The sequence below is a fragment of the Pseudomonas sp. ES4 genome (genome assembly GCF_050586665.1).
Classification (GTDB): domain Bacteria; phylum Pseudomonadota; class Gammaproteobacteria; order Pseudomonadales; family Pseudomonadaceae; genus Aquipseudomonas; species Aquipseudomonas frederiksbergensis.
Genome location: NZ_JBOBDO010000029.1, coordinates 1 through 55,683, shown reverse-complemented (window position 1 = coordinate 55,683; position 55,683 = coordinate 1). Strand labels below are relative to the sequence as shown.

52 protein-coding genes and 3 pseudogenes (1 of these 55 only partly in view) are annotated in these 55,683 nt (G+C 59.1%); 35 read left to right on the top strand and 20 right to left on the bottom strand.

Translation table 11 applies throughout. From position 1 onward, the window contains the following. Nucleotides 1–519, bottom strand: partial view of a hypothetical protein gene (locus ACQ4OB_RS24585; RefSeq protein ID WP_074873825.1) — the 5' portion only. It extends 87 nt beyond the left edge of the window; the window shows 519 of its 606 coding nt (coding positions 1–519); it begins with the start codon at nt 517–519; its stop codon lies beyond the left edge, outside the window. A 54-nt stretch (nt 520–573) separates the two neighbouring features. Continuing rightward, a complete protein-coding gene (locus tag ACQ4OB_RS24580) occupies nt 574–1,050 on the bottom strand; it encodes a PAS domain-containing protein (RefSeq protein WP_074873826.1) in 477 nt (158 codons plus the stop codon). 153 nt (nt 1,051–1,203) lie between these two features. Here ACQ4OB_RS24580 and ACQ4OB_RS24575 point away from each other — a divergent pair, with 153 nt between their 5' ends. Continuing rightward, a complete protein-coding gene (locus ACQ4OB_RS24575; RefSeq protein WP_074873827.1) occupies nt 1,204–1,659 on the top strand; it encodes a flavodoxin in 456 nt (151 codons plus the stop codon). Here the strand turns inward: ACQ4OB_RS24575 and ACQ4OB_RS24570 are convergent. Next, nucleotides 1,640–2,536 carry a LysR family transcriptional regulator gene (locus ACQ4OB_RS24570; RefSeq protein WP_430956626.1) on the bottom strand — a complete coding sequence of 299 codons (897 nt, stop codon included), beginning with the start codon at nt 2,534–2,536 and terminating at the stop codon, nt 1,640–1,642. The two genes, ACQ4OB_RS24575 and ACQ4OB_RS24570, sit on opposite strands and share 20 nt — an antisense overlap. A 96-nt stretch (nt 2,537–2,632) precedes the next feature. Between ACQ4OB_RS24570 and ACQ4OB_RS24565 the strand changes: the two genes are divergently transcribed. The 5 genes from ACQ4OB_RS24565 to ACQ4OB_RS24545 all read left to right on the top strand — a co-directional run bounded on the left by ACQ4OB_RS24565 (nt 2,633) and on the right by ACQ4OB_RS24545 (nt 6,550). Next, nucleotides 2,633–3,019, top strand: a complete 387-nt coding sequence (locus ACQ4OB_RS24565) for a CidA/LrgA family protein (RefSeq protein WP_430956625.1) — start codon at nt 2,633–2,635, stop codon at nt 3,017–3,019. Then, complete coding sequence (locus ACQ4OB_RS24560; RefSeq protein WP_074873830.1) at nt 3,009–3,695, top strand: LrgB family protein; 687 nt, start codon at nt 3,009–3,011, stop codon at nt 3,693–3,695. Before ACQ4OB_RS24565 ends, ACQ4OB_RS24560 begins: the two co-directional genes overlap by 11 nt. A 147-nt stretch (nt 3,696–3,842) precedes the next feature. Then, a complete protein-coding gene (locus ACQ4OB_RS24555) occupies nt 3,843–4,625 on the top strand; it encodes a class II aldolase/adducin family protein (RefSeq protein ID WP_074873831.1) in 783 nt (260 codons plus the stop codon). Beyond that, nucleotides 4,625–5,527: an alpha/beta fold hydrolase gene (locus ACQ4OB_RS24550; RefSeq protein WP_430956624.1), complete on the top strand. Its 903-nt coding sequence runs from the start codon at nt 4,625–4,627 to the stop codon at nt 5,525–5,527. Before ACQ4OB_RS24555 ends, ACQ4OB_RS24550 begins: the two co-directional genes overlap by 1 nt. Before the next feature lie 111 nt (nt 5,528–5,638). Beyond that, complete coding sequence (locus tag ACQ4OB_RS24545) at nt 5,639–6,550, top strand: SDR family oxidoreductase (protein WP_074873833.1); 912 nt, start codon at nt 5,639–5,641, stop codon at nt 6,548–6,550. A gap of 79 nt (nt 6,551–6,629) precedes the next feature. On the opposite strand, the gene ACQ4OB_RS24540 is transcribed toward ACQ4OB_RS24545, so the two are convergent. The 3 genes from ACQ4OB_RS24540 to ACQ4OB_RS24530 form a co-directional block, all read right to left on the bottom strand. After that, on the bottom strand, nt 6,630–7,397 hold the full coding sequence (locus tag ACQ4OB_RS24540; protein WP_430956623.1) for an N-acetylmuramoyl-L-alanine amidase: 768 nt from the start codon (nt 7,395–7,397) through the stop codon (nt 6,630–6,632). A gap of 225 nt (nt 7,398–7,622) precedes the next feature. Further along, nucleotides 7,623–7,889, bottom strand: coding sequence for a bacteriocin immunity protein (locus ACQ4OB_RS24535; RefSeq protein WP_074873835.1), 267 nt, complete (start codon nt 7,887–7,889; stop codon nt 7,623–7,625). A 2-nt stretch (nt 7,890–7,891) separates the two neighbouring features. After that, nucleotides 7,892–10,189: an S-type pyocin domain-containing protein gene (locus ACQ4OB_RS24530; RefSeq protein WP_430956622.1), complete on the bottom strand. Its 2,298-nt coding sequence runs from the start codon at nt 10,187–10,189 to the stop codon at nt 7,892–7,894. Nucleotides 10,190–10,931: 742 nt separating this feature from the next. On the opposite strand from ACQ4OB_RS24530, the gene ACQ4OB_RS24525 reads away from it, so the two are divergent. The 4 genes from ACQ4OB_RS24525 to ACQ4OB_RS24510 all read left to right on the top strand — a co-directional run bounded on the left by ACQ4OB_RS24525 (nt 10,932) and on the right by ACQ4OB_RS24510 (nt 19,397). After that, nucleotides 10,932–12,725 (top strand): DUF1302 domain-containing protein, encoded by a 1,794-nt coding sequence (locus ACQ4OB_RS24525; RefSeq protein WP_074873838.1) that lies wholly within the window; start codon nt 10,932–10,934, stop codon nt 12,723–12,725. A gap of 23 nt (nt 12,726–12,748) precedes the next feature. Continuing rightward, the gene (locus tag ACQ4OB_RS24520) at nt 12,749–14,116 is read left to right on the top strand and encodes a DUF1329 domain-containing protein (RefSeq protein WP_430956621.1); all 1,368 of its coding nucleotides are present in this window, start codon (nt 12,749–12,751) and stop codon (nt 14,114–14,116) included. Nucleotides 14,117–14,255: 139 nt separating this feature from the next. Then, nucleotides 14,256–16,805, top strand: a complete 2,550-nt coding sequence (locus tag ACQ4OB_RS24515; protein ID WP_074873840.1) for a LuxR C-terminal-related transcriptional regulator — start codon at nt 14,256–14,258, stop codon at nt 16,803–16,805. Nucleotides 16,806–16,988: 183 nt separating this feature from the next. Next, nucleotides 16,989–19,397 carry a dermonecrotic toxin domain-containing protein gene (locus ACQ4OB_RS24510; RefSeq protein ID WP_430956620.1) on the top strand — a complete coding sequence of 803 codons (2,409 nt, stop codon included), beginning with the start codon at nt 16,989–16,991 and terminating at the stop codon, nt 19,395–19,397. A 91-nt stretch (nt 19,398–19,488) separates the two neighbouring features. Here ACQ4OB_RS24510 and ACQ4OB_RS24505 read toward each other — a convergent pair whose 3' ends face one another. Further along, on the bottom strand, nt 19,489–20,286 hold the full coding sequence (locus ACQ4OB_RS24505; RefSeq protein WP_074873842.1) for an IclR family transcriptional regulator: 798 nt from the start codon (nt 20,284–20,286) through the stop codon (nt 19,489–19,491). 165 nt (nt 20,287–20,451) lie between these two features. On the opposite strand from ACQ4OB_RS24505, the gene hmgA reads away from it, so the two are divergent. The 3 genes from hmgA to maiA are packed head-to-tail and all read left to right on the top strand — an operon-like array spanning nt 20,452 to nt 23,712. Next, entirely contained in the window at nt 20,452–21,756 is a 1,305-nt protein-coding gene (gene hmgA, locus ACQ4OB_RS24500) for a homogentisate 1,2-dioxygenase (RefSeq protein ID WP_430956619.1), read from the top strand. 3 nt (nt 21,757–21,759) lie between these two features. Beyond that, complete coding sequence (gene fahA, locus ACQ4OB_RS24495; RefSeq protein WP_430956618.1) at nt 21,760–23,064, top strand: fumarylacetoacetase; 1,305 nt, start codon at nt 21,760–21,762, stop codon at nt 23,062–23,064. A 12-nt stretch (nt 23,065–23,076) separates the two neighbouring features. Further along, the gene (maiA, locus tag ACQ4OB_RS24490) at nt 23,077–23,712 is read left to right on the top strand and encodes a maleylacetoacetate isomerase (RefSeq protein ID WP_074873845.1); all 636 of its coding nucleotides are present in this window, start codon (nt 23,077–23,079) and stop codon (nt 23,710–23,712) included. Nucleotides 23,713–23,732: 20 nt separating this feature from the next. Here maiA and ACQ4OB_RS24485 read toward each other — a convergent pair whose 3' ends face one another. Beyond that, on the bottom strand, nt 23,733–24,536 hold the full coding sequence (locus ACQ4OB_RS24485) for a SirB1 family protein (protein WP_430956617.1): 804 nt from the start codon (nt 24,534–24,536) through the stop codon (nt 23,733–23,735). A gap of 183 nt (nt 24,537–24,719) precedes the next feature. Between ACQ4OB_RS24485 and ACQ4OB_RS24480 the strand changes: the two genes are divergently transcribed. The 5 genes from ACQ4OB_RS24480 to ACQ4OB_RS24460 all read left to right on the top strand — a co-directional run bounded on the left by ACQ4OB_RS24480 (nt 24,720) and on the right by ACQ4OB_RS24460 (nt 29,323). Next, on the top strand, nt 24,720–25,739 hold the full coding sequence (locus tag ACQ4OB_RS24480) for a Glu/Leu/Phe/Val dehydrogenase family protein (RefSeq protein WP_102615058.1): 1,020 nt from the start codon (nt 24,720–24,722) through the stop codon (nt 25,737–25,739). A gap of 116 nt (nt 25,740–25,855) precedes the next feature. Next, nucleotides 25,856–26,950 carry a pyruvate dehydrogenase (acetyl-transferring) E1 component subunit alpha gene (gene pdhA / locus ACQ4OB_RS24475; RefSeq protein WP_430956616.1) on the top strand — a complete coding sequence of 365 codons (1,095 nt, stop codon included), beginning with the start codon at nt 25,856–25,858 and terminating at the stop codon, nt 26,948–26,950. Continuing rightward, nucleotides 26,943–27,929, top strand: a complete 987-nt coding sequence (locus tag ACQ4OB_RS24470; protein WP_430956615.1) for an alpha-ketoacid dehydrogenase subunit beta — start codon at nt 26,943–26,945, stop codon at nt 27,927–27,929. The genes pdhA and ACQ4OB_RS24470 overlap by 8 nt, the downstream gene beginning before the upstream one ends. 16 nt (nt 27,930–27,945) lie before the next feature. Continuing rightward, nucleotides 27,946–29,046 (top strand): dihydrolipoamide acetyltransferase family protein, encoded by a 1,101-nt coding sequence (locus ACQ4OB_RS24465; protein WP_430956614.1) that lies wholly within the window; start codon nt 27,946–27,948, stop codon nt 29,044–29,046. Nucleotides 29,047–29,140: 94 nt separating this feature from the next. Next, the gene (locus ACQ4OB_RS24460; protein ID WP_102615054.1) at nt 29,141–29,323 is read left to right on the top strand and encodes a transposase; all 183 of its coding nucleotides are present in this window, start codon (nt 29,141–29,143) and stop codon (nt 29,321–29,323) included. On the opposite strand, the gene ACQ4OB_RS24455 is transcribed toward ACQ4OB_RS24460, so the two are convergent. Then, the gene (locus ACQ4OB_RS24455) at nt 29,287–29,469 is read right to left on the bottom strand and encodes a hypothetical protein (protein ID WP_173860438.1); all 183 of its coding nucleotides are present in this window, start codon (nt 29,467–29,469) and stop codon (nt 29,287–29,289) included. The two genes, ACQ4OB_RS24460 and ACQ4OB_RS24455, sit on opposite strands and share 37 nt — an antisense overlap. Nucleotides 29,470–29,505: 36 nt before the next feature. Between ACQ4OB_RS24455 and ACQ4OB_RS24450 the strand changes: the two are divergent. Then, nucleotides 29,506–29,703: pseudogene (locus tag ACQ4OB_RS24450) on the top strand (transposase domain-containing protein); the annotation flags it as partial. Between the two features lie 8 nt (nt 29,704–29,711). Next, a complete protein-coding gene (locus ACQ4OB_RS24445) occupies nt 29,712–30,317 on the top strand; it encodes a hypothetical protein (protein ID WP_102615053.1) in 606 nt (201 codons plus the stop codon). A 276-nt stretch (nt 30,318–30,593) separates the two neighbouring features. On the opposite strand, the pseudogene ACQ4OB_RS24440 reads toward ACQ4OB_RS24445, so the two are convergent. Then, nucleotides 30,594–30,848, bottom strand: a pseudogene (locus tag ACQ4OB_RS24440) (YebG family protein); the annotation flags it as partial. A 277-nt stretch (nt 30,849–31,125) separates the two neighbouring features. On the opposite strand from ACQ4OB_RS24440, the gene ACQ4OB_RS24435 reads away from it, so the two are divergent. After that, nucleotides 31,126–31,626: a phosphate-starvation-inducible protein PsiE gene (locus tag ACQ4OB_RS24435; RefSeq protein WP_074873852.1), complete on the top strand. Its 501-nt coding sequence runs from the start codon at nt 31,126–31,128 to the stop codon at nt 31,624–31,626. On the opposite strand, the gene ACQ4OB_RS24430 is transcribed toward ACQ4OB_RS24435, so the two are convergent. From ACQ4OB_RS24430 to ACQ4OB_RS24420, 3 genes are all read right to left on the bottom strand, one after another. After that, nucleotides 31,623–31,937: a DUF3509 domain-containing protein gene (locus ACQ4OB_RS24430; protein ID WP_074873853.1), complete on the bottom strand. Its 315-nt coding sequence runs from the start codon at nt 31,935–31,937 to the stop codon at nt 31,623–31,625. The two genes, ACQ4OB_RS24435 and ACQ4OB_RS24430, sit on opposite strands and share 4 nt — an antisense overlap. Before the next feature lie 221 nt (nt 31,938–32,158). Further along, nucleotides 32,159–33,457 (bottom strand): serine/threonine transporter, encoded by a 1,299-nt coding sequence (locus ACQ4OB_RS24425; RefSeq protein ID WP_430956613.1) that lies wholly within the window; start codon nt 33,455–33,457, stop codon nt 32,159–32,161. 60 nt (nt 33,458–33,517) lie between these two features. After that, nucleotides 33,518–34,894: an L-serine ammonia-lyase gene (locus tag ACQ4OB_RS24420; protein WP_430956612.1), complete on the bottom strand. Its 1,377-nt coding sequence runs from the start codon at nt 34,892–34,894 to the stop codon at nt 33,518–33,520. A 135-nt stretch (nt 34,895–35,029) separates the two neighbouring features. On the opposite strand from ACQ4OB_RS24420, the gene ACQ4OB_RS24415 reads away from it, so the two are divergent. The 8 genes from ACQ4OB_RS24415 to ACQ4OB_RS24380 all read left to right on the top strand — a co-directional run bounded on the left by ACQ4OB_RS24415 (nt 35,030) and on the right by ACQ4OB_RS24380 (nt 43,175). Beyond that, nucleotides 35,030–35,977: a LysR substrate-binding domain-containing protein gene (locus ACQ4OB_RS24415; RefSeq protein ID WP_074873856.1), complete on the top strand. Its 948-nt coding sequence runs from the start codon at nt 35,030–35,032 to the stop codon at nt 35,975–35,977. Nucleotides 35,978–36,190: 213 nt separating this feature from the next. Continuing rightward, nucleotides 36,191–36,598, top strand: coding sequence for an HPF/RaiA family ribosome-associated protein (locus ACQ4OB_RS24410; protein WP_074873857.1), 408 nt, complete (start codon nt 36,191–36,193; stop codon nt 36,596–36,598). A gap of 202 nt (nt 36,599–36,800) precedes the next feature. Then, complete coding sequence (locus tag ACQ4OB_RS24405; protein WP_430956611.1) at nt 36,801–37,106, top strand: DUF3649 domain-containing protein; 306 nt, start codon at nt 36,801–36,803, stop codon at nt 37,104–37,106. After that, a complete protein-coding gene (locus ACQ4OB_RS24400; protein WP_430956610.1) occupies nt 37,103–38,683 on the top strand; it encodes a PepSY-associated TM helix domain-containing protein in 1,581 nt (526 codons plus the stop codon). The genes ACQ4OB_RS24405 and ACQ4OB_RS24400 overlap by 4 nt, the downstream gene beginning before the upstream one ends. Beyond that, nucleotides 38,684–39,010: a DUF3325 domain-containing protein gene (locus ACQ4OB_RS24395; protein ID WP_430956609.1), complete on the top strand. Its 327-nt coding sequence runs from the start codon at nt 38,684–38,686 to the stop codon at nt 39,008–39,010. A gap of 4 nt (nt 39,011–39,014) precedes the next feature. Beyond that, nucleotides 39,015–39,578 carry an RNA polymerase sigma factor gene (locus tag ACQ4OB_RS24390; RefSeq protein ID WP_156886700.1) on the top strand — a complete coding sequence of 188 codons (564 nt, stop codon included), beginning with the start codon at nt 39,015–39,017 and terminating at the stop codon, nt 39,576–39,578. Further along, a complete protein-coding gene (locus ACQ4OB_RS24385) occupies nt 39,575–40,564 on the top strand; it encodes a FecR family protein (RefSeq protein ID WP_430956608.1) in 990 nt (329 codons plus the stop codon). The genes ACQ4OB_RS24390 and ACQ4OB_RS24385 overlap by 4 nt, the downstream gene beginning before the upstream one ends. A gap of 181 nt (nt 40,565–40,745) precedes the next feature. Then, nucleotides 40,746–43,175: a TonB-dependent siderophore receptor gene (locus ACQ4OB_RS24380; RefSeq protein ID WP_430956607.1), complete on the top strand. Its 2,430-nt coding sequence runs from the start codon at nt 40,746–40,748 to the stop codon at nt 43,173–43,175. 117 nt (nt 43,176–43,292) lie between these two features. On the opposite strand, the gene ACQ4OB_RS24375 is transcribed toward ACQ4OB_RS24380, so the two are convergent. After that, nucleotides 43,293–44,168: a helix-turn-helix domain-containing protein gene (locus ACQ4OB_RS24375; protein WP_430956606.1), complete on the bottom strand. Its 876-nt coding sequence runs from the start codon at nt 44,166–44,168 to the stop codon at nt 43,293–43,295. A 140-nt stretch (nt 44,169–44,308) separates the two neighbouring features. Here ACQ4OB_RS24375 and ACQ4OB_RS24370 point away from each other — a divergent pair, with 140 nt between their 5' ends. Then, a complete protein-coding gene (locus ACQ4OB_RS24370) occupies nt 44,309–45,211 on the top strand; it encodes a DMT family transporter (protein ID WP_074873864.1) in 903 nt (300 codons plus the stop codon). 26 nt (nt 45,212–45,237) lie between these two features. On the opposite strand, the gene ACQ4OB_RS24365 is transcribed toward ACQ4OB_RS24370, so the two are convergent. From ACQ4OB_RS24365 to ACQ4OB_RS24355, 3 genes are all read right to left on the bottom strand, one after another. Then, entirely contained in the window at nt 45,238–45,747 is a 510-nt protein-coding gene (locus ACQ4OB_RS24365) for a DUF2165 domain-containing protein (protein ID WP_074873865.1), read from the bottom strand. Between the two features lie 142 nt (nt 45,748–45,889). After that, entirely contained in the window at nt 45,890–46,864 is a 975-nt protein-coding gene (locus tag ACQ4OB_RS24360) for a 2-hydroxyacid dehydrogenase (RefSeq protein WP_102615040.1), read from the bottom strand. A 163-nt stretch (nt 46,865–47,027) separates the two neighbouring features. Next, complete coding sequence (locus tag ACQ4OB_RS24355; protein ID WP_074873867.1) at nt 47,028–47,996, bottom strand: LysR family transcriptional regulator; 969 nt, start codon at nt 47,994–47,996, stop codon at nt 47,028–47,030. Between the two features lie 181 nt (nt 47,997–48,177). Between ACQ4OB_RS24355 and ACQ4OB_RS24350 the strand changes: the two genes are divergently transcribed. The 4 genes from ACQ4OB_RS24350 to ACQ4OB_RS24335 all read left to right on the top strand — a co-directional run bounded on the left by ACQ4OB_RS24350 (nt 48,178) and on the right by ACQ4OB_RS24335 (nt 53,070). Continuing rightward, nucleotides 48,178–49,689: an efflux transporter outer membrane subunit gene (locus ACQ4OB_RS24350; RefSeq protein ID WP_430956605.1), complete on the top strand. Its 1,512-nt coding sequence runs from the start codon at nt 48,178–48,180 to the stop codon at nt 49,687–49,689. A gap of 154 nt (nt 49,690–49,843) precedes the next feature. Then, nucleotides 49,844–52,024 (top strand): FUSC family protein, encoded by a 2,181-nt coding sequence (locus tag ACQ4OB_RS24345; protein ID WP_430956604.1) that lies wholly within the window; start codon nt 49,844–49,846, stop codon nt 52,022–52,024. Further along, on the top strand, nt 52,014–52,214 hold the full coding sequence (locus ACQ4OB_RS24340) for a DUF1656 domain-containing protein (RefSeq protein WP_074873870.1): 201 nt from the start codon (nt 52,014–52,016) through the stop codon (nt 52,212–52,214). Before ACQ4OB_RS24345 ends, ACQ4OB_RS24340 begins: the two co-directional genes overlap by 11 nt. A 7-nt stretch (nt 52,215–52,221) precedes the next feature. After that, the gene (locus tag ACQ4OB_RS24335) at nt 52,222–53,070 is read left to right on the top strand and encodes an efflux RND transporter periplasmic adaptor subunit (protein WP_008153497.1); all 849 of its coding nucleotides are present in this window, start codon (nt 52,222–52,224) and stop codon (nt 53,068–53,070) included. Between the two features lie 148 nt (nt 53,071–53,218). On the opposite strand, the gene ACQ4OB_RS24330 is transcribed toward ACQ4OB_RS24335, so the two are convergent. From ACQ4OB_RS24330 to ACQ4OB_RS24320, 3 genes are all read right to left on the bottom strand, one after another. Next, nucleotides 53,219–53,617, bottom strand: coding sequence for a DUF4440 domain-containing protein (locus tag ACQ4OB_RS24330; RefSeq protein WP_102615036.1), 399 nt, complete (start codon nt 53,615–53,617; stop codon nt 53,219–53,221). 147 nt (nt 53,618–53,764) lie between these two features. Then, nucleotides 53,765–54,589 (bottom strand): SDR family oxidoreductase, encoded by an 825-nt coding sequence (locus ACQ4OB_RS24325; RefSeq protein ID WP_430956603.1) that lies wholly within the window; start codon nt 54,587–54,589, stop codon nt 53,765–53,767. Between the two features lie 30 nt (nt 54,590–54,619). Then, a complete protein-coding gene (locus ACQ4OB_RS24320) occupies nt 54,620–55,084 on the bottom strand; it encodes a multidrug transporter (protein ID WP_102615034.1) in 465 nt (154 codons plus the stop codon). A 182-nt stretch (nt 55,085–55,266) separates the two neighbouring features. Here ACQ4OB_RS24320 and ACQ4OB_RS24315 point away from each other — a divergent pair. Beyond that, nucleotides 55,267–55,683 (top strand): annotated as a pseudogene (locus tag ACQ4OB_RS24315) (RHS repeat protein); the annotation flags it as partial.

The window sequence follows — 55,683 nt, the reverse complement described above, 5'->3', positions numbered from 1 at the left end:
CAACTGATAGGCATAGAAGCCGTTCTCGGTTTCTTTCTCTAAGGTGCCGCGCAACGCGATGCGCTCGTAGCCAGACGGGCTGAACCACAAGGCAAAATGTTTGGGCGGTTTGGTCTTGTTGCGAACTTCCAGCAAAACCCCTTTGAAAGACACTTCGTGCACCCACATCGTACCGGGCTGGCCATTGGCATTCTCCAGCGCTACCGGTTCGTCGAGGACCAGGCGCCATGGCCGGATCATCGGTCCGTCTTCATAGATGCTGGGGACGCCGAGGCGTAAATGCATCGCGTGAAACTCGTCTTCCACCAAGTGCAAAGGAAAAGTCATTTGCTGGTTTTCGAAGTTGGCCTGGATGGTGACTTGCTCATGCGCGGCAAGGCGCGTGAGCAGGTCACGGATCTGTGAACCACCGTTGACGAGCAGGCTCGACGTCGCATCCCGCACATTGAGTTGCGGGTTGTGTTGCATGGTCTGGATAAAATCCAGTTCATCCTGAGTCAGGAGTGCGTCGCGTTGCATGATCTGCTCGACAGAAAAAGTTACAAAGTCACCGGTGATTGTAGTTAATGACAATCAATTCTTCGTTTTGTTTTCGCCGTTCGTCGCTTTTAGTGCGGCAAGCTCGGCCTGGACCTCAGCCAATTGCGCCTCCAACTGCGCGACACGCTGCTGGGCCTTGACCTGAAGGGTGACGTCTTTCTGCACACCGATGAAATAAGTCTGTCCGTCATCAGGGTTCTTTATCGTCGAGAGGGACAGTTCGTTCCAGAACGGCGTGCCGTCCTTGCGATAATTCCTGAGGATTTCCCGGCAGGAACGGCCACTGCTCAAGGCTTCGCGGATCGATGGAAGCGCTTCCTGGTCGCGATCCCCGGACTGAAGAAAACGGCAATCCTGGTAGAGGATTTCTTCGCTGGTGTAACCCGTCAGGCGTTCGAATGCCGGGTTGACGTAAATCAGGATGTTGTCTTGCTCGCCTTCCTTTTCGGCAATCACGATGCCGTCATTGGAGGCGTTGATCACCATTTGCAGCAGTTGGGCGTTAATCATCGGAGAATCCTTTCCAATTTGATTGAGCGCTGCATTCTAGAAGAAGACTCATTGCTGTCTACTGGCCACCAACGTTAATTGAGAGTCAATCGCAGCTTTTTTGCCATGGCTGTTAATATCCCCCGTCTTTTTATTCAGCTCAGGATCAGATTGATGAAAGTCGCCATCCTTTCCGGCTCGGTGTACGGCACGGCAGAAGAAGTCGCCCGCCACGCTGCCAATATTTTAAAAGCAGCAGGTTTCGAAGCCTGGCACAACCCGCGTGCAAGTCTCGCCGAGGTCCAGGCCTTTGGTCCCGAAGCCTTCCTGGCGGTGACCTCGACCACCGGCATGGGCGAGTTGCCGGACAACCTGCAACCGTTGTATTTCGCTATTCGCGACCAGTTGCCGGCTGCCTGGCGTGGCTTGCCGGGCGCTGTGATTGGCCTGGGCGATGCGAGTTATGGCGACACGTTTTGTGGTGGCGGCGAATTGATGCGCGAATTGTTCGGCGAACTGGGCCTGCGCGAAGCCCTGCCGATGCTGCGCCTGGACGCCAGCGAAAGCGTGACGCCGGAAACCGACGCCGAGCCTTGGCTGGCAGAGTTGGTCAGCGCTCTGCGAGGCTGACCGGCCGCTCGCGCAGCAAGGCGAGCCAGGCTTGCGCGGCTTTTGACAAGTACGCGCCCTGACGCCAGATGAAGGCGATATCCCAGCGTAGATAGCTCGGCGCGTTCAAGGTCAGGCGCACCACGCCTGGCCGCACCAGCCCGCGAGCCACCACGCGCGGCAACAGCACCACTCCTTGACCGGCCGCCACCAGCGCCGCAAGAAAGTCAGCCTGGCCGCTGCGACCACCTTCCTTCGGCGTAAAACCCAGTTGCTGGCAGGCTTGCAGCAAGCGGTCGTTGAGCACGAAGCTACGCTGATACAGCAGGAATGGCGTGTCTGCCAATTCCTCCAACCCAATCACAGTCTTCGACGCCAGCGGATGATCGGCCGGCAGCAGGGCGTCCAGCGGTTCATCGCAGAAAGGCTGGAAGGCGAACTGTGGGTCCTTCGTCAACAGGCTGCCACCCAGTTCCAACTCTCCACTCAAAACGGCCTGTTCGATGCTCAGGCTACCGCCTTCAAGCAATTGAATGCTGATGTTGGGGTGGCGTCGCCGGTACTCGGCGAACAGTCCGGCGAACAGCGCGTCGCTGCCCAGCAGCGGCAAACCCAGGCGCAATTCCCCGCGGGCCAGTTGGCTCAAGTCATCCAGCTCACTGAGCAGTTCGTTGCGCAGTCGTAATATGCCTTCGGCCCGTTGCAGAACCACGCGGCCGGCGGCAGTCAGGCGCAGCTGCGAACCTTGCCGTTCGAGCAGCGCAGTGCCGAGGCTCTGTTCCAACTGAGCGATCTGTTTGCTCACCGCCGATTGACTGATGTGCAGGGTCTTGGCGGCTTGAGTAAAACCACCCTGATGCATGACCTCGACGAAGCTGCGTAGCTGTTTGAATTCCATCTGCATGATTCCATTTTGGAATGGCTTCGAGTCTAACAATTCGCTTCGGGTATGACAGCCCACTCCTTAACATGAGCACCTGTGAGGACCGAAGACATGAATGCATCAACCTTTAAAAAACTGGCTCGACTGGCGACCGAATTGGCCGTGCTACTCGCCATCTACCTGCTCGGCTGCCAGATGGCCGTGTGGTCTGCCTGGCCGATTCCCGGTGGTGTCATCGGTATGGTGCTGTTGCTGCTGGCGTTCGCTTTGGGTGTGGTCAAACCAGCAGCGCTGCAAATGGGCGCCGGTCTGTTGATGGCCGAGATGCTGTTGTTCTTCATTCCGGCGCTCATGAGCCTGCTCGATTACGGCGGCCTGCTGCGCAACGACGGTTGGCGAATTTTGCTGGTGATCGGCGTCAGCACGCTGATGGTGATGCTGGTGACTGCCTTTACCGTGGAACTGGTGGTGCGGTTGAGGAGGTCTCGTGAAGCTTGAGCTGATGCCAATGTTCTGGCTGGCCTTCACGCTGCTGGCCTATCTGTTCAGTCGCTGGATCTATCGGCGCACCGGGCGCTATGTGTTGTCGCCACTGATTCTGGTTCCAGCCATGCTGTTGGCGCTCGCTGTGCCGTTGCACACCGCGTATGCCGAATATTCGAGCAACACCCATTGGCTGATGCTGGTGCTGGGCCCGGTGACCGTCGCTTTTGCAGTACCGATCTGGCAGCAGCGGCAGATGCTGATGCGGCATTGGTCGGCGTTGTTGCTGGGGATGCTGGCGGGCAGCGCGGCGTCCATCGGCAGTTCGTTCGGGTTGGCCAAGGCGCTGGCACTGGACAGTTCGGTGACGATGTCGCTGGTGCCGCGCTCGATCACCACACCTTTTGCCATGCCGCTGGCCCATGACCTGGGGGGCGTACCGGAACTGACCGCGGTGTTTGTGATGTTCACCGGGGTGTTCGGGGCGATGCTCGGCGGCATTCTGCTCAAGTGGTTGCCCCTGCGCAGTGCCTTGGCTCGAGGGGCGCTGTTTGGTGTCGGTGCTCACGGTGCCGGGGTCAGTCGAGCACATGAAGTGGGGGGTGAAGAGGGCTCGGTGGCGGGGTTAGTCATGGTTCTGACGGGGCTGCTGAATCTGTTCGCCGCCCCCTTGTTGGCGGCAGTACTTTGACATGGATCCACGTTCATTGGCGTACTGACTCGCCAGGCCATCAAGCTGGCTGCCAATGCAACTACACGATCTCCGGGGCGTGACTAGACTGGTGTAACGTCGGTAAACAATAGAAACCCCAAGAATAAAAATCAGAGGTTCCTTGCCGTGAACGTTGCCCCCGTCCAATCGCCACACAGTGTCAAAGACCAGGTCAGTGCCGCCGAGTGGCAGACCCGCGTCGACCTTGCCGCCTGCTATCGTCTGGTCGCCCTGCATGGCTGGGATGACCTGATTTTTACCCACATCTCGGCCAAGGTCCCCGGTACCGAAGACTTTCTGATCAACCCGTTCGGGTTGATGTTCCACGAGATGACTGCGTCCAGCCTGGTCAAGGTCGATCAGGCCGGCAACAAGCTGATGGACAGCCCCTACGAGATCAACCCGGCCGGTTACACCATTCACAGCGCGGTGCACGAGGTTCGTCACGATGTCGTCTGCGTGCTGCACACCCACACCGCTGCCGGGGTCGCCGTGTCGGCGCAGAAACAAGGCATTTTGCCGATCAGCCAACAATCGTTGTTTGTCCTGTCCAGCCTGGCTTATCACGCCTACGAAGGTGTTGCGCTTAACCCTGAAGAGAAAGCGCGGCTGCAGGCCGACCTCGGCGAAAACAATTTCCTGATGCTGCACAACCACGGTCTGCTGACCTGCGGCAGCACCATCGCCGACACATTCCTGATGATGTTCACCTTCCAGCGTGCCTGCGATATCCAGGTGCTGGCGCAGAACGGCGGCGCCGAGTTGATCGCCATCGAGCCGCAGATCCTGGCGGGCGCCAAGGCGATGATCGCCGGCGTCACCAAAAGTGCTCAAGGGATGGGCGGCGCACTGGCCTGGCCAGCGTTGCTGCGCAAACTCGATAAACAAGACCCGGGTTATAAACTCTAATGCCTCTCGCCGAGATCCCTCTGTGTGTCTGGCGCAAACGCGGCCAGACGTTCGTATTCCGTGGCCAGACCATCCGTTACTGGACGGCGGGGCAGGGTGAGCCACTGTTGCTCATTCATGGCTTCCCGACTGCCAGTTGGGACTGGCATTTCCTGTGGCAACCGCTCACCCAGCGCTATCGGGTGATTGCCTGCGACATGCTCGGCTTTGGCGACTCCGCCAAACCGGTGAACCACGAATACAGCCTGCTGGAGCAGGCCGATCTGCAACAGGCCTTGCTGGCGCATGTGAAGGTCGAGCAGCCGGTGCACCTGTTGGCCCACGATTATGGCGACAGCGTGGCCCAGGAACTGTTGGCCCGGCATTACGAAGCGCGCATTGATATCGCCAGTTGTGTGTTCCTCAATGGCGGCCTGTTTCCTGAAACCCATCGCCCGATACTGATGCAAAAACTCCTGCTCAGTCCCTTGGGCTGGATGATCGGGCGAGCCTTTTCCCGTGACAGCCTGGTGAAGAGTTTCCACCAGATCTTCGGTCCGCATAGCCGCCCCAGTGAGAGCGAGATGGACGATTTCTGGAGCTTGATCGAGAGCAATCACGGGCCACGGATCATTCACAAACTGATCGCCTATATCCCTGAGCGGCGCGCCCGGCGCGAGCGTTGGGTCAGCGCGATGCAGCGTGGTGAAGTGCCATTGCGGGTGATCGATGGTGAGGTCGACCCCATCTCCGGCGCACACATGGTCGAGCGTTACCGGGAACTGATCCCGAATCCGGACACGGTCTTGTTGCCTGGCATTGGCCACTACCCTCAGACCGAGGCGCCGGGGCAGGTGCTCAAGCATTACCTGGAGTTTCGCGATCAGCTGGTTTCACCGCCGCGCAAGGTCGCTTGTTCCTGACTATCCCGCTGACTTATCGCGCACCATTCAGCCTCACCCCAGTTCATTGTGGCTCGCATTGTCGTGCCTGACACTCGAACTAATTGTCCCCTGGCCTGCTGGAGTCCCCCAATGAATGAGTCTGTGCGCTTCGAAGATAAAGTCGTGATCATCACCGGGGCCGGCGGCGGCCTGGGCCGGGCGCACGCGTTGCTGTTCGCCAAACAGGGCGCCAAAGTGCTGGTCAACGATCTCGGCGGTTCGGCTCAGGGCGAAGGCGCAAACGCTTCGGCTGCCGACCGGGTAGTGGCGGAAATTCGTGAGGCCGGTGGCGTCGCCGAGGCCAACCATGACTCCGTCACCGACGGCGACAAAATCGTTCAAAACGCGTTGGACACCTTTGGCCGTGTCGATGTTGTGGTCAACAACGCCGGGATTCTGCGGGACAAAACCTTCCACAAAATGGAAGACGGCGACTGGGATCTGGTTTACCGCGTCCACGTCGAAGGCGCCTACAAAGTCACCCGCGCCGCCTGGCCGCACTTGCGCGAGCAAAATTATGGCCGCGTCATCTTCACCGCTTCGACCTCGGGCATCTACGGCAACTTCGGCCAGTCCAACTACGGCATGGCCAAACTCGGCCTCTACGGCCTGACCCGCACCCTGGCCATTGAAGGCCGCAAAAACAACATCCTGGTCAACGCCATCGCGCCTACAGGCGGCACGCGCATGACCGAAGGCCTGATCCCGCCGCAAGTCTTCGAACAACTCAAGCCGGAACTGGTCAGCCCGCTGGTGGTGTATCTCGCCAGCGAGAACTGCCAGGAAACCTCCGGGTTGTTTGAGGTCGGTGGCGGCTGGATGGGCAAGGTGCGTTGGGAACGAAGCCTCGGCGCCGGGTTTGATCCGCGGGTTGGTTTTTCCCCCGAAGATGTGGCGGCGCACTGGCAACAGATCTGCGACTTCGAAGGCGCGGCGCACCCGCAGGACAACCTTGAAGCGTTGAAGGAAATGATGGCGAATTTGCAGAAATATTCGATTTGATGGGAAACCAGCAAGGTCACCGCTTTTCGATCTTGCTGGTTCTTGATAGTCGATTCCGACATCTGGCTTGCAGCGGTGATCAAGAAAAATACTTGTGAACCAATGCCGCCAGATTCGCGGCCGTTTTCGCATCCATGATCCCGTTGTAGGTTTCCGGGCGAAAGTGCAACTGAAAGGCCCTGACCAAGTGTGCGAAGCCTTGTTCGGTTGACGCGCCGGAAACGTCGTATCCGTATGTCTTGAACAGTTTGAGCAAGTCGCTTCGGCCTGGAATGCCGGTCTCGTTGTATTGCTGCAGATAAGTGTCCCGGGTGACTTCGTCGAACCAGGCACCCACCCCTTTCAAGTAAAGGGCATGCCAGGGGAACTTCGGCCCTGGGTCACTCTTGCGGCCGACCGCAATATCCGAATGCCCGAGAACCTGGGTCGGGCTGATGTCCGGGTAGCGTTCGAGGATGTCCAACGCCAGCTCTTCAACGGCAGCAATTTGTTCCGGCTGATAGGGCGGAAAGTTGAAAACCCCTTGGCTAAACGTCGCAAGGTTGACGATTTCAACGCCGATGGACGTGTCGTTCAGATTACTTCGATTGCCCCAGGCACTGACGCCGGCATGCCACGCGCGCTTGGTTTCGTCGACGAGGTTGAAGACTTCCTGCCTGGTATAACCTGCTTTCAAGTAGCTCGGATCGGTGATGTCGGGAACCAGATAGTGGACGCTGACATTCGGGCCGGTGAGGGCATTGACTGAACTGGAGAAGTTGCCGGCGGTGTAGTGGAAGATCAGAAAGCGTACGGGCGTGTTGATGTTTTTAGTGTCGCGGTATTTGTTGTAGTTAATAGGTTTCATGGGGATATTGCTCGCGATTAATTAGGTTGAAGTCAGAAAAGGTTTTAAATGAGCGGCTGACTTGTGATTAACCTTAATCGCTGGGATGCTTCGCGTGATTACAGAGTTATGTAGTCGCTTTCCGAGAAGTGTGTAAGTGGTCGGAAGTGTTGGGGGTTTGCATAAAGACTGGCGGTGAGTGTGCAGTATAAGAAGCAAGCACGAATGCTTGCTTCTTTGTTTGGATTACTGTGCTTCAGGTTTGAAACCGGGTTTGCCGTTGGCTGCCCGCCATTGTTTTATGGCCTTTAGTACACCGGCAGGACCGTCTTTCACACCCTTCTCTGGATAATATAAGATGTCGGTGCCGTTTGGATGTTCTGAAGTGCTTACAATGTTATCCACAAAAGCATCGTGCTCTTCTTCTGATGAGAACTTCCCCTGGAACAAGCGTTTTATAATGTTCAGGTACTCGGACTCTGTGTAATCTTCATATCTATCTTTAAGTGTCATTTTCACATTTCTCCTTTTTGGGAGTGGGCTTCGATATGCTGCTTTGGTGTCAGTACACGAAGATTGTCTATGTCGTAGACTGCGCCACCTTCGCTGATAGGCTTAACGTGGTGTATTTCAAATTTTTTCCGTCTGCCCACTTGTTCCGAAGACTTGGCACTTGGTGATAATCCATCTCTCAAATCAATTCTATTGAGTGGAGTGAACTGTCTATTCAAAAATCTCTCACTTGCTACTGTCTTCCAAAAGACTCTGCGAAACGCTTTGAAACTCGAAAACTCCCGCCCCCGAAGTTTATCCGCAATCTGCTTGGGGATCGGCGCCCCTTCCAGCGTCGAGGCGGCACCCAACCAATTTCCTGAAACCGACTGTCCGCTCCCGCTGGCAACACCGGGATCCTGTCGCCGATCCCTGAACATCGTGAATGTCGGAGGGATCCCGGAGTCGATCGGAAAGACGGTGATGAAGCCGCCAAACCCGTAGAGGTCCAGCTCCGGAAACGGATCGATTCGTCCCACACCGGGGGTGACGGTAGCGCCTTCATAGATCGGCAGGTCAGTGTCGACCAGCGGAAATTCCGTTGAAGGATCCTGCGGCTCTACCAGCGGCGTCCAGGTGATGACGGGGCCGTTGGAGACGGTGCTGCCGGAAACGTAAACATTCTTGCGTGCGTCAAAGTGAGCAAGTTTTACCGGCACACTGGCGGGTACTGTCACTCCGTCAGTGGCAACAACGACAATCTCTACGCTATTGCCTATGGTCCTCGAGCCGAGTCTCACCGGCAGGTCGATTTCCCCTCCGATGGCTGCCAGTTCATACAGGTCGGCCGTTGAATCAGGAGCGAGTTCTGACAGCGGAACACTTACGGAGAAAAGATCACCGCTACCCAGCCTGGAGGGAGCTAATAGAGCGGCGAACCCGACGAGTACCGGCGCTGCTACTGACGCGAGTGCGGCGATAGCCGCGGATACTGCAGCACGTAGCGCGGTCCTGAGCGCCAAGGAGGTCGCTGGGCTAACGCCGACAGTTCCTAGTGTGCCGGTAAACGTTGGGCCGAATGCCGCCATCGAACCGACATTGGCAAACGTGGGGCTTTGCCACCGAGCCTCTGTTTCCTCTCGCCATTGCGCCAGGAGGCGTGCCTGCTCGATTTGTCGTTGGGTCTCAGCCTGTGCCGCTATTTTCAGATTCGCTAGTTGAGCTTGACGTTCAGCCACGGTAGTCGCTGTATCAATGATTTTCCGGCGAAGCTCCAGAATCTCTCCTTCCTTTTGCAGTTGCCTTTGTATCTGTTCGATGCGCTGCTCTATTTCCGTATGGAGACGAGCTTGTTCGGTTGCGAAACGACGAGCTGCCTCTACCTCATTGGCTTCAGCCTCAGCCAAAGCAGCTTTTAATCCTGCGATACGATCCTGCTTTCGCGCTTCTTCAGCCCGTAATTCGGCAGCAAATTCCGATCTAAGGTGCTCGAGACGTTCAGCGTTTTCGATTTGTATCCGGGCTAATTCCGCCGCCATCCATTGCGCGTGTTCCTCTTTACGGCGAGCCACTTGTTGTTTTTCTTCTGCTGCCAAGCGTGCCACTTCCGCCGCGACCCGTTGCGATTCTTGTTGCGCTGCGAGTTGTGCCCGCTCAGCGGCAATGCGCTGTGTTTCACGTTCCGCAGCCATTCGTGCTTGTTCAGCGGCCTGCATGGCACTGAGGGTGTGTTGAAGATTGGCTGTTCGCTGGTGGAGTGACTGCAAGGTTTGAGACAGTAATCTGGCATCGATCGCGGCTCTGAGTGATTGATTCAAGGCCTGCATGGCAACGCCATTCGGCCCCGGCCACTTCTCAATCTTTGTGGCTTTGATCATGAACTCATTGATATGCCGGTTAAATGGATCACCTCCATAAAACGCGTTGGCAGTGGCTGTTTTACTGTGGAACTCTGCTGTTTTGCGTTCAGTGAGTTTGTTCAGTACCTCTAATTCCCGGGCGACTGATTGCAAAGGTGGAACTGGATTCGTAGGGCCTTCATATCGGGTCGCTGCCAGTTCTGCCTCGATGGTTTGCGGTAGTTGGCTGGACCGGGTCTGATATTCCTGTTCCAGCGCCTTCGTCGTATTTATTACGGTGCCTCGATTTTGATTGTAAGTCGAAACGCCGGGTCCAAATGGACCTGCTTGCAAATGAGTTCCACTTCGAGGCGGAGGTGTAAAGTGATCGGGTGCGATGCCTACTGTATGTACAGGGGTAGTTATTTCTAGAAAACCTGGCGGCGAGTTATTTTCCTGCGGCGGTTTTGGTGATTTTTGCATATTCATATCCTTTTGAATTTGCGCGCTGTTTAAGATGTAAGTTTTTTGGAGTGCATGCACTGCCAACAGTTTTGTCGTGCAACTTCAAGTTACAGCTAAATGAAAAGTAATGGGTCTGAGAGGCGTGTGGGCTTTTGCACATAAACTTGAGAGGACTTTCGATAAGACGGGAATGCAGGCGCGATTGTCCTCTGCATTAAAAGATGTTTCTTATGCAGTTACAGGAAATGTCTTGTAGGACTTGTTTTAAACATCTAGCAAACGGGCTGGCACCAAAAACCCCCCGCCCATAAAAAAGGCCGCTGCAAACGCAGCGGCCAAAGTAAGACGATTGATCAAGGAGCAATAAATCAACGTCAGTGAACACGGGGCGATGAGTCGAAAATCTTCAACTCCTCTGAAATCTGTCACCCATGGCGTGGACTGGCCACCGCCATTGCTTCGTGCTTTGCGGCTGGTTGCCGTGAAAGCCCGGCAAGAATAAGGCCTTGAGCCAAAAGGAAAAATAGCAATTCACGACATGAACTGTTGCAGCATGAGTAACAGTGCTGACAGACCCCTCCCACACGCCATGCGTTGTGTTGATAACCCCCCATCCAGCCCATCCATAACCCGCGCAAACCCCCGTCCCATGCGGGCATTCATCCTTTGGAGGTACATCGCGAATACCTCCTTGGTGCGCTTATCGCTCCCAACGTGGGGCAGTAGGGTGGGGCCTTCTGTCACTCACCGGGGAAGACGCATGACAAAAACAACAATGCGCGCCATCTTCACGCCGCAAGCGCTCGCTGCTGCGGTTGCCTTGGGTTGCTGCGCCCAGGCGCAGGCTGTTTCATTCAACATTGGCGAAATCGAGGGGACATTTGACTCTTCGCTGTCCGTCGGCGCGAGCTGGGGCATGCGTGATGCCGACAAATCCCTGGTAGGCGTCGTCAATGGCGGGACCGGCCAGTCTTCGACCGGGGATGACGGGCGGCTGAACTTCAAGAAGGGCGAAACCTTCTCCAAGATCTTCAAGGGTATTCATGACCTTGAATTGAAGTACGGCGACACTGGGGTGTTCGTGCGTGGCAAGTACTGGTACGACTTCGAACTCAAGGACGAGGACCGTGAGTTCAAAGCGATCAGTGACAGCGGTCGTAAAGAAGGCGCCAAGTCTTCCGGGGCGCAACTGCTCGACGCCTTCGTCTATCACAACTATTCCATCGCTGACCTGCCGGGCACTGTGCGCGCCGGCAAGCAGGTGGTGAGTTGGGGTGAAAGTACCTTCATCGGCAACTCGATCAACAGCATCAACCCGATCGACGTTTCAGCGTTTCGCCGTCCTGGCGCCGAGATCAAGGAAGGCCTGATTCCGGTGAACATGCTGTTCGCCTCTCAAGGCCTGACCGACCAACTCTCGGTGGAAGGTTTCTATCAACTTGAGTGGGACCAGACCGTCGTCGACAACTGCGGCACCTTCTTCGGTAACGACGTGGTGGCAGACGGTTGCAACAAGAATTACACGGTGGCCAGCCCGGCGATCGCACCGTTGCAACCGATCGCTGCCGCGTTTGGCCAAGGCTTCGAAGTCAGCCAGGAAGGTGTGATCGTACCGCGTGGTGGTGACCGCGATGCCCGCGACTCCGGGCAGTGGGGGACGGCGCTGCGCTGGCTCGGCGACGACACCGAGTACGGCCTGTACTTCATGAACTATCACAGCCGTAGCCCGACGGTCGGCACGACCACCGCCGGCCTGACAACGCTGGCACGGATCCCGGCCATCGTCGGTGCCGCCAACAGAATCGCGCCCGGCACCGGTTCGGCACTGGCTCAAAGTGTGATGCTCGGACGCGGCCAGTATTACCTCGAGTACCCGGAAGACATTCGCCTCTACGGCGCGAGCTTTTCCACCACCTTGCCTACCGGTACGGCGTGGACCGGCGAGATCAGCTATCGCCCCAACGCTCCGGTGCAAGTCAACACCAACGACCTGACCCTGGCCTTGCTCAACCCGATTGCAGGCGGCGCGGCATCGCCTGTCGCCACCACGCCAGGTGCCGACAACAAAGGCTACCGCCGCAAGGAAGTGACACAGGTCCAGAGCACCCTGACGCACTTCTTCGACCAAGTGCTGGGCGCCCAGCGGTTGACCCTGGTTGGCGAGGCGGCGGTGGTGCACGTCGGTGGCCTGGAGTCGCGATCCGAATTGCGTTACGGCCGTGACTCGGTCTATGGCCAGTATGGTTTTGGCGGCGATACCGACGGCTTTGTCACTTCGACCTCCTGGGGTTACCGCGCCCGGGCGATCCTCGATTACGCCAACGTGATTGGCGGGATCAACCTCAAGCCCAACCTGTCCTGGTCCCATGACGTCGCCGGCTACGGCCCCAACGGGCTGTTCAACGAAGGCGCCAAGGCCGTCAGCGTCGGCGTCGATGCCGACTACCGCAACACCTATACCGCGAGCCTCAGTTACACCGATTTCTTCGGCGGTGACTACAACACCCTGGAAGACCGCGACTTCCTGGCGCTGAGTTTCGGCGTGAACTTCTGATCTGGCTGAGAAGGATGATTTCAATGCGCAAGATGATTCTGCAATGCGGCGCCCTGGCCTTGAGTCTGCTGGCTGCCAACGTAATGGCGGCGGTCTCGCCGGAAGAAGCCAACAAGCTTGCCTCCAGCCTCACGCCGTTGGGCGCCGAAAAGGCCGGCAACGCCGACGGCTCGATCCCGGCCTGGACCGGCGGCATCCCGAAAAATGCCGGCGCAGTGGACAGCAAAGGTTTCCTGGCTGACCCGTTCGCCAGTGAAAAACCGCTGTTCACCATCACCGCCGCGACGGTCGACAAGTACAAAGACAAGTTGTCGGATGGCCAGGTAGCGATGTTCAAACGCTACCCTGAAACCTACAAGATCCCGGTCTACCCGACTCACCGCACCGTGGGCCTGCCCCCGGAGATTTACGAGTCGGCCAAGCGCAGTGCGCTGAACGTGAACAGCATCAACGACGGTAACGGCCTGGCCAATTTCACCGGCAACCGCTACTACGCGTTCCCGATTCCGAAGAACGGCGTCGAGGTGTTGTGGAACCACATCACCCGCTATCACGGCGGCAACCTGCGCCGCATCATCACTCAGGTGACCCCGCAAACGAACGGCAGCTACACGCCGATCCGCTTCGAAGAAGAGATCGCCGTACCACAACTGATGAAGGACCTGGACCCGGAAAAAGCCGCCAACGTGCTGACCTTCTTCAAGCAATCGGTGACGGCCCCGGCACGCCTGGCGGGTAACGTGCTGCTGGTGCATGAAACCCTCGATCAGGTGAAAGAACCGCGCTTGGCGTGGATCTACAACGCCGGCCAGCGCCGTGTACGTCGCGCACCGCAAGTGGCTTATGACGGGCCGGGTACTGCCGCTGATGGCCTGCGCACGTCCGACAACTTCGACATGTTCTCCGGTGCACCGGATCGCTACGACTGGAAACTGGTCGGCAAGAAGGAAATGTACATCCCTTACAACAGCTACAAACTCGACTCGCCGAGCCTCAAGTACGACGACATCGTCAAGGCCGGGCATATCAATCAGGACCTGACCCGCTATGAATTGCACCGGGTCTGGGAAGTGATCGGTACGGTCAAGGCGAGCGAACGGCACATCTACGCCAAACGCCACATGTACCTCGACGAAGACAGCTGGCAAGTGGCGCTGGCGGACCATTACGACGGTCGCGGTCAGCTGTGGCGAGTGGCCGAGGGGCACGCTCAGTACTACTACGATCATCAGACCCCGGCCTACACCCTCGAAGCGCTCTACGACATCATTGCCGGCCGATACATTGCCCTGGGAATGAAGAACGAAGAGAAGCGCAGTTTCGAATTCGGCTTCGAAGCCAAGGCTGCCGACTACACGCCATCGGCCTTGCGCGCCGAGGGCGTTCGGTAGTGGGTTGATACATCAGCAGTACAAAAGGCGACCGGGTGGTCGCCTTTTTTATGGCTGCCAATCAGCGTGCTGAATACTTCTCAACAAGCGGCTAAGAGAGGGCTAGGGTTGCCGGACAATTATAAAAAGGCACGCCGCAATGACCGCCATGATCCCGTGTCTGGACCGTCCTGGATTCCTGCCCCGTCTGTCCACCCATCACCTGTCACGGTCTCGCTTGACCGAGCCGTTACTGGCCTCCACGGCACGGGTGAAATTACTCTGCGCGCCGGCCGGCAGCGGCAAGACTGCGCTGCTCGCCGAATGCCTGTTGCAGGCCCCGCCCCATTGCCGCGTGTTCTGGTTGCCATTGTCTGGCGTGGTGTTGAGCGCGGCGGATTTTCGTCATCGTCTGGCGGAAACCCTGGGGCTGGCTTCGTCGGACGAATCCGAGTTGCTGGGCTATCTGGCCCGATTGCAGACGCCGACCTGGCTGTTTCTCGATGATTATTGCCGCTTGCCTGACCCGGAGTTGGACCTGTTGCTCGATCGCATGCTGGCGACCAGCAGCCCGATGCTGACCTGGTGGCTGGGTGCTCGCCGCCGCCCGCCCTGCAACTGGCCAAGATTGCTGCTCGACGATGAGTTGTACGAATGCGAAAGCACCTCGCTGGCTTTTACGGCAGATGAAGTCGAGCAGATCGTGCAGCCCTGGGTACCGGAGCAGGCCGGCAAAGTGGCCAGTCGGATCATCCAGCGCACCGGCGGCTGGTGTGCCGGTGTGCGGATTGCATTGCTGCAAAAGTGCGATTGGTCGCGGCAGAACAAACCCCTGGGACGGGCGGACACCTTGCTCGATTATCTGGAGCATGAGTTGTTCAACTCGCTGACGCCTGAGTTGAGCGAAGCCTGGCGCGTGCTGGCCCACTTGCCCCGCTTCAATGCCCGGCTGTGCGATCACCTGTTCGGGGCCGGAGAGGGCGCTCAGTACTTGCGGACCTTGCAAACGCTGGGCTGTTTTATCGAACCTTGGGGCGACTCCACCGATTGGCTGCAGATATTCACCCCATTCACCCAGTTGTTGCGCGATGAGCAATGGCCGGCGGGACGCTCATGGCATCGGCGTGCCTGCCAATGGTTCTGTACCGAACAGGACTGGAAATCGGCCTTCGAACAGGCCTTGCTCGCCGAAGAATACGAAGTGGCGGTCAGCCTGTTGCAGCACTTCAGTTTCGAGCATTTGTTCGAGGAGCAAACGGTGGTGCTGTTGTTGCGTTTGCATGAGCAGCAAGGTGAAGAGCTGACGCTGGGCAGCCCGCAATTGGTCGGATTGATTACAGCTGCGCTGTTGTTCGCCGGACGTTTCGACCAGGCGACTGCCTGCATCGCTCATTTGGCGCATTTCACGCCTCAACCCTCGGCAGTGCTTGAGCGTCAACTGATTGCACGTTGGCAGGCCCTGCAAGGTTGGTTGCTGCATTTACAGGGCCGAATGGAGGCTTCGCGCGCGCACTTTCTTGACGCGTTGAGCGCGCTCGATCCCGAGTGTTGGACGGCGCGCCTGATGTGTTTGTCCGGTTTGACGCAACAGGCATTGCTAAGGGGCGAACTCGACGTGGCGCAAGCCCACAACCGCGACGCGCTGTGCCTGGCGCGGGCGCAAGGCTCGCTGGTGTTCGAGGGCCTGATGGAGCTCGATCACGCGCAATGGCTGGAGCAGCGGGGTGCCCCGGCTCGCGCCGAGAGTTTATTGCTCAACATACATGAACTGCTCTGCCAGCAGGCCGACCGGCCCGCGCCGTTGCTTGGGCGTATCGCTTTACGACGTGGGCGACTGGCGTTAACCATGGGCCAGGATGAACATGCACGCGAGTGCTTTCAGCGCGGTCTTGAGTTGTGTCTGCGCAGTCACGACAAGCGTGTGTTATATGGATTTCTTGGTCTCGCGCAACTGGCGGCCAATCAGGGTGATTACACCCAGGCGTTTGTACAATTGCGCGATGCTGAACGGCTGATGCAGCAGCGGAAAATTCCGGATACCGTCTATCGTGGCGTCCTGTTGCAAGTCAGCAGTCAGTTCTGGTTGCAGCAGGGGCGACCGCAACTGGCCCATGAGGCACTGGCGCGGGTACTGCGTCATTATTGTGGGCCGCAGGCTCGCCAGGCTCCCCCGGCCACACTGGAGCTAATTCCACGGATTGAGTATCTGTTGATTCTGGCCGAGGTTTATCTGCAACAGCTCAGCAACGCCGAAGCGTTGCTTCAAACACTGATCGACAATGCGCACGCCAATGGCATGTACGCCCTCGAAGCGGAATTGCATCTGGCGCGGGCCGAAGTGATCTGGCTGGAGGGGGAATCGCATCTGGCCACTGCAGCTTTGCAAGAAGGGGAGCAAATGATTAGCCGTTGCCAAGGGCGGCAAGCGTGGCGTGAGTTGCAATTGCGGCAACCCCAGTGGCTGCGTACATCTGAAATGTCGATCACCGAATTGTCTGTTGAGGCGCACAGTTCCAGTCCCCTCAGTAAACGGGAGCTTGAAGTTTTGCAGCTGATCGCACAGGGCAACTCCAATCAACAGATTGCCGATGTGTTGTTTATCTCGTTGCATACAGTAAAAACTCATGCCCGTAGAATTAATGGAAAGTTGGGGGTTGAGCGAAGAACGCAAGCTGTGGCCAAGGCTAAGTTGTTAGGTGTGTGCTCGTAAAAGTGCCTGTGCTTGATTTTATTTATATAGAGTTGGACTTGTGTGTTGTTGTTTCTGGTAATAAATTGTTCGCGTTTATCATATCTTGTATTTTTTTACTCGTGTTTCTTTGTGTTGTTCTGGAATAAGTTTTCGCTAAGTGCTTTGACATCAGGTCAGGCATAAATGTGTTAACAAAGGACAATGAATGTGAATAGTTTATTTAATGCAGATACTTTGATTGCTAGCGCAAAACCGTGGCTGGACGGAATAAGTCAGGAAGATCGCGAGCTCTATTTGGCCCACGAAGCATGGCTAGTTACGAGGGAGAGTGAATTGGCAAAGCAGTTGGGGCACTTCAGTTCGCTTAAGGATTATGCCCGTAGCATTGTCAATCAGAACATTAAACTGGAATTTGGCCAGGATCGGGATGCCGATGAAATTGTGTGTAATGCTCGTTATACATTCGAGGTGGGAGGACGGAAGATCGAGCAGGAAGATACTCGCACCCTGACCGAGCAGTTCATCTACGGCCTTTACGAGGAAGGGCAAAGAGCCCATCTCGTATTCATGGGAGACGAACTTCCCGCCGAGCTGAATCAGCAATGGTTTGAAGAGATGATGAGCGCTGATGCCCGGGCTGCCTATGGTGCCCAGTTCCGTTCTCGGTATGAGCGTCAAGACGTCATGCAAGCCTTGAAGAACGTCATGAGCCAGCGCCTGTTGCTGAGTGCGTTGGCTGCTCGCCATCAGGGGCACATCAACGACAAGAACTTCGCACGGATTGTCTCTGCCTTATACGGCGACCAGGCATTCACTATTGATGGCGTGCGCCTCATCGACGACACACGAGCGCTCCAGCATTTGATTCTGGTTGCAAGACTCGATGGGCAAGACGGTTTCTTGCTGTATGCGCCAGGCTCGCCAGGTGGACAGGACTGGTACGAACTCCAGAATTTGCAACATGTAGGCATACGGGTTGGCGAATGGACAATGGATGCCAAAGGTCGGGACTACCTGACCTGGCAATCTCACGCTGTGGATCGAGAAGTCATTGCCACCTATTTGAAACAGGTCGAACGGCTGCCGAGTACCTGGAAAGGAGTGAGCCTGGTTGCATCGCCTTACAAAGGCGCTGAAGTCCTGACCGCCACCATTGAAAACATTCGCGCATGGCGAGTGGCGGAGGAAGAGTCCCGGACACCTTACGCTTATCGCACGGCTTCTGATGCTCAACGCCAGAACTTTGCCCGTACTCGTTGTGAACTCAAGGCCTTGCAGGTCATTGCCACACGTGAGGGCGGTTTCATTACCTACGGCAAGTTCTGCTTCGATCTGATTAAACAGCGAATCGAGCAAGTGCTGGCTGACAGGGGGGAGCGGGCCACGGTCAATCCTGATCGCATCTTTGTCTCCGTCAGTCCGCAATTGGGAATGACGCTGACCGAACTGATCAGCACCGAAACGCATTTTTACGCCGATGAACAACAAACGCCTTGGAGTTATCCACGGTTTACCCTGGAACATGATCATCCACCGATCAGTAAACTTGATATCCGGGATATTGCCGGCTGGTCGCGTACGCTGCGCCCGGGCGAAAAGTACATCGAGATGCTACGTTCGAAGCATTTGGATAGAAGCCATCCCGAGGGTGCGTTTAAACGAATGGTTCACCTCGAGGTACAGCGCCGCCAGATGAAAGTAGGGGTGATGCAGGAGCGTTTTAACGGTCGTTTGACTGCCGAGCAGTATCGGCAACTGATGACTGTTATTGAAAACCTGGAAAAAATTGACACACGAACGATGAGTCCGATGGGTGAATACCCGAGTGATGTTCGCTTCAGCGCAATGTTCAAGTTGCATTTGCGAGAAAAACTGGTGGTCGGGGTATTCGTTTTCCGATTGATCATTGGTGATCGCGTTGAGGAGTTCCTGTATACGCCTGACGCACCTGATGGCCGACTGATTCGTCCGTTCTCGGAATTTGTATCCGCCGTCAAGAAACTCAAATTCGGCAACTATTTCTATGACCGGGTTCGTTATAAGGATCAGCGAGTGGTGCGGACGTACATCACTGATTTGGAAGAGCTTGGTAACTTCAATGAGGCTCCGGTTCTGCTACGCGACAGTCGCGTCAGGGACTTGGGCAGGAGTTATGACGATCTGATTTATCGCACGATTTCCGATGTCGATGAAAAGACCGAAAGCCTCGACGAAATCATCTTCAAACTGGTGTTCGGCGCGGTGGAGGCTGCGGCCACCGTTGTCAGCGTGGTGATTCCGCCGGTGGGCATTGCAATGAGTGTGGTGTTGCTCACCAGAAGTGTGCTGGAAGGTGCCGAAGCCTATAACGACGGTGATCGCGCCACTGCCGCATGGCATTTTCTGGATGCACTGATCGAACTGGCGTCGCTGGGTAAAGCCGGTTTGAGCAAGGGGGGGGCAACCAAGTTGCAGAAGGACTTTATCGGCTTGTTGGGCGATGTGTATTCGGTTCAGAAGTTTTACAGCCAGGCGACCGGGCAACAGAAATTGCCTTTACAGGCGCTCGAGGTCATTCAAGCTATTCTCAATGATCCACAAGCCCTCGACAGCAAAACTCGTCTGCTGTAACGGCTGGGTCAAGACATCCCTCCCGGATGTCGTCTGATACATACGTTGTTTAACTTTAAAAGTGTCTTTTAAAGTTTGTGCAGCACAAATCTCATGTCGATGAATCCGGGATCGGCTGATACCCCATCCGCCAACTCACGGCCCGCGTCGCAGCCAGCAACCGCTGCGCCGCCGGGCCGTTTTCGTCGGCATGGAACAACGAAGCCGGACCGACGATGGTCAGCACGGCGGCGATCTGTCCGACCGCGTTGAACACTGGGGCCGACAAGGCGTCCACGCCCGGCATCAGCAAACCATGCACATGATGCAGACCGCGTTCGCGGATCTGTTCGCACAACGCCTGGTAGGCCTGATCGTCCGCCAGCGCATGTGAAGCGCTGCTGTGCAGTTCCCGCTCGCGCAATTCGACGGTTTCACGCTTGGGCAGATAGGCGCCGAACACTAGCCCTGTGGACGAACTGAGCAACGGCAACACCGAACCCAATTGCGTCACCACCGTCACCGCGCGCACTGCTGGCTCGATGTGCACCACGGTCGCGCCCTGGTTGCCCCACACGGCGATAAAGCAGGTTTCGTTCAACTCATCGCGCAATTCAGCCAGGGGCAGGGCGCCGACTTTCAGCACGTCCATACTGTTGAGTGCTGCCAGCCCTACTCGCAAGGCTTCGCGGCCCAGACCGTAATGGTTGGTGGCCGCATTCTGTTCAGCAAAACCGCTGGCGATCAGCGCCTGCAAATAGCGGTGAACCTTGCTTGCCGGCATCTGTACGTGTTCGGCCAGGCGCGACAGTGAAGTCGATGGCGACAACTCGGCCAGGGCCTTGAGGATGTCGGTGCCGACCTCGGCCGAGCGGACTTTCTGTTTATCGTTGCTGCGCGGCGTTTCCATGGAGGTGGTCTGATCCCGGGACGAATGGGCGTCTTTATAGCTTGACGGTCAATACCAATCAAATTACGTTAAGCGTAATCGAATTACGATTAAAATAACCCAGGCGTGCCGAGAGCTCTTCGACGGAGTGACAGGCCATTGCCTACTCCCTGTTCAGGAGGCTCCATGAACCTCGATTCAACGGCGCCCGAGCTGGCTTATCAGTCCGGCTTTGGCAACGAATTCAGCAGTGAAGCGCTGCCCGGCGCACTGCCCGTCGGCCAGAACTCCCCGCAAAAAGCCCCGTACGGTCTCTACACCGAACTGTTCTCCGGCACCGCGTTCACCATGCCTCGCAGCGAAGCGCGGCGCACCTGGATGTACCGCATTCAGCCGTCGGCCAATCACCCGGCGTTCGTCAAACTGGATCGGCAACTGGCCGGCGGCCCGTTGGGGGAAGTGACCCCCAATCGCCTGCGCTGGAACCCGCTGGACATCCCCAGCGAGCCGACCGATTTCATCGACGGCCTGGTGAGCATGGCTGCCAACTCCGGCGCGGAAAAACCGGCCGGGATCAGCATCTACAATTACCGCGCCAACCGCTCCATGGAGCGTGTGTTTTTCAACGCCGACGGCGAACTGCTGCTGGTGCCGGAACTGGGACGCTTGCGCATCGCAACGGAATTGGGCGTGCTGGAACTGGAGCCGCTGGAAATCGCCGTGCTGCCGCGCGGCCTGAAATTTCGCGTCGAACTGCTTGATCCGCAAGCTCGCGGCTACATTGCCGAGAACCACGGCGCGCCACTGCGCCTACCGGATCTGGGGCCGATCGGCAGCAACGGCCTGGCCAACGCGCGGGACTTCCTGACCCCGGTCGCGCATTACGAAAACCTCAAGCAACCGACCACCCTTGTGCAGAAATTCCTCGGCCAGTTGTGGGGCTGCGAGCTTGATCATTCGCCGCTGAACGTGGTCGCCTGGCACGGCAATAACGTGCCATACAAATATGACCTGCGCCGTTTCAACACCATCGGCACGGTCAGTTTCGATCACCCGGATCCGTCGATCTTCACCGTCCTGACGTCGCCGACGAGCGTCCCCGGTCTGGCCAATCTCGACTTCGTGATCTTCCCGCCACGCTGGATGGTCGCCGAGAAAACCTTCCGGCCACCGTGGTTCCACCGCAACCTGATGAACGAATTCATGGGCCTGATCAAGGGCGAATACGACGCCAAGGCCGAAGGTTTCGTGCCCGGCGGTGCGTCCTTGCACAGTTGCATGAGCGCCCACGGCCCGGACGGCGAAACCTGCACCAAGGCGATCAACGCCGAACTGGCCCCGGCGAAAATCGACAACACCATGGCGTTCATGTTCGAGACCAGCCAGGTGCTGCGCCCGAGCCAATTCGCCCTCGATTGCCCACAACTGCAAAACAATTACGATGCCTGCTGGGCCACGCTGCCCGCCACTTTCGACCCGACCCGGAGATAACCCATGACTCAGACAACCATCACTCGTAGCTGGGTTGCCTCCGCCAATGGCCATGCTGATTTCCCTCTGCAGAACCTGCCGCTGGGTGTGTTCAGCGTGAAGGGTTCGGCACCGCGCAGTGGCGTGGCCATTGGCGAACATATCTTTGATCTGGAAGCTGCACTGGACGCCGGGCTGTTCGATGGCGTCGCAAAAACAGCAGTCGAAGCCACCCGTGGCGGTCAGCTGAACGCGTTCTTCGAACTGGGTCGTGAGGCTCGCGTTGCCCTGCGCGAACGCCTGCTGGAACTGTTCAAGGAAGGCAGCACCCAGCGCGGCAAGATCGAAGCCCAAGGCGCAAAACTGTTGCCATTGGCGGCCAATTGCGAGATGCACCTGCCAGCGAAAATCAACGACTACACCGACTTCTACGTCGGCATCGAGCACGCGCAGAACGTCGGCAAACTGTTCCGTCCCGACAACCCGTTGCTGCCGAACTACAAGTACGTACCGATCGGTTATCACGGCCGCGCCTCGACCATTCGCCCGTCCGGTACCGATGTTCGCCGTCCGAAAGGCCAGACGCTGCCAGCCGGCCAGACCGAGCCGACGTTTGGCCCGTGCGCGCGTCTGGACTATGAGCTGGAGCTGGGCATCTGGATCGGTCAGGGCAACGAGATGGGCGACTCGATCGCCATCGGTGACGCTGCCGATCACATCGCCGGTTTCTGCCTGCTCAATGACTGGTCGGCGCGGGACATCCAGGCTTGGGAATACCAGCCGCTGGGGCCGTTCCTGTCCAAGAGTTTCATCACCAGCATCTCGCCTTGGGTGGTGACGGCCGAAGCGCTGGAGCCGTTCCGTCGTGCTCAGCCGGCACGTCCGGAAGGCGATCCACAGCCGCTGCCGTACCTGTTCGACAAACGCGATCAAGCGGCAGGTGCGTTCGACATCGAACTGGAAGTGCTGCTGCTCACCGAAGGCCTGCGCGAACAAAAACTGCCGGCTCATCGCCTGACCCTCAGCAATACCCGACACATGTACTGGACCGTGGCGCAAATGGTCGCGCACCACAGCGTCAATGGCTGCCAGTTGCAGGCCGGTGACCTGTTCGGTTCGGGCACGTTGTCGGGGCCTGAGAACGGTCAGTTCGGCAGCCTGCTGGAAATCACCGAGGGCGGTAAAAAGCCGATCGAACTCGCGTCTGGCGAGGTGCGCAAATTCCTTGAGGACGGCGACGAAATCATCCTGCGTGCCCGTTGCAGCCGCGAGGGTTTTGCCTCCATCGGTTTCGGCGAATGCCGGGGCAAAGTGCTGCCGGCGCGCTAAGAGGATCGGGTCATGGAACTCTATACCTACTACCGTTCGACTTCGTCCTTCCGGGTGCGCATTGCGTTGGCGCTCAAGGGCCTGGATTACCAGGCGTTGCCGATCAACCTGATCGCGCCGCCAGGTGGTGAACATCGGCAGCCGCCGTATCTGAGCATTAATCCACAAGGCCGCGTGCCGGCCTTGCGCACCGACGAAGGCGAGCTGCTGATCCAGTCGCCGGCGATCATTGAATACCTGGAGGAACGTTATCCACAGGTTCCGCTGCTCTCCAAAGACCTCGCCGCTCGCGCCCATGAGCGTGGCGTGGCGGCAGTGATTGGTTGCGACGTGCACCCGCTGCACAACGTCAGCGTGCTCAACAAGCTGCGGCAGTTGGGCCACGATGAACCGCAAGTGGTGGAGTGGATTGGGCACTGGATCAGCCAGGGGCTGGCGACGGTGGAGCAGTTGATCGGCGACGAGGGTTATTGCTTTGGTCCGACACCTGGGCTGGCGGATGTTTACCTGATCCCGCAGCTGTACGCGGCCGAGCGCTTCAGCATTTCACTTGAAGCGTATCCGCGGATTCGTCGAGTGGCGGCGTTGGCGGCGACGCATCCGGCATTCATCGAGGCGCATCCGGCGAACCAGCCGGACACCCCTTAAAACCATCGGATCTTTTGCTTTTAATGGACGATGGAGTTTGGCGGCAAATGCCCCAACCGTTCAGTCAGGCGAATCCGCTGAATCGGGTCGTCACTGAGCAGCAGGGCATGTTCGAGGTCGAAGCGCTCGGCATTCGGGCAATCCAGCCGTTGATAGAGGCTGGCCCGGGCCAGGTAGTCGGAAGCACTGGCGTTGCCCAGTTCCAGCACGCGTTCGGCGTCGATCAGGGCGCCGATGTAGTCATCGTTGGAAAGGTGTAACTGACGCAGGTTGCGCGACAGCCGCTGCAGCATTTGCACCGGCTCGGCGGTGAGCAAATGCTCGGCGCTGAGTTTCATGTTCGGGCCGTATTGGCGTTGCAGCAGTTCCCGGCAGTCGTTGGGGTACAAACGACGCCCGCCGCAGGGGTCGAGCAAGTGATCGGCGCCCGGCACCCGCAACAGGAAATGCCCGGGGAAATTGACCCCGACCATGGGGATCTCCAGACCTCTAGCCAGTTCCAGGGCAACCAATCCCAGGCTCAGCGGCTGCCCGCGCCTGCGTTCCAGCACTTTATTGACCAGCGCGACTTGCGGGCGCAATGGCGTGGAGGAGTCCTGAGCGAATCCCAGGTCATTCATACGCCGTAACAACGGCTGGGCCAACTCGCTCACCGGCAACATCGGCAAGCCCTGACTGACCCGTTGTTGCAGGTCCTTGAGATCGTTCAGTACCGCCTCGCAATTGACGTCACTGTCGTGTTCGGCGGCAATCCACAGCGCCGCCTCGAACAGCGCGGGCGGTGAACGTTGCAGACAGTCGAAAAAACGTTGGCGGGGGGTCATCAAAATCTCCGGCTAATGCCTCGTTTTAGCCCCGTCTCCGGCATTCGTCCAGTGCCGGACATGGGCGGTTGACGGTTATGTCCGAAAGTCTGCATGGCGTCGTCGCTTATTCCGGCGCGCTTCTGCAATTTTCGGGCGCAAGCCTATACTGGCGACTACAAGAAGTGATTCGGGAGCCCTACGATGTTCGCTCTCATGCAAAGCACTCGCCTTGAATCCCTGCATCTGAGCGTCGACTCGGTCACCGGGTTGAAGGCGGTCATTGCCATTCATAACAGCCGTCTGGGACCAGCCCTGGGCGGGTGTCGTTACCTTGCCTATCCCAGCGACGAATCCGCCGTCGAGGATGCGGTGCGTCTCGCTCAAGGCATGAGTTACAAGGCGGCGCTGGCCGGCCTGGCTCAGGGCGGCGGCGTGGCGGTGATCGTCCGCCCGGTGCATGTGGAAAACCGCGCCGCGCTGTTCGAAGCTTTCGGGCGTTGCATCAACCAGCTCGACGGCCGCTACATCACCGCCATCGACAGCGGCACCTCAGTGGCGGACATGGATTGCATCGCCCAACAGACCCAGTACGTCACCAGCACCACCGCGGCGGGCGACCCGGCACCGCACGCGGCGATGGGCGTGTTCACCGGTATTCGTGCCACCGCCATGGCCCGGCTGGGCAGCGATAACCTCGAAGGCCTGCGAGTGGCGATTCAAGGGCTTGGCAACGTTGGTTTTGCCCTCGCCGAACAGCTGCACGCCGCCGGTGCCGAACTGCTGGTCAGTGACATCGATCACGGCAAGGTCCAACTGGCGATGGAACAACTTGGCGCTCATCCGATCGCCAACGACGCGCTGCTCAGCACTCCTTGCGATATTCTCGCGCCCTGCGGTCTTGGTGGCGTGCTCAACAGCCACAGCGTGACGCAATTGCGCTGCGCGGCGGTGGCGGGCTCGGCGAACAACCAACTGACCCACCTGGAAGTCGCGGATCAACTGGAGCGGCGGGGCATTTTGTATGCGCCGGATTACGTGATCAATTCCGGCGGGCTGATCTACGTCTCGCTCAAGCACCGTGGTGAAGAGCTATCGACCATCACCGCACACCTGTCGAAAATCAGCTCCCGGCTGACCGAAGTCTTCGCCCATGCCCAAGCGGAAAAACGCTCGCCGGCCCGCGTGGCTGACGAGTTGGCGGAGAAAGTGCTGTATCGATGAAGTTGAACCGATGAAGGAGTGAGGGCCTATCCGGCAGACTTGCTCCCAAAGCCTTGGCGCCACGAGCGTCAGGCTTGACTGACGCACGCTGACGCGGCGTGCCAGGAGCCCCTGTGATGCCTCACAAGGTTGAGCTGCCTTACACCCGATTTTTATCCCCTGACGGCCAATTGCTCGGCGAACTTCCTGCCTGGGCCGACGATTTCAATTTGCTGACGCGCCTTTATCGGCAGATGGTCCTGACCCGCCTTTTTGATCAGAAAGCCGTCGCCCTGCAACGCACCGGGCGCATCGGCACGTATGCGCCGACCTTGGGCCAGGAAGCCATTGGCGTGGCGGTGGGCAGCTTGATGCACGCCGAAGACGTGCTGATTCCGTATTACCGCGACACCGCCGTGCAATTGATGCGCGGCGTGCGCATGGAAGAAATTCTCCTGTATTGGGGCGGTGACGAGCGCGGCAGCGACTTTGCCGAACCGGCGGCGGCCCAAGACTTTCCGATCTGTGTGCCGATTGCTACCCAGGCCCTGCATGCCTGCGGCGTAGCCAGTGCATTCAAAATCCGCGGCGAACATCGGGTCGCTGTCACCACCTGCGGCGACGGCGCCACCAGCAAGGGCGATTTCCTCGAAGCCCTCAACGTCGCCGGTGCCTGGCAGTTGCCGGTGGTGTTCGTGGTCAATAACAACCAATGGGCGATTTCGGTGCCACGACGGATTCAGTGCGGCGCCCCGACCCTGGCACAGAAAGCGATCGGTGCCGGGTTTCACGGTGAGCAGGTCGACGGCAATGACATGCTCGCGGTTTACGACCGGGTACAAGCGGCCCTCGAACGGGCGCGTCACGGTAAAGGCCCGGTGTTGCTGGAATGCCTGAGCTACCGCCTCGGCGACCACACGACAGCCGACGATGCCACACGCTACCGGTCGGCAGACGAGGTCAAGCAAGCCTGGCTCGAAGAACCGGTCAAACGCCTGCAACGTTTCATGGTCGACCAGGGCGTGTGGGACGAAGGCCGCGAACAGGCGCTGATCAGCGAATGCCATGGCTTGGTGCAGCAGGCTGTGGATAACTTCGAAGCAGCGGGTCTTCAGGCGCCCGAATCGATCATGGATCACGTCTACGCCCAATGGCCGGCGTCCCTCGCCGGGCAGCGTGAAGAGTTGCTCGAAAGGGCGGCGCGCCGCGCGGGAGATGCGAGCCATGAGTAACGGCAAAGTCACGTTGCTGGAAGCGGTGAATCTCGCGCTGCATCGGGCGATGAGCGAAGACGAGAACGTCATCGTCCTCGGTGAGGATGTCGGAGTGAACGGCGGCGTGTTTCGCGCCACCCAAGGGCTGCGCGACAGCTTTGGCTTCAAGCGCGTCATCGACTCGCCGCTGGCCGAAACCATGCTCGGCGGACTGGTGGTCGGCATGGCCGCCCAGGGCCTGAAACCGGTGGTGGAAATCCAGTTCATGGGTTTCATCTACGCGGCCATGGAACACCTGGTGTCCCACTCCAGCCGCATGCGCAATCGCACCCGCGGGCGGATCACCTGCCCGATGGTGATGCGCACGCCGATGGGCGCAGGGATTCGCGCGCCGGAACATCACAGCGAAAGCACTGAAGCATTGTTCGCGCACATTCCAGGGCTGCGGGTGGTGATTCCGTCATCGCCGGCCCGGGCCTATGGCTTGTTGCTGGCGGCCATCGATGACCCGGACCCGGTGCTGTTCCTCGAACCGACCCGGCTCTATCGCATGAACCCGCAACCTCTGTTGGACGATGGCAAGCGCCTGCCGCTGGACAGCTGTTTCACCCTGCGCGAAGGCAGCGACATCACGCTGATCAGCTGGGGCGCCAGTGTGATGGAAACCCTGCAAGCCGCCACCGCATTGGCCGAGCGGGGCGTCTCGGCGGAAGTGATCGATGTCGCGAGTATCAAGCCACTGGACCTCGACACCATGGAAGCCTCGGTGCGCAAGACCGGTCGTTGCGTGATCGTTCATGAAGCGCCGCGCTCCTGTGGCGTCGGTGCGGAAATCGCCGCGAGCCTCTATGAGCGGGTGTTGCTGGATTTGCAGGCACCGATCCAGCGCGTTACCGCGCCGGACATTCCGCCGCCGCTGTATCGACTGGAATTGCTGTACATGCCCAACGTCGAGGACATTCTTCAGGGCTGCGACAACGTTCTTCACTTTGCCTGAGCCCAAGGAGGTCACGATGAAATATTTCAAACTGCCGGATCTGGGCGAAGGTTTGCAGGAGGCGGAAATCGTCCGCTGGCACGTCAACATTGGCGATGACGTCAAGGCCGATCAATTGCTGGTATCGGTAGAAACCGCCAAAGCCCTGGTGGATATTCCCGCACCCTACGACGGCGTAGTGGCAAAACTTTACGGCGGAGAGGGCGACATCGTTCACGTTGGTGAGCCCTTGCTCGGTTACGAAGGCGAAGCCGATGCGGGCACCGTAGTGGGGCGACTCGAAGGTGGCGGCAGCAGTCAGGAAGACTCGTTTTTCATCGGCGCGGCTCCCTCGACCCGAGAACACCTGGCGACTCGCGCCACCCCGGCCGTGCGGCAACTGGCCCGGCAACTCGGCGTGGAGTTGAGCGGGGTGACGGGTTCTGGCCACGAGGGGCAAATCACCCGTACGGATGTGGAAAACGCGGCACAAACTGAACTGGATCGCTTCGGCGGCGAACGGTTGCGCGGTGTGCGGCGCAGCATGGCGCTGAACATGGCCCGGTCCCACGCCGAAGTCGTGCCGGTGACGATTTTCGGTGATGCCGACCTGCATCGCTGGGGTCAGGCCCGCGAACCGCTGATTCGTCTCGCCAAGGCGATGGCGGCCGCGTGCGCCGTGGAGCCGGTGCTCAACAGCGCTTTCGACGGCAAAAGCCTGTCGCTCAAACAACACGAACGGCTCGACCTGGGCATCGCCGTGGACACCCCGGACGGCTTGTTCGTGCCAGTGCTGCGCGATGTCGGTCATCGCACTTCGGCTGATTTGAAGGAAGGCGTCATGCGATTAAGGGCCGACGTGCAGGCGCGATCGATTCCGCCCAAGGAAATGATGGGAGCGACCCTGACGCTGTCGAATTTCGGCACCTTGTTCGGCCGCTACGCCAACCCGGTGGTGGTGCCGCCGCAAGTGGCGATCCTCGCCGCTGGCGCGATCCGTGACGAACCGGTGGCGGTCGACGGCGCTGTAGTGGTGCATCCGGTTTTGCCGCTGTCCCTGACTTTCGATCATCGCGTGGTCACGGGAGGCGAGGCGGCGCGTTTCTTCAAGGCGCTGGTCGAGGCGTTGGAGCGTTAGCATCCGGCCAAATCACCTTCCGAACTCCAGCTTTAGGGACGATGGTGTCCGCGTATTTTAAGCGGACGCGATCACCCTTATCGCCAGGGTTTTCATGTGCCTACGACGCTGTTGTCCCAAATCGTTCAAGGCCCAGGTTGTTCAGGATTGCCTGCAACCCGGAGCAATCATCTCCAGCGCTGCTATCAGCCACGGCATCAATGCCAACGTCATTCGCAAGTGGATGCCGCTCCACCGGGGTCAGCCAGCAGCATTCGGCATGCCCCGAAAGTCATAGTGAATTGCGAGCAGCTTCAGGCCTTGTGCTGGGGCTGCCCAAGGCAGCGAGGCGGTGCGGTCGGATCGATCACAGTGCTTTGACACCTTCCGGTAGCCCATCGGTTTATCGCTGCTGATCGCCTGCTCTGGCACAATCAGCGGCATGACGTCCTCACGACCAGATGACTATGGAACAGCTGAATCCGACCGTGGGCACTTGCGCGCTCGAACTGGTTGTTTGCCGGGTCGTTATGCAGCGGAAAATGGGCGGCGGCGATCATGAGCCTGATCCAGTCAGCGCGCATGAATGGGTATGGCCCGTATGCCTATCTTAAAAATGTGCTGATGCGGCTGCCGACACAGCGAGCAAGTGAGATCATGGCGCAATTAACGGAGTAGTCATAACGATGATATTGGTTGTTGAGGGTATCAGCGCCAGTGGGAAAACCACTTGGTGCGATAAGCATGGAGGGCAACATGTCATTCCTGAAAACGGCCGTTTTGAAAACGAGCCAGATCGGATAAAGGATCCGGTCGGAGCGGCAACTTTTTGGGCAGAGCGAAACGTGGATCGCTGGCAAACGGCGCTGGCCATGGAAGACATTTCTTCGTGGGCTTTGTGTGACAGTGACCCTCTCAAGCTCCACTACATTTGGAGTCTTTGGCAGATCGACGAGGCGAGCGAACACGACTGGCGAATAGAGTTGGACGCTACAAGAGAAACGATCGCACAAGGACGTATTGGCTTTGCTGACTGTTACATTGTTGGCCGCATAGATCCTCAGCTCGCGCGCGAACGAGCCAAAGCAGACACCACCCGCCGACGGAGTAGATTCGAGCTACACGTGCGCCTCCAACAAGCTCTGCTGACCTGGTACTCAGCTATGAATGAAGCGCTTCCCGGCAGAGTGCGATTCGGGTTCCCTTCAAAAATGCCCACCGTAGAAAACCTTGATGAAAGATACTCGGTAACGGCCTTTGATCAAATGATCGCATCGCTCCCCAAAAAATAATCAGCCCTCTTGCCGACAGGGATTTGAGAGGCTAATGCAGAGAACGTGAATTGACGTGAAAGCAATGTATAGGCGTATTAGTCAGCCGCTTTCGCTGGAACAACCCGAAGCCTGACTTTTTGCAGGCATGAAAAAGGCCCTGAGTCGTTTGACTCAGGGCCTATTCAATTCGGGCGTTGCTTACTTGGCAGCCTTGGGCGCTTTAGCTGGCTTGATCGGCTCAGCGACTTCAACAGGTGCAGGCGCTTCAACGGGGGCAGCCTTTTCAACGACTTCAGCAGGTGCGTTCAGCAGTTCGGACAGAGCATCCGGCTGGCTCTTGAACGCCTTGGCGAACACATCGCGGTTCTTCGCCATGTAGATCCCGGCTTCTTCCACTTGCTGTTCGGTCAGGGACGGAACGGCTTTTTGCAACACTTCGGCCAGCAACTCGGCCAGTTCGAGCATTTTGTCATGACGGTCAGCTTCGGCTTTATCCATGAACAAGCGCTCCAGATCTCGGCTGCTGCGGTATACCACTTCGACGGCCATTCACCACCTCACATGCCTTCACATTAAGTTGTCTTGTCGACCACTGTATTTATATACAGCGAAAAGGATAAGCGAATCCCTGCGCTTTGGGTAGTGGCTTTTTAATGTAGACCGAAATCAGGGTTTGTGAGGTGCAGGTGCGACCAAACGCCACGGAGCGCGTTTTAGAGCACCTCGCCATCATGTGGCAGGCGCCTCTGGCCTTTTTTCTGCATGCAGAACAACCGTCACGTCAAACCCGCATCATCCGCTCGAACCGAGCTAAGGAAGAATCACCGTGAAAATCAACTGGGCCGAGAAACTGCGGCAGAACGTGCATCAATTGGCCGAGTCCCTGGGCAACCTGTTCGTCGAGACCTTCCACTACCTGGCGCTGTTCGCCATCGGTGCAGTCACCGCGTGGGCGGCGGTGATGGAATTTCTGGGGATGATCGAAGAAGGGCATATCAAGATCGATGACATCTTGCTGCTGTTCATCTACCTGGAATTGGGGGCGATGGTCGGGATTTACTTCAAGACCAACCACATGCCGGTGCGTTTCCTGATCTACGTGGCGATCACCGCGCTGACGCGACTGCTGATCTCCAACGTCTCGCATCACAACCCGCCGGATATCGGCATCATCTACCTGTGCGGCGGGATTTTGCTGCTGGCGTTTGCGATTCTGGTGGTGCGTTACGCTTCGTCGCAATTCCCTTCGGTGAAGATCGAACACCCGCAACGCAAGATTGGTGCGGGTTCCGGTGAGCATCCCGAAGTGGAGAAGGGCGAGATTTAGAACCTCATCGCGGGCCGGCTGTGGCCTTTGACGCGTGGCGGCGGCAGGTTGTGGTCGCCGTCGGTCATGGCTTCGAGGATGGCCACGGCGCTGTGGCCCTGTTCGATGGCAATGCCGAACTGAATGCTTTGCACCAGGCGTTTGAGGCGCAGGGGGTCATTGCGTTGTTCGGCGCTGATCATCCGTTTGGCGACCACATGACCGTTGTTGGACAGGGTCAGCATAATGCTGCCATCCAGGCCCTGAATGCTCAGGTTAATTTGATAATCCGCTGCAAAAGCATCGGTAATGAGCTGAAAAGGGTTGTCCATGATGCGTCACCGCCTGAATTGAACGTGCAGTTGTTGACCGGCCATGATCGGGGTTAGTTCGCAACACCAGACCACCGGCACATCGCTCTCGCTGAGGTTTTCAAAAGTCCTTTTGCCTCACAGGTGACGTAGCAAGGGCCATGCCGCAAAAATTGTCGAACAATAGACACGGCAAAAAAGAAGGCGGACTCTGTGGCCCGCCTTCTTTTTTCCTGCCCGTTTCAGGGCATGAATGAGTAGATGATCGCAGACAGTGCAATCAAACCGATCAACACCACGAACACGTTCGACACCTGACCCGAATACTGGCGCAAGGCCGGCACTCGACGGATGGCGTACATCGGCATCAGGAACAGCAGGCACGCGATGATTGGCCCACCGAGGGTTTCGATCATGCCGAGGATGCTCGGGTTGAACGTCGCCACGGCCCAGCAGCTGAGGATCATGAACAGCGCGGTCACGCGGTTCAGCCAGTTCGCCGACATCACCCGGCCACGACCGCGCAGGCTTTTCACGATCAGCCCCTGGAAGCCTTCGCTGGCGCCGATGTAATGGCCGAGGAAGGACTTGGTGATTGCCACCAGCGCAATCAGCGGCGCCGCGTAAGCGATGACCGGCGTCTGGAAGTGGTTGGCCAGGTACGACAGGATCGAGATGTTCTGCGCCTTCGCCGCCGCCAAATCAGCCGGCGACAAGGCCAGCACGCAACTGAAGCAGAAGAACATCACCGTCACCACCATCATGGCGTGGGCGATGGCGAGGATGCCGCTGCTTTTGCGTTCGGCCTGTTCGCCGTAACGTTGTTTCTGATCGACGGAGAAGGCAGAGATGATCGGCGAATGGTTGAACGAAAACACCATCACCGGGATCGCCAGCCACAAGGTCTTGAAGAACAGCGGCATCGGCATGCCTTCACTGGCGGTGGCGAAGAATGCGCCGTTCCAGTTCGGGATCAGACTCAAACCGAGCAGCAGCAACGCTGCAACGAACGGATAAACCAGCACGCTCATGCATTTGACGATGACACCCTGGCCGCAACGGACGATGGCCATCAGGCCGAGGATCAGCGCCAGCGACAGAATCGCCCGTGGTGGCGGGGCGATGTGCAACTGATGCTCCATGAAGCTGCTCAAGGTGTTGGTCAGCGCCACGCTGTACACCAGCAGAATCGGGAAGATCGCAAAGAAATACAGCAGCGTGATCAGCTTGCCGGCACCGATGCCGAAGTGTTCTTCCACCACTTCGGTGATGTCCCCGGAACGCCCGGACAACACGAAACGGGTCAGGCCGCGGTGGGCGTAGAAGGTCATCGGGAACGCCAGTACTGCCAGGATCAGCAGCGGCCAGAAACCGCCTACGCCGGCGTTGATCGGCAGGAACAGCGTGCCGGCGCCGATGGCTGTGCCATAAAGGCCAAGCATCCAGGTGGTGTCGTGTTTGTTCCAGCCTTTGTGGGTTATTTCGCTATTGCGCAGGTCTACAGCAGGATTATCGGCAGCAGGTGTACGTACATCGGTCATCGTTTGGCCTCGTTATTGTTCTTGCTCGGGCTCACGTGTTACGGGCGTCGGGAATGCTCCTCAGCACTCCACCCAGCTGACAGCCAGGCCGCCCCGTGAAGTCTCTTTGTATTTGTCATGCATGTCGGCGCCGGTATCGCGCATGGTGCGGATGACCCGGTCCAGGGAAATGAAGTGTTTGCCGTCGCCGCGCAGGGCCATTTGCGTAGCGTTGATCGCCTTGACGGCAGCAATCGCATTGCGCTCGATGCACGGCACTTGCACCAGGCCGCCGACCGGGTCGCAGGTCAGGCCGAGGTTGTGCTCAAGGCCGATTTCGGCGGCGTTTTCCAGTTGCTCGGGCGTGGCGCCGAGTACGTCCGCCAGCCCGGCGGCGGCCATGGCGCAGGCGGAGCCGACTTCGCCCTGGCAGCCGACTTCGGCACCGGAGATGGACGCGTTTTTCTTGCAGAGAATTCCTACGGCCGCAGCGCCCAAGAAGAACGCGACGACGTCATCGTCCGACGCGTCCGGGTTGAATTTCATGTAGTAGTGCAGCACCGCCGGAATGATCCCCGCCGCGCCATTGGTCGGCGCCGTGACCATGCGCCCGCCCGCTGCGTTTTCTTCGTTCACGGCGAGGGCAAACAGGTTCACCCACTCCATGGCCGATAGCGTGGAGGTGATGACATTCGGCTTGCCGATTTCCAACAGGCTGCGGTGCAATTTCGCCGCGCGACGCGGAACATTCAGACCGCCGGGCAGGATGCCTTCATGGCGCAGCCCTTGCTCGACGCATTCACGCATCACCGACCAAATGTGCAGCAGGCCCTGACGGATTTCGGATTCGCTGCGCCAGGCCAGTTCATTGGCCATCATCAACTCGGAAACGCGCAGGCCGTGCAGGTTGCAGAGCTTGAGCAGCTCGGCGGCGCTGGAAAAATCGTACGGCAGCACCACATCGCTGGTGGGCGCGATACCGGACTCGGCTTCGGCCGCTTCAATGATGAAACCGCCACCGATCGAGTAGTACGTTTGCTCCGACAATTCACCGGTTTCGCCAAAGGCCGTCAGGGACATCGCATTGGGGTGGTAGGGCAGGCTCTCGTCGAGCAGCAGGAGGTCGGTTTGCCAGTTGAAGGCGATGGAGGTTTTGCCTGCCAGGGAGAGTTCGCCGGTTTCGCGCAGGGTCTGGATTCGGCTGTCGATGGACGTGGGATCGATGCTGTCCGGCCACTCGCCCATCAGGCCCATGACGCAGGCGCGGTCGGTGGCGTGACCGACGCCGGTCGCCGACAGCGAGCCATACAGTCGGATTTCTACGCGCCGTACGTCGGCCAGCAATTGTTGGTCAATCAGGGATTGGGCGAAGGTCGCGGCGGCGCGCATCGGGCCGACGGTGTGGGAACTGGACGGACCGATGCCGACTTTGAAGAGATCGAAAACACTGATAGCCATGCTAAAGCCTATACAAGCAATGGAAGAGAAATCGCTGCCATTTTTGTAGGACAAGCGCAATGTCGGCGATACTGCCTACCTCGGTCCTACGTGACCAACGAAACTTCCTAAGACAGCCTTTAGCAGGACTAAACAATGAGTCGCCAATTGCACGCCCAGACTTACGTCTGGCTGCACGTGTTTTCCTGTGCCGCGCGGCACTTGTCGTTCACCCGTTGCGCCGAAGAACTGCACATCACGCCGGGTGCGGTCAGCCAGCAAATCCGACAGCTGGAAGAGCGACTGGGCTTTCGCCTGTTTCATCGTCGCGCTCGCGGCGTGGAATTGAGCGCCGAAGGCCAGCGACTGGCCATCACCGTCAACGAGGCTTACGGCAGCATCGATGCGGAATTGCGACGACTGGATGCGGGCATGATCAGCGGCATCCTGCGGCTGCGTTCGATTCCATCGTTCCTGAGCAAATGGCTGACCCCAAGGTTGCCGCGCTTGCAGCAGCGCTTTCCGGACATTCAATTACGGCTGGTGGCCGAGGACAGCAGCGTGCCCTTGCACGAAGGCGACTTCGATTTGGCCATCGACCTGAATGACGGCAGCTATCCCGGTTTGTTATCCACAACCTTGCTCGACGAGCAGATCTTCCCGGTCTGTGCCCCAAGCCTGCTGCGTGGTCGGCCGCCGCTGCATGGTCCGGCGGACCTGGTGCATTTCCCGTTGCTGCACGACATTACCGCCTGGCGCGGCAGTTACGAGTACGCGGAATGGGAGTTTTACCTCAACGCCATCGGCTTCGAAGGTGCGGACGTGCGGCGCGGGCACACTTTCAATCGCAATCACCTGACCATCGAAGCGGCGATTGCCGGGATGGGCGTGGCGATTGCGCGGCGAACCTTGCTCAATGACGAGTTGGAGCGGGGGACGTTGATCGTGCCGTTTGGCCTGGCGGTACCCAATCACAAGCGTTACGTGCTGCTCTATGCGCCGGGGGCGCTGAGCCATCCGGGCGTGCGCGCGGTGCATGACTGGCTGGTGGAAGAGGCGGGGATATTTCGAAGCCTGCATCCGCTGGCGGAGCGGCAGATGTGAGCAATTGTGACAAAAGAGTCCGGCGACCCAACTCCCGACCTTAACAGCGCTTTTGCTCCTTGTCCGGCTTTTTTTGCGAATCAAAATTTATCTTTTTTTAGGGGTTGAATTGTTCTGCGCGCAGACCGATTGTGTAAGTAAGAGGTCACGGTGATGACGCCCAAGGGCCAGCCGATGTGCCTCTCGCGAGCTAGCTGAAATAAGGGATGAACTATGCAAATCCAAGTCAACAGCGATAACCATATTCAAAGCAGCATCCGACTGGAGGAGTGGGTACGTACTACCATTGAGAGCACGCTCGAACGTTATGAGGAGGACCTGACACGCGTCGAGGTTCATCTGCGGGACGAGAACGGCGACAAGCCCGGTCCCCATGACATGCGCTGTCAGCTGGAAGCGCGGCCAAAAGGCCACCAACCGATTTCTGTAACCCATAAAGCCGACTCCCTGGAACTGGCGATCGACGGGGCGGCCGAAAAACTTGAACATGCGCTTGAGCACCTGTTCGGCAAACTGCGGGGCAAACCACGTGCCGCTGTGGTGCCGTTCGAGAGAGTTGCAGCCGATGCGCTGCTGGAAGACGAGTTTCTCGAGAACGAACAGGCTGCTCAAAACGGCTGATATTTGATTAGGTTTTTACCTTCCACCACTGACAAACGGGTCTGCTTATGCAGGCCCGTTTTTGTTCGTGCTGACTGAACGTTGACTGCTGTAACAACGATCCCGTCGGATCTCTTTTGCACATGAGAATATTTATCATTAATATTGCGACCTTGTCGGCTCCGTGACATTCACGGGGTCTCACCCGTTTCAAGGTCGAAACATGAAAGGCAAAATCACTGCGCTCCCCGTTTCCTACCGACTGGCCGTCACTTCCCGAGTGTTGGCCGCTGTGCTGGGAGGGTACGTCGTCGCGGCATTGGCCAGTGTCACCCTGGCAATGTGGCTGCCCTTGGCTCGTAGTGAATCGGTGGTCACCGGGATGATGACCTCGTTTCTGGTCTATCTGGTCGCCGTACTCTGGTGTTTTGCCTGTCGCAGTGCGTGGCAAGCCTGGTTCGGGTTGATCGTGCCAAGCGTGGTTTTGGCGGCGGTGTCGGGGCTGGCGTTCTGGATGGGCCGCTCATGAAAGAGGGCTTTCGACAGGCCATGGCCTGGCTGCACACCTGGGCCGGGTTGATCTTCGGCTGGCTGTTGTTCGCGATTTTCCTTACCGGCACGCTCGCCTATTTCAAGGATGAGATCAGCCACTGGATGCAGCCGGAAATTCCCGCCCGCTCGCTGTCCTCCGAAGCCAGTCTGACCCTGGCCCAGCGTTATCTCGAGCAGCACGCCGCGGGAGCCTCGCGATGGCTCATCGATTTACCGGACGCTCGCGAACCCGGGCTGTCGGTGAGGTGGCAGCAAGCAGCGACCAAGCCCGGCACGCGCGGTCAATTCACCGAAAAACTCCTCGATCCGCAAACCGGTACAGAAGTGCAGGGCCGGGACACCCGCGGTGGCGAGTTCTTTTACCGCTTCCACTTTCAGCTGCAGATGCCCTATCCGTGGGGGCGCTGGCTGTCGACGATCGCCGCGATGGTGATGTTCGTCGCGCTGATCAGCGGGATCATCATCCACAAGAAAATCTTCAAGGACTTCTTCACCTTCCGTCCGCGCAAGGGCCAGCGCTCTTGGCTCGACGGGCACAATGCGGTGGGCGTTCTGGTGTTGCCGTTTCATCTGATGATCACCTACAGCAGCCTGGTGATTTTCATGGTGATGGTGATGCCGGCGAGCATCCTTGCCTCGTACGAAGGCGGTGTCGAGGCGTTTTACGATGAGGTGATTCCAGCGTCCAATCCGCCTGAAATGGCAGGCAAACCGGGTCAGTTGGCGCCGTTGTCCCCGCTGCTGGAACGGGCCAGCGAGCAGTGGGGGGGCGGGCGAACCGGGCGGCTGACGGTGAACAATCCGGGCGATGCGAATGCCTCGGTCATTCTTGCGCGGGACGGCGCCGACCGAGTGGTCCACGACTTTGGCAGCGCGTTGACATTCCATGGCGTGACCGGGCAATTGCTCGGCGCAACGCCGAAGCAAGCATTGCCCATGGCGATTGCCGGCAGTTTCTACGGCTTGCACATGGGCCATTTTGCCGGTCCGGTGTTGCGCTGGCTGTACTTCATCTGTGGGTTGGCTGGCACCGCGATGATCGGCACCGGGCTGGTGATCTGGCTCGGCAAGCGCCAGATCAAACATGCGAAGAGCGGTGTGATGCCGTTTGAGTTGCGGTTGGTGGAAGTGCTGAATATCGCCAGCATGTCGGGGTTGATGGTCGCGGTGGCGGCGTTCTTCTGGGCCAATCGATTGTTACCGGTAGGAATGGCCGGGCGGGCGGATTGGGAAGTGAACAGCTTCTTTGTCGTCTGGGGCTTGAGTGTGTTGCACGCCATGGTCCGCCGTGGTCGCGCCGCGTGGGTCGAACAGTTGGCGCTGACGGCGTTGCTGTTCTGTGCGCTGCCGCTGCTGAACGCGCTGACCACGCCGTATCACTTGGGCGTCACTCTGATGCAGGGCGATTGGGTCATGGCCGGTTTCGATCTGACGTGCCTGGGCAGCGGTCTGTTTTTCGCGTGGGCTGCGTGGAAAAAACAGCGCGCGGGGCAGGCTGGAATCGTCACCCGGCCGCGGGCGAAATCGATAGCGCTTGCGCAAGAGGCGCACTGAATGTTCCTGGCCTTGTTGCTGTGCTACGGCGGTTTCACCGCGCTCTGTTTATCGATGGATCGGCATCACGCTGAACTGCTGGGACGCAAGCCCTCGGCCCGTCGCCGCCAAGGGATGAAATTCAGTGGCTGGCTGTTGCTGGCGTTATCGCTGTGGGCCGCAGTGTCCTCGACGGGGTGGGGGCTTGGATTGGTGGAGTGGTTTGCGGTGTTGATGCTCAGCGCTTTGCTGCTGGTGTTGTTGATGCCGTATCGCCCGCGCCTGGCCCTGGCGTTGGCCGGGTTGAGCGTGCTCGCCAGCCCCGTCGCCGTGTTTGCGCAAGGCTGACCTGATGATCAGCAGCCCCCCGGAATCCCATGACGACGAACATCGCGGTGCGCGTGCGCATTTCCTGCAGGTGTTCCTTTCCCAGCGTTCGCAAATGGAAGCGCTGGTGAGCCGTCGTGTCGGGTGTCGGGCGACCGCCGCGGATTTGGTGCAGGATTTGTTCCTGCGTTTCTGGCGTCGGCCGCTGGTGCAGGTCGAAGAGCTCAGCACTTACCTGTTGCGGTGCGCCGGCAACATCGCCATCGATCATTTGCGCAGCGAAGGCACGCGGGTGCGGGTCAACGAGGGCTGGATGCCGGATCAACCCGACAGTCACGGCAGCGAACCGCAAGCGGCGCTAGAGGCGGGCAACGATTTGCGTCACGTCGAAGCGGCGTTGCGTGCGCTGCCTGAGCGCACCCGACAGATTTTTCTGCTCAACCGTATCCACGGGCGCAAATACGCCGAAATCGCCAAGGCCATGGGGTTGTCCCAAAGCGCCGTGGAAAAACATATGATGCGCGCCCTCGAGGCTTGCAAGGCCAGCCTGCGGGAACCCGAACCGCGCACGCCAGGGAAAGCACTGTGAACAGCACCGAACGCGTCATCCCGACGCCTGCTCAGGAACAGGCAGCCTTCGCCTGGCTGAGTCTGTTGCATGACCAGCCCAGCAGCGGCGATCAGGCCACCTTCAGCCATTGGCTACAGGCCGACCCTGCCCATGCCGAGGCTTACGCCCAGGCGCAAGTGGTGTGGGAGTTGACCGAAACACCGGCCCGAACGTTGGCCGACGAAGAGGCGTTTGCCTTGCAGGGTTACCTCAGCGCCATGAATCGCTCGCGCCGTACCCGCGTTCTGCGTTGGTCCGGTGCGTTGGCGATGGCCGCGTGCATGGTGTTGATGATCGGCGTCGGTGCTGGCTGGCAACCGTCGCGCTGGGTCGATGATCTGGGCGCGGACTATGTATCGGCGCCGGGGGAAATTCGCACCGTCACGCTGGCGGATCAGTCACACGTCACGCTTGATGCCGACAGCGCGATTGCGGTGGATTTCAGTCGTGGCGAGCGGCGGGTTGAGCTGCGGCGCGGCGCCGGATTTTTCAGCGTGACCCACACCGGCGAGCCGTTCGTGGTGGACGCTGAAAAAGGCCAGGCGCGGGTGCTGGGGACTCAGTTCGAAGTGCGTCTGCAACCGCACGGCGCGCAGGTCACGGTGTTGTCCGGGCGGGTGGGCGTGACGGCGGACAGGCACGCCGAACAACAAATTCTCAGCGCTGGCCAGCAAGTGGCCTATGGCGAGGGTTCGGCGCAAAAACTCCATGCAGTCGACAGCGAAGCGCAATTGGCGTGGCGTCAGGGATGGCTCAATTACTACAAGGCGACACTCGCTGAGGTGGTGCAAGACCTTGGGCGTTATTACCCGGGACGGATTGTGCTGCTCAACGATGAACTGGCGGCGCGGCGGGTCAGTGGCAGCTTTCCGAGCAAGGATCCGCAAGCAGTGTTGAGTTCGTTGCAAGGGGTGTTGGGGTTTGAGCAGCACAAGGTTTTGGGGCATCTGATTATTTTGCGTTAAGGCTGCTGGCCCCATCGCGAGCAGGCTCGCTCCCACAATTGACTACATTCCGCTGTGGGAACGAGCGAAGTGTTTTGAAAATAATTTCAAAATTCTGGTGAGGTAAACCCCGACGCCATCCGTGTAGTGACTGAAACTGCGAGTCATTCGCATTCCGTATGTTCTACACAGGTCATGAGCAATGAAGTCCAGGGCAAAATCGGGTTCGGTCAAACAATGGTTGGGTACGTGTGCCTTGAGCTTTTCGGCGTTGGCGTTGCTGCCGTTGACTGTGGCGGTGGCGGCTGAGGCTGGTAGTGCCCGACAGAGTGCGCCGTTCAGCTTTGCAATGGCAGCCAAACCGTTGCCCCAGGCCTTGAGCGACTTCAGCCGGATCACCGGGATCAGCGTGGTCTACACCGATGAGGCGCCGTACGGCATCAACGCTCCAGCGCTCAGCGGGCAGATGAGTGCCGAGCAGGCGATGCAGCATTTGCTCAGCGGTTCGGGGTTCACCTTCCGTCGCACTGACGGCCACACCTTGGCGCTGGAGCCGTTGCCCACCGATGGCGCCTTGAACCTAGGCGCGACCACCATCACCTCGGTGGCCGATCAGTCCATGAGCTATCAGCCACCGCCCACCAGTTCGGTGATGCGCTCGTCGGCCTTGATCCAGGAAATCCCCCAGACCGTCAACGTGGTTCCGGCGCAAGTCATTCGCGATCAGGCGCCGCGCAATCTGGATGACGCGCTGGCCAACGTCAGCGGCATTACTCAAGGCAACACGCTGGCGAGCACTCAGGACTCGGTGATGACTCGCGGTTTCGGTGACAACCGCAACGGCTCGATCATGCGCGACGGCATGCCGATCGTGCAGGGCCGTGGCATGAATGCGACCGTGGACCGGGTCGAAGTGCTCAAGGGCCCGGCCTCGCTTCTTTATGGCATCCAGGACCCGGGCGGCGTGGTCAACATGGTCAGCAAAAAGCCCGAACTTGAGCAGTACAACGCGTTGACCCTGCGTGGCTCGACCTATGGCGACGGCAAAAACGGCAGCGGTGGCGGCCTCGACAGCACCGGTGCGCTGGGTGAATCAGGGTTGGCCTATCGCATGATCCTGGACCACGAAGACGAAGATTACTGGCGCAACTTCGGTACTCACCGCGAGACATTGGTCGCACCGTCACTGGCCTGGTTCGGCGAAAGCACCAAACTGCTGTTCGCCTACGAACACCGCGAGTTCCTGACCCCGTTCGACCGCGGCACGATCATCGACCCGCGTGATAACCATCCGCTGGACATCTCCCGCGAACGTCGTCTCGACGAGCCCTTCAACAACATGGAAGGCCGCTCGGACCTCTATCACTTCGAGGCCGATCACGAGTTCAACGACAACTGGAAAGCTCACTTCGGCTACAGCTGGAACCGCGAAACCTACGACGCCAGCCAGGTGCGCATCACCGCCATCGACACCAAAAAGGGCACGTTGACCCGCAGCATGGACGGCACTCAGAACGCGATCAGCACCGACCGCTTCACCACCGCCAGCCTGGAAGGCAATGTCCAGCTCGCAGGGATGAAACATGACCTGGTGTTCGGCGTCGATGATGAATACCGCAAGATCTACCGCGAAGACCTGATCCGTCAGAAAAGCCTGAGCACCTTCAGTTACCTCAACCCGGTTTACGGCCGCGAAGTCGCCGGCACCACGGTCAGCCCGGCCGACAGCGCGCAGACCGACAAATTGCGCAGCGATTCGGTGTTTTTGCAGGACTCGATTCACCTGACCGATCAATGGATTTTCGTCGCCGGCGCGCGCTTCCAGGAATACGACCAGTACGCCGGCAAAGGCGTACCGTTCAAGGCCAACACTGACAGCAACGGCCAGAAATGGGTGCCTCGCGCCGGCCTGGTGTACCGCTACACCGATGAACTGTCGTTCTATGGCAGCTACACCGAGTCGTTCAAACCCAACTCGACCATCGCACCGTTGAGCGGCAGCAGCACCGTGCTGGACGGCAGCGTCGCGCCGGAAGAAGCCAAGTCCTGGGAAATCGGCGCCAAGCTCGACATGCCGGGCCGCGTCACCGGTAACGTCGCGCTGTTCGACATCAAGAAACGCAACGTGCTGGTGGCTAATTCCGAAGGCCCGGTGACGATCTACAGCGCCGCCGGTGAAGTGCGTTCCCGAGGGCTGGAAGTGGACTTGAGCGGTCAGTTGAGTGATCGCTGGAGCATGATCGGCAGCTATGCCTACACCGATGCCGAAGTCACGGAAGACCCGATCTACAAAGGCAAGAAACTGCAAAACGTAGCGAAGAACAGTGGCTCGCTGTCGGCGGTTTATGACTTCGGCACTATCGTCGGTGGCGATCAGCTGCGGGTTGGCGCGGGCGCGCGCTATGTCGGTGAGCGAGCGGGTAACGCGGTGAACGATTTCGACCTGCCGAGCTACACCGTGGCCGATGCGTTCGCAACCTACGACACCAAAGTCGAGGGGCAGAAGGTCAAGTTCCAACTCAACGTGAAGAACCTGTTTGACCGCACTTACTACACCTCGGCGGCGAGCCGGTTCTTTGTGTCGATGGGGGATTCGCGGCAGATCTCCTTGTCGAGCACGTTGGAGTTCTGACCGCAGACCGCGTCATCGTTCATCGCGAGCAGGCTCACTCCTACATGGGAATGCATTCCAAATGTGGGAGTGAGCCTGCTCGCGATGGCGGCATCCCAGATACTGAAGACTTCAGGCCTACCGCAAAAACGCCTGCCGATACTCCCCAGGCGTTCCCCCCAATGCCTGCCGAAACCGATTGGTGAAATGACTCGCACTGGCAAACCCGCACGCCAGTGCAATTTCCCCCAATGGCTGCGACGTTGAACGCAACAACTCCCGCGCCCGGCTCAGTCGCCGCGACAACACATACTGATGCGGCGGCAAGCCAAAACTCTCGCGAAACATCCGCGCAAAGTGGTATTCGGATAACGCACACAACGCCGCCAACTGCCCCAGGCTGATGGCCTCGGCCAATTGGTTGTCGATGAACTCCACCAACTGCCGCCGCTGATGCGCAGCCAATCCGCCTTTCAGCCGCAAGCCCTCACGCATCCCGACCTGGCCGAGCAGGACGTGGCTGAGCATTTCATGGGCCAGGCTGCTGGTGAGCATGCGTTCGCCGGGCTCGTTCCAGTTGAGTGTGAGCATTTGCCGAAAGCGCCGGGCTTGTGCCGGGTCGTCCAGAAAGGTCGCTTCGCGCAGCTGCAGTTCGCGAGGTTCGCGGTCAAGCAGCGTGACGCAACCGAGGGCGAATTGTTCGGGGCTGAAATACACGTGGGCCAGGCGTATGTCGCCGTTGATCACCCAACCCGATTGATGCTCGGCCGGCAGGATGCACAGCTTGTCCGGGCCGCCCTTGGTGCCGGGCTGGTCGCGGCGAAAAGTGCCGGTGCCGCCGGCGATGTAGCAGGACAGGGTGTGATGACTCGGCGCTTCGTAATCCTGGGCGTCGTGATGGTTGCTCCACAAGGCTGCAGCCATGCCGTCACCGAGCTCGGCGCTGTGCTCGAGGCGAGCATTGGGCGAGCGGTTGAGGGCTTGAAAGACTTGCAGGGTTTCCAGTGCAGGCATGATGGCTTCTCGTTGACGCCTTGCATCCTACTCCGTAGCCGTTCGGCTGCCAGCCTGTGGCCCGACAAAAGCGCAAGTTTATGCAAGTGCGAAAGGCTTTGGCGCAGGACACTGAAGGCCTATTCAGGAGAGTCTTTGCCATGAACCTTTCGTTGTATCTGCTGACCGTGCTGATCTGGGGCACCACCTGGATTGCCTTGAAATGGCAACTGGGCGTGGTGGCGATTCCGGTGTCGATCGTTTATCGCTTCGGCCTCGCAGCGTTGGTGCTGTTCGTGATGCTACTGCTCAGTCGCCGCCTGCAAGTGATGAACCGTCGCGGGCACCTGATCTGTCTGGCGCAGGGGTTGTGCCTGTTCTGCATCAATTTCATGTGTTTCCTGACGGCCAGCCAGTGGATCCCCAGTGGTCTGGTCGCGGTGGTGTTTTCCACCGCCACGTTGTGGAACGCACTCAATGCGCGCGTGTTCTTCGGCCAGAAAGTCGCGCGCAATGTGCTGATGGGCGGTGCGCTGGGGCTGCTTGGGCTTGGCCTGTTGTTCTGGCCTGAGGTGGCGGGCCACACCGCGAGCCCGCAAACCTTGCTCGGGTTGGGCCTGGCGTTGCTCGGGACACTGTGCTTCTCGGCGGGCAACATGCTGTCGAGCCTGCAACAGAAAGCCGGGCTCAAACCGCTGACCACCAACGCCTGGGGCATGGCTTATGGCGCGGCCATGTTGTCGGTGTGGTGCCTGGTCAAAGGCATTCCGTTCGACATGGAATGGAATGCGCGCTACATCGGCTCGCTGCTGTACCTGGTGATTCCGGGTTCGGTGATCGGTTTCACGGCCTACCTGACGTTGGTCGGGCGGATGGGGCCCGAGCGCGCCGCCTATTGCACCGTACTGTTCCCCGTTGTGGCGCTGAACGTGTCGGCGTTTGCCGAAGGCTATCAATGGACCGCGCCCGCCTTGGTGGGTTTGGTACTGGTGATGCTGGGCAATGTGCTGGTGTTTCGTAAGCCCAGGGTGCCGATGGTGCAGGGCAACGGCAAACTCGCGTAAAGGTTCGGGTGGAGCGTTGAGGCAGCTCAGCGCTCGGTCTTGAGCGCGACGAATATCAGCAATGGAAGTAGGAAATCAACTATATGCCGAGCCCAGTCCTTGGCGTTCCAAACTTGTGAGGTGTCCATGTTGAACCATTCGACTCCGATAACCTGCAGGCAAACGTAATAGACAAAAATACCAATCATTAAACCAATGAGTGAAAACTTTTTTGCCTCGTGAAATTCTTCCGCAGATCCGTTTATTTGTCGATAAAGATGAAAGGCGCCTATCAGGCAATAGGTTGTGAAGGTAACTTCCAAGGTAATAATTAACCAGTAAATTCGGTGGTGAAGCATGGGCGAGGTGATTGCCCTGTAACTCAGTCTGGGGTTGCTCCGGGTGGTGTCCATGCTTAGCACGTGGCCGACGTATTCATAGTTTGATGCGTAGTCGGTGAAGTTGCTGTACATCACTAGCAGGCCAAAAAAGCTTATATAGATAATTAGCAGGATTTTTATATATCTGATGAGCTTGTCGGTTGTAAGGTTGTTCAAGCTTGTGTTCTCCGTCACTGTTTTCCGTTGAGTCGGATAAGTAGCGGGGAGTTTATAGTGCTTAACTGTTTTACGTGGATTGACTGAATTGCAAGTTGTGTAAACCAGTGGGCAGACGTTTAAAAACATCTGCCCGTATTGATCAACCTTTCCACACTTGCGGGTTCACCAGATCTTGTGGTCGCTCACCCAGCAAAGCGCTGCGCAAGTTAGCCAAGGCACGGTTGGCCATGGCTTCGCGGGTTTCATGAGTGGCCGAGCCGATGTGCGGCAATGTCACCGCGTTTTTCAGTTGGAACAGAGGGGACTCAGCCAGCGGTTCTTTCTCGTAAACGTCCAGCCCGGCGCCACGAATCCGGTTGTTTTGCAGGGCTTCGATCAGGGCGGGTTCGTCCACCACCGGGCCGCGGGCAATGTTCACCAAAATCGCGCCGGGTTTCATCAATGCCAGTTCACGATGGCTGATCAGGTGTCTGGTTTTTTCGCTGAGCGGCACCACCAGGCAGACGAAATCAGCTTCGGCCAGCAGTTGATCCAGGCTGCGCATCTGCGCGCCGAGTTCTTGCTCCAGTTCGGTCTTGCGGCTGTTGCCGCTGTAGAGGATCGGCATGTTGAAGCCCAGCCGCCCGCGACGGGCGATGGCCGCACCGATGTTGCCCATGCCGACGATGCCCAGGGTCTTGCCGTGTACATCGCAGCCGAACAACGGCGCACCTACGGTGGCTTGCCACTGGCCAGCCTTGGTCCAGGCGTCCAGTTCGGCGACGCGGCGGGCGCTGCTCATCAGCAGGGCGAAGGCCAGGTCGGCAGTGCTTTCGGTGAGGACGTCGGGGGTGTTGGTAAGCATGATCCCGCGTTCGTTGAAGTAGGCGACGTCGTAGTTGTCGTAGCCGACCGAGACGCTGGAGACGACTTCCAGTTTGGCGGCGTTTTCCAACTGTGCGCGACCGAGTTTGCGACCGACGCCGATCAGGCCATGGGCGTGGGGCAGGGCTTCGTTGAACTGGGCGTTGATGTCGCCGTTTTTTGGGTTTGGCACGATAACGTCGAAGTCTTGTTGCAGGCGTTCGACCATTTCCGGGGTGACGCGGCTGAAGGCGAGGACGGTCTTTTTCATGGGAGGAGGGCTCTCGGGCGCAGGTGAATGCCAAGCACGCTAACATTCTTCCGAGCTTTTATGCGAGTGCCCGGATTGCCGGGTGTACGCCGCTGTGACGCGGAGCGTCACGGGATGCATTCCCACGCAGAGCGTGGGAACGATCGATCGGTTGGGCTGGAAATCAGTTCGCCACCCGAACCCCGCCCATGCTCCCGCTCAACTCATACGCCACCAATTCCGCCTGATGTGCCGCCAATATCTCCGGCAAGGAGCCGCGCAAATACTCGACCCACGTTTTAATCTTCGCGTCCAGATACTGCCGCGACGGGTAGATCGCATACAGATTCAATTCCTGCGACCGGTAGTTCGGCATCACCCGCACCAGCGTACCGTTGCGCAACCCTTCAATCGCGGCATACACCGGCAACACTCCAACCCCCATGCCGCTGATGATCGCTGTCTTCATCGCGTCGGCGGAGTTCACCAGAAACGGTGAGCTATTGATCGTCACCATTTCCTGGCCTTCGGGGCCGTCGAAGGTCCATTTCTCCAGCGGAATCACCGGGCTCACCAGACGCAGGCACGCGTGGTTCAGCAAATCGCTGGGCTTGTGCGCGCAGCCGTTGGCTTTTACATACGCGGGCGAGGCGCAAACGATGCTGTAGGTGATGCCCAAGCGCTGGGAGACGAAGCCCGAGTCCGGCAGTTCGCTGGCGAGCACGATGGACACGTCGTAGCCCTCGTCCAGCAGATCCGGCACGCGGTTGGCCATGGTCAGGTCGAAGGTCACGTCCGGGTGGGTTTTGCGATAGCGGGCGATGGCGTCGATCACGAAGTGCTGACCGATGCCGGTCATGGTATGCACCTTAAGCTGCCCGGCCGGGCGAGCGTGGGCGTCGCTGGCTTCGGCTTCGGCTTCTTCGACGTAGGCGAGGATCTGCTCGCAGCGCAATAAGTAGCGCTTGCCGGCCTCGGTCAGGGCGATACGGCGGGTGGTGCGGTTGAGCAGGCGGGTTTGCAGGTGGGCTTCCAGGTTGGAGACCGCGCGCGAAACGTTGGCCGTGGTGGTGTCGAGTTGCACGGCGGCGGCGGTGAAGCTGCCGGCCTCGGCCACGTAACTGAAGGCGCGCATGTTTTGCAAAGTGTCCATGGGGTGCTCTCGGAGGCGATGGCAAATTGTGACACGAAGTTTCAGGGTCTGAGACCCCGACTAACGGATTATCGCGTTAACGGTAACAAAGATTCACAGGATTCCCAGCTTATCGCCAACAAGGCCGCCCCCTAGAATTGCCCACCTCAGGAACAACTCCCCACCTCAGGAAATCGCAGCAGTGCCGCGTCGCATCAACAGAGCGCTTCAGACGCTCAGTGTTTTGGCTTTAACCCTGACAATCAGCGGCTGCATCGGTACCGGAGGTATTGCCCCGCAGGGTAAGGCGCTGGAGGCCGATTCATTGGCCACCGACGAAGCCATCCAGAACGCCGAACAAGACGCTCACTGGCCCACCGCGCAATGGTGGCAGGCCTATGGCGACCCGCAATTGAACCGCTGGATCGACCTTGCGCTGCAAGGCAGCCCGACCATGGCCATGGCGGCGGCGCGAGTGCGCCAGGCCAAATCCATGGCCGGGATCGCCGAGTCCGCCGAGTCGCTACAGATCAATGGCCAATCCACGCTCAAACGCCACAACTGGCCCACCGATCAGTTCTACGGGCCGGGCGAGTTGGCCAACACCACCACCTGGGACAACAACGCCGCGCTGGGCTTCAGCTACGCCCTCGATCTTTGGGGGCGCGAAAGCAACGCCACCGAGCGCGCCGTCGATATGGCTCACATGACGGCCGCCGAAGCACGGCTGGCGCAGCTCGAATTGCAGAACAACATAGTGCGCGCCTACATCGAGCTGTCGTTGCATTACGCGCAACGGGACATCGTCAAGGCGACCCTGAATCAGCAGCAGCAAATTCTCGACCTCGCGCAGAAGCGCCTGAGCGGTGGCATCGGCACCCATTTCGAAGTCAGTCAGGCTGAAACGCCGCTGCCGGAAACCCACCGCCAAATCGATGCACTGGACGAAGAAATCGCCCTGAGTCGCAACCAGCTCGCGGCCCTTGCCGGCAAAGGTCCGGGGGAGGGCGCGCAATTGCAGCGGCCAACGTTGTCGTTAGGCGCCGCGCTGAAACTGCCGTCGTCGTTGCCCGCGCAGTTGCTCGGTCAACGCCCGGACGTGGTCGCCAGTCGCTGGCAAGTGGCGGCCCAGGCTCGGGGCATTGATGTCGCTCATGCTGGTTTCTACCCCAACGTCGACCTGGTCGGCAGCCTCGGCTACATGGCCACCGGCGGTGGAGCGCTGGAGTTTTTGACCGGCAAGAAGCTCAACTACAGCGTCGGCCCGGCGATCTCGTTGCCGATCTTCGACGGCGGCCGCTTGCGCTCGGAGCTGGGCGAAGCCTCGGCGGGTTACGACATCGCCGTGGCCCGGTACAACCAGACGCTGGTCAACGCGCTGAAAAACATCTCCGACCAGTTGATCCGCCGCGAATCCATGGACAAGCAGCAAACCTTCGCCGCCGAGTCGGTGGCCACGGCCCAGAAGACTTACGACATCGCGATGATCGCCTACCAGCGCGGGCTCACCGACTACCTCAACGTGCTCAACGCCCAGACGTTGTTGTTCAAACAGCAGCAGGTTCAGCAGCAGGTGCAGGCGGCGCGCCTCGGTGCTCATGCTGAGCTGGTGACGGCACTCGGCGGCGGATTGGGTGCGGGTGACGACGTGCCGAAAGACAGCCAGACCCTGGCGCCGAAAACCCCGGCCCTGCTTAAGAGCCTCTCGAATTGAACACAAAACCTGTGGGAGTGAGCCTGCTCGCGATAGCGGTGTGTCAGTCAATGATGATGTCGCCTGACACACCGCAATCGCGAGCAGGTCGAATCGTCGCACCGTCGCTCCCACTGGTGCCGCGCCCGGTCTTAATTTCAATGAGCAGGATTCCATGACTCCCTTGCCCGCACCTTTGCGCTGGCTGTATTCCCTTGAATGGCGCCGGGGTTTTTTCGACTGGGCGCGCAGTGATGGCGTGACCTGGGTCTATATTTTCAAGGTGCTGTTCGCCGCGTTTCTGACGCTGTGGCTGGCCATGCGCCTGGAGTTGCCGCAACCGCGGACGGCGATGATTACCGTGTTCATCGTCATGCAGCCGCAAAGCGGTCACGTGTTGGCCAAGAGTTTCTATCGCTTCCTGGGGACATTGGCCGGCTCGGCGGTGATGGTCGCGCTGATTGCCTTGTTTGCGCAAAACACCGAGTTGTTCCTCGGTTCGCTGGCGATCTGGGTCGGCATCTGTTCGGCGGGCGCGGCGCGCTATCGCAACTTCCGCGCCTATGGTTTTGTGCTCGCCGGGTACACCGCCGCGATGGTCGGTTTGCCCGCATTGGCGCACCCGGACGGCGCGTTCATGGCCGCCGTCTGGCGGGTGCTGGAAATCTCCCTGGGAATTATCTGCTCCACGCTGGTCAGCGCCGCGATCCTGCCGCAATCCGCCAGTGCCGCCATGCGCAACGCCTTGTATCAGCGCTTCGGGGTGTTCGCGCTATTCGTCACGGATGGCTTGCGCGGTCGCAGTAAACGGGAGGCCTTCGAGGCGAGCAACGTGCGCTTCATCGCCGAGGCCGTCGGGCTGGAAGGGTTGCGCAGCGTCACCGTGTTCGAAGACCCGCACATGCGTCGGCGCAACGGTCGGCTCAGCCGCTTGAACAGCGAGTTCATGGGTGTCACCACGCGCTTCAATGCCTTGCACCAGTTGCTCGAACGCCTGCGCAGCAGTGAGGCGGATCACGTGGTGACGGCGATCAAGCCGGGTTTGCAGGACCTCGCCGAACTGCTCGATGGCTTCAGCGGCCGTGCCCTGACCGACGCCGATGCGAGCCGTCTGGTCATCGCGCTGACCGCCTATAAAGAAGGTCTGCCGGCGCGGGTTCGCAGCTTGCGAGCGGTTTTTCAGGAGAGCGCCCCGAGCGACACCGAGCAGCTGGATTTTCATACCGCGTATGAACTGCTCTATCGCTTCGTCGACGATTTGTACAGTTATGCTCAGACCCACGCGTCGCTGGCCGATCACAGCCACGCGCGCGAGCAATGGGATGAGCCGTTCACTCCGCAAACCAACTGGATGGCGTCGGCCGCCTCGGGGATTCGCGCGGCATTCATTCTGGTGGTTCTGGGCAGCTATTGGGTCGCCACCGCGTGGCCGAGCGGGGCGACGATGACCCTGATCGCCGCCGCGACCGTGGGCCTTTCGGCGGCGACGCCGAACCCAAAACGCATGGCCTTTCAGATGGCTTGCGGGACGTTCCTTGGGGCATTGATCGGTTTCGTCGAGATGTTTTTCATCTTCCCGTGGATCGACGGTTTTCCATTGCTTTGCGTGATGCTCGCGCCGGTGATCGTGCTCGGTTCGTTTCTCACTTCGCGGCCGCAATACGCCGGTGTCGGTCTCGGTTTGCTGATTTTCTTCAGCACCGGTTCGGTACCGGACAACCTCACTGTTTACAACCCTTACGCCTTTATCAACGACTACATCGCCATGGTGCTCGGCATGCTGGTATGCGCGGCGGCCGGGGCGATCATTCTGCCGCCCAACAGCCGCTGGTTGTGGCGTCGGCTGGAGCAGGATTTACGCGGGCAAGTGGTGTACGCCATCAGCGGCAAACTAAAAGGGTTGGCGTCGAGTTTCGAAAGCCGCACCCGTGACCTGCTGCATCAGGCCTACGGTCTCGCCACAGGGCAGCCGCAGGTGCAACGGGACTTGCTGCGCTGGATGTTCGTGGTGCTGGAAGTCGGCCACGCGATCATCGAATTGCGCAAGGAACAAGCGATCCTGCCGGTGCATCCGGCCTATGCCGAATCGCAGCCGTGGCGTCAGGCGATCCGGGTGATGGGGCGCTCGCTGGTGCGGCTGTTTCTGCAACCGAGCCAGAGCAATCTGGAGCGTGGATTGATCGCCGTCGATCATGCGATCAGCCGCGTGCAAGCCACCGACGAACCTTTCGCGCCGCACTTCGACACCTCGGCCCTGCGTCGGGTGAAGAGCTATTTGCACTTCATCCGCACTTCGTTGCTGGACCCGCAATCACCGCTCGCCGCTTATGCCAAAGGACTTGAACATGCCTCGTGAAATTGCCTTCCACGGCGTGTACATGCCGACCATGACCCTGATGTTTTTCATCGCGGCAGCGCTGGCCTGGGCATTCGACCGGTTCCTGTCCGGGTTTGATCTGTACCGCTTCTTCTGGCACCCGGCGCTGCTGCGCCTGAGCCTGTTTACCTGTCTGTTCGGCGCCCTGGCGCTGACTGTTTACCGTTGAGGCCCTGATGAAAAAGCTTTTCAGCCTGCTCGCCACTTTATTGGTGCTGGCCCTTGCGATGTGGATCGGCCGGACCCTGTGGGTGCATTACATGGACACGCCATGGACCCGCGACGGCCGGGTGCGCGCCGACATCATCAACGTCGCCGCTGACGTCACCGGGGAAGTGGTGGACGTGCCGGTACGCGACAACCAACAGGTGAAGAAGGGCGATTTGCTGATGCGGATCGACCCCGAGCACTACCGCATCGCGGTCAAGCAGGCGCAGGCGCTGGTAGCCTCGCGCAAGTCGACCTGGGAAATGCGCAAGGTCAACGCTCACCGCCGCGCCGACATGGACAACCTGGTGATCTCCAGGGAAAACCGCGACGACGCCAGCAACATCGCCGACTCGGCCCTGGCCGATTACCAGCATGCCCAGGCACAGCTCGAAGCCGCCGAACTCAACCTCAAACGCACCGAGGTCCGCGCAGCGGTGGACGGTTATGTGACCAACCTCAATGTGCATCGCGGCGACTACGCGCGCATCGGCGAAGCGAAAATGGCCGTGGTCGACATGAACTCGTTCTGGGTCTACGGCTTCTTCGAAGAAACCAAATTGCCCCACGTGCGGGTCGGCGATAAAGCCGACATGCAACTGATGAGCGGGGAAGTGTTGAAGGGGCATGTGGAAAGCATTTCTCGCGGTATCTACGACCGTGATAACCCGGAAAGTCGCGAGCTGATTGCCGATGTGAACCCGACCTTTAACTGGGTGCGTCTGGCGCAACGGGTGCCGGTGCGGATTCACATAGATGAAGTGCCGGAGGGGGTGCTGTTGGCGGCGGGGATTACTTGCACCGTTGTAGTTAACTGACTGTAAGACCGAGTCGCCTGCATCGCGAGCAGGCTCACTCCCACATTGACCGAGTTCGAATGCAGATTTTGTGAACGACGCCACCCCTTGTGGGAGTGAGCCTGCTCGCGATGAAGGCGACTCGGTCCCACTGACAGATAGCGGCAGTTCAGCCCTTGCAAAACGTCTCATGCAAATGCCGCCAAACCACCTTGCCATCCGCCTGTTTCTCAAACACCACCGTCGACCGCCGGTCAGAATGCAGACCGGTTGCATCCGTCTGCTGCTCGCGATAACTCACCGTTGCACCACCGTCGTACAGCGCGATGCCACGCAACTCGCTGAGCTCGATTCTGAACCCGAGCTTCTTGCCGCCCGCCATCAAGAACAATTCGCTCAACGCGTCGAAATCCAGCACCCGGCCCAACGGCGAGACCATGGAAAACTGCGGCGAAAAACGCATCAGCAATTGTTCAAGCGCCGGCTCGTCCTGTTCCTCGGCCAGCCATTGCTCGATGGCGACGTGGGCTTGGATCACTTCGTCGAAGTATTCGGTGTAGTCGGTCATGGACATGTTTCCTGAAATTTTCTGCGTGGGTTCTGACGCCATCGCGAGCAGGCTCGCTCCCACAGGGTTCTGCTGCGTGGCATAAATTGTATTCACACCAAAGATCCCGGTGGGAGCGAGACTGCTCGCGATGGCGTCGACTCGGTCTCAGAGTTGCCCGCGCAACCCGAACCGCTTCATCAACCCCGCCTCCAGCAGCCCTTTAGGCAACAACCCCGCCAGCAACGGTAACGCCCGACTGCCATTGCCCAGACGAATCAGGCGCGGCGGTTTGCTTTGCTGCACGGCCTTGAGCAAACCGGCGGCAAATTCACTGGCCGGGGTCGGGTTGTCCTGGGAGGCCTTGGCCCGTGCGCGAATGCCGTCACGCAGCGGAAACCACGGTGATTGTTCGGTAATCAGTTGCTCCGCCTCATGGCCGGCATTCGTGGCAAAACTCGAGGCGATGGCGCCCGGCTGAACTTCCATGACCCGCACGCCAAACGGCGCCAGTTCCATGCGCAAGGCATCGGTCAAGGCGTGCACTGCCGCTTTCGAGGCGCAGTAGGCACCGGCAAATGGCGTGACCAAAACCCCGGACACGCTGCCGATGTTCACCACCAGGCCCTTGGCGCGACGCAGCACCGGGAACAGGGCGCGGGTGACGCCGACGATGGCGAACACATTGGTTTCGAATTGCCGCTGCATGGCCGGCACACCGCCGTCGAGCAACGGCCCCATGGCGCCGTAACCGGCATTGTTGATCAGCACATCGAGGCCGCCATGTTGCTGGTTGATGCGCTCGCTCAAGTGTTCGAGTGCAGCGCCGTCGTTGACGTCCAGTTGCACGGCGGTAAAACCGGCAGCGGCCAGCGCCGCCACGTCTTCAGCCTTGCGGGCACTGGCCCAGACGTCGTATCCGGCATTTTTGAAAACATCGGCGAGGGCGCGGCCAATGCCGCTGGAACAACCGGTAATCAACGCAACGGGCATGGCGCGGTCCTTGTGCAAAGAGAAAGAGAATTAGTCGGAGAAACTACCCTGCAAACGCTCGGCGCGAAACTCCAGTGTTTGCGGGCGATAGCCAGGGCGCAGCGGCGGCAGCGGCAAACAGTCTTCCCAGTTCGCGCCGGCCTGCAATTCGCCGGGGCCGCGATAGCGCGGGGCGGCGTATTGATTGTCGGCCAGGTTGACCGTGTCGCCCGGCGCATACGCGGCGACGCGCCAGCGTAACTCGGTCAGCGGCACGTCGTTGCCGTTGTTCATTGTCAGATGCAACGGCCGGTCCGCCGGGCAGCGTTCGGGCGCGTAGGCGATACGCAACTCCAGGCGCGCCAGTTGCTTGACCTCGCGGTTGTCCATCCAGATCACCCACATTGCCACCACACCCAATCCGATGGCTGCCGCCACAGAGACCGGCAACGCCTTGGTCGGGTAGCGCAGCAACAAAATCAGCCAGGTGATAACCAGCAGGACGCCGATGAACATGTTTGAACGCTCCTTGAACTCATGACCACCATCCTACCGAAGGGCTGAAGGAATGGACATTCGCCGATCAAGGTCCGTTGCCGTTGGTCGGCACTGTAATTTCTGACAGTAGCCTGACCTGCCCACGAACGGTTAGATGACTGCTGACAAACAGGGACGCGACCGGCATGCAGGCCTCGACGATGGGAATGCACCACCAAACACCCGGATTGTCCGTTGTCGACCCGCGTGGTCTGCCGATCCGTTCGGTTGATTATTGGCGTGAGGTCGAAGGTGATCCCACGCAGGCACGCATCAATCGCACCTTTCACGATGCCGCAGGCCGTGCGGTTGAACAGTGGGATCCTCGGCTTTGGGCGCTGCCAGAAGAAGATCCGCTGAGGTGTGCCAACCTCACGACGGTGTTTTCGCTGGCGGGTAACGCGCTGTTCACTGACAGTGTCGATGCCGGTTGGCAGCTCAATTTGCCAGGTCTGGGCAATGAAGTGTTGCAGGGGTGGGACAGCCGAGGTGCCGGACGTGAGGTCGAATACGATGACTTGCTTCGTCCGTTGGTGGTGTTCGAACAGGGCACGACCGAGCCGCGAAGGGCGGTTGAA

What these genes read in the sequence shown, in the direction of transcription:
- ACQ4OB_RS24510 (WP_430956620.1), top strand. Translation starts at nt 16,989, where the DNA reads ATGAATGTGAATAGTTTATTTAATGCAGATACTTTGATTGCTAGCGCA.
- ACQ4OB_RS24535 (WP_074873835.1), bottom strand. Translation starts at nt 7,889, where the DNA reads ATGACACTTAAAGATAGATATGAAGATTACACAGAGTCCGAGTACCTG.
- ACQ4OB_RS24545 (WP_074873833.1), top strand. Translation starts at nt 5,639, where the DNA reads ATGAATGAGTCTGTGCGCTTCGAAGATAAAGTCGTGATCATCACCGGG.
- ACQ4OB_RS24325 (WP_430956603.1), bottom strand. Translation starts at nt 54,589, where the DNA reads ATGCCCGTTGCGTTGATTACCGGTTGTTCCAGCGGCATTGGCCGCGCC.
- ACQ4OB_RS24395 (WP_430956609.1), top strand. Translation starts at nt 38,684, where the DNA reads ATGTTCCTGGCCTTGTTGCTGTGCTACGGCGGTTTCACCGCGCTCTGT.
- ACQ4OB_RS24360 (WP_102615040.1), bottom strand. Translation starts at nt 46,864, where the DNA reads ATGAAAAAGACCGTCCTCGCCTTCAGCCGCGTCACCCCGGAAATGGTC.
- ACQ4OB_RS24415 (WP_074873856.1), top strand. Translation starts at nt 35,030, where the DNA reads ATGAGTCGCCAATTGCACGCCCAGACTTACGTCTGGCTGCACGTGTTT.
- ACQ4OB_RS24405 (WP_430956611.1), top strand. Translation starts at nt 36,801, where the DNA reads ATGAAAGGCAAAATCACTGCGCTCCCCGTTTCCTACCGACTGGCCGTC.
- ACQ4OB_RS24565 (WP_430956625.1), top strand. Translation starts at nt 2,633, where the DNA reads ATGAATGCATCAACCTTTAAAAAACTGGCTCGACTGGCGACCGAATTG.
- ACQ4OB_RS24390 (WP_156886700.1), top strand. Translation starts at nt 39,015, where the DNA reads ATGATCAGCAGCCCCCCGGAATCCCATGACGACGAACATCGCGGTGCG.
- ACQ4OB_RS24400 (WP_430956610.1), top strand. Translation starts at nt 37,103, where the DNA reads ATGAAAGAGGGCTTTCGACAGGCCATGGCCTGGCTGCACACCTGGGCC.
- ACQ4OB_RS24340 (WP_074873870.1), top strand. Translation starts at nt 52,014, where the DNA reads ATGCCTCGTGAAATTGCCTTCCACGGCGTGTACATGCCGACCATGACC.
- ACQ4OB_RS24480 (WP_102615058.1), top strand. Translation starts at nt 24,720, where the DNA reads ATGTTCGCTCTCATGCAAAGCACTCGCCTTGAATCCCTGCATCTGAGC.
- ACQ4OB_RS24355 (WP_074873867.1), bottom strand. Translation starts at nt 47,996, where the DNA reads ATGGACACTTTGCAAAACATGCGCGCCTTCAGTTACGTGGCCGAGGCC.
- ACQ4OB_RS24540 (WP_430956623.1), bottom strand. Translation starts at nt 7,397, where the DNA reads ATGAAACCTATTAACTACAACAAATACCGCGACACTAAAAACATCAAC.
- ACQ4OB_RS24370 (WP_074873864.1), top strand. Translation starts at nt 44,309, where the DNA reads ATGAACCTTTCGTTGTATCTGCTGACCGTGCTGATCTGGGGCACCACC.
- ACQ4OB_RS24575 (WP_074873827.1), top strand. Translation starts at nt 1,204, where the DNA reads ATGAAAGTCGCCATCCTTTCCGGCTCGGTGTACGGCACGGCAGAAGAA.
- maiA (WP_074873845.1), top strand. Translation starts at nt 23,077, where the DNA reads ATGGAACTCTATACCTACTACCGTTCGACTTCGTCCTTCCGGGTGCGC.
- ACQ4OB_RS24525 (WP_074873838.1), top strand. Translation starts at nt 10,932, where the DNA reads ATGACAAAAACAACAATGCGCGCCATCTTCACGCCGCAAGCGCTCGCT.
- ACQ4OB_RS24410 (WP_074873857.1), top strand. Translation starts at nt 36,191, where the DNA reads ATGCAAATCCAAGTCAACAGCGATAACCATATTCAAAGCAGCATCCGA.
- ACQ4OB_RS24485 (WP_430956617.1), bottom strand. Translation starts at nt 24,536, where the DNA reads ATGACCCCCCGCCAACGTTTTTTCGACTGTCTGCAACGTTCACCGCCC.
- ACQ4OB_RS24375 (WP_430956606.1), bottom strand. Translation starts at nt 44,168, where the DNA reads ATGCCTGCACTGGAAACCCTGCAAGTCTTTCAAGCCCTCAACCGCTCG.
- ACQ4OB_RS24460 (WP_102615054.1), top strand. Translation starts at nt 29,141, where the DNA reads ATGTGCCTACGACGCTGTTGTCCCAAATCGTTCAAGGCCCAGGTTGTT.
- ACQ4OB_RS24550 (WP_430956624.1), top strand. Translation starts at nt 4,625, where the DNA reads ATGCCTCTCGCCGAGATCCCTCTGTGTGTCTGGCGCAAACGCGGCCAG.
- ACQ4OB_RS24520 (WP_430956621.1), top strand. Translation starts at nt 12,749, where the DNA reads ATGCGCAAGATGATTCTGCAATGCGGCGCCCTGGCCTTGAGTCTGCTG.
- ACQ4OB_RS24335 (WP_008153497.1), top strand. Translation starts at nt 52,222, where the DNA reads ATGAAAAAGCTTTTCAGCCTGCTCGCCACTTTATTGGTGCTGGCCCTT.
- fahA (WP_430956618.1), top strand. Translation starts at nt 21,760, where the DNA reads ATGACTCAGACAACCATCACTCGTAGCTGGGTTGCCTCCGCCAATGGC.
- ACQ4OB_RS24425 (WP_430956613.1), bottom strand. Translation starts at nt 33,457, where the DNA reads ATGACCGATGTACGTACACCTGCTGCCGATAATCCTGCTGTAGACCTG.
- ACQ4OB_RS24455 (WP_173860438.1), bottom strand. Translation starts at nt 29,469, where the DNA reads ATGCCGCTGATTGTGCCAGAGCAGGCGATCAGCAGCGATAAACCGATG.
- ACQ4OB_RS24470 (WP_430956615.1), top strand. Translation starts at nt 26,943, where the DNA reads ATGAGTAACGGCAAAGTCACGTTGCTGGAAGCGGTGAATCTCGCGCTG.
- ACQ4OB_RS24430 (WP_074873853.1), bottom strand. Translation starts at nt 31,937, where the DNA reads ATGGACAACCCTTTTCAGCTCATTACCGATGCTTTTGCAGCGGATTAT.
- ACQ4OB_RS24445 (WP_102615053.1), top strand. Translation starts at nt 29,712, where the DNA reads ATGATATTGGTTGTTGAGGGTATCAGCGCCAGTGGGAAAACCACTTGG.
- ACQ4OB_RS24570 (WP_430956626.1), bottom strand. Translation starts at nt 2,536, where the DNA reads ATGGAATTCAAACAGCTACGCAGCTTCGTCGAGGTCATGCATCAGGGT.
- ACQ4OB_RS24320 (WP_102615034.1), bottom strand. Translation starts at nt 55,084, where the DNA reads ATGTTCATCGGCGTCCTGCTGGTTATCACCTGGCTGATTTTGTTGCTG.
- hmgA (WP_430956619.1), top strand. Translation starts at nt 20,452, where the DNA reads ATGAACCTCGATTCAACGGCGCCCGAGCTGGCTTATCAGTCCGGCTTT.
- ACQ4OB_RS24530 (WP_430956622.1), bottom strand. Translation starts at nt 10,189, where the DNA reads ATGCAAAAATCACCAAAACCGCCGCAGGAAAATAACTCGCCGCCAGGT.
- ACQ4OB_RS24420 (WP_430956612.1), bottom strand. Translation starts at nt 34,894, where the DNA reads ATGGCTATCAGTGTTTTCGATCTCTTCAAAGTCGGCATCGGTCCGTCC.
- ACQ4OB_RS24330 (WP_102615036.1), bottom strand. Translation starts at nt 53,617, where the DNA reads ATGACCGACTACACCGAATACTTCGACGAAGTGATCCAAGCCCACGTC.
- ACQ4OB_RS24345 (WP_430956604.1), top strand. Translation starts at nt 49,844, where the DNA reads ATGACTCCCTTGCCCGCACCTTTGCGCTGGCTGTATTCCCTTGAATGG.
- ACQ4OB_RS24580 (WP_074873826.1), bottom strand. Translation starts at nt 1,050, where the DNA reads ATGATTAACGCCCAACTGCTGCAAATGGTGATCAACGCCTCCAATGAC.
- ACQ4OB_RS24505 (WP_074873842.1), bottom strand. Translation starts at nt 20,286, where the DNA reads ATGGAAACGCCGCGCAGCAACGATAAACAGAAAGTCCGCTCGGCCGAG.
- ACQ4OB_RS24465 (WP_430956614.1), top strand. Translation starts at nt 27,946, where the DNA reads ATGAAATATTTCAAACTGCCGGATCTGGGCGAAGGTTTGCAGGAGGCG.
- pdhA (WP_430956616.1), top strand. Translation starts at nt 25,856, where the DNA reads ATGCCTCACAAGGTTGAGCTGCCTTACACCCGATTTTTATCCCCTGAC.
- ACQ4OB_RS24380 (WP_430956607.1), top strand. Translation starts at nt 40,746, where the DNA reads ATGAAGTCCAGGGCAAAATCGGGTTCGGTCAAACAATGGTTGGGTACG.
- ACQ4OB_RS24515 (WP_074873840.1), top strand. Translation starts at nt 14,256, where the DNA reads ATGACCGCCATGATCCCGTGTCTGGACCGTCCTGGATTCCTGCCCCGT.